Source organism: Pseudomonas khorasanensis (genome assembly GCF_014268505.2).
GTDB lineage: Bacteria > Pseudomonadota > Gammaproteobacteria > Pseudomonadales > Pseudomonadaceae > Aquipseudomonas > Aquipseudomonas khorasanensis.
Window position 1 is genome coordinate 113976 of record NZ_JABWQP020000007.1, and the last position, 57671, is coordinate 171646.

General features: G+C 59.8%; 44 protein-coding genes and 5 tRNA genes (2 of these 49 cut by a window edge). 14 read left to right on the top strand and 35 right to left on the bottom strand.

Annotated features, from left to right (window positions below; genetic code table 11):
• A protein-coding gene (locus tag HU727_RS16585) for a PAS domain S-box protein (protein WP_186532616.1) crosses the window boundary here: on the top strand, positions 1-1398 show its 3' portion. It extends 1881 nt beyond the left edge of the window; 1398 of the gene's 3279 nt are visible here — the last part of the coding sequence; its start codon lies beyond the left edge, outside the window; its stop codon occupies positions 1396-1398.
• A gap of 135 nt (positions 1399-1533) precedes the next feature.
• Here HU727_RS16585 and HU727_RS16590 read toward each other — a convergent pair whose 3' ends face one another.
• From HU727_RS16590 to uvrB, 11 genes are all read right to left on the bottom strand, one after another.
• A complete protein-coding gene (locus tag HU727_RS16590) occupies positions 1534-1980 on the bottom strand; it encodes an Hsp20 family protein (RefSeq protein ID WP_186532617.1) in 447 nt (148 codons plus the stop codon).
• Between the two features lie 119 nt (positions 1981-2099).
• Positions 2100-3059 carry a tRNA dihydrouridine synthase gene (locus HU727_RS16595; RefSeq protein ID WP_186532618.1) on the bottom strand — a complete coding sequence of 320 codons (960 nt, stop codon included), beginning with the start codon at positions 3057-3059 and terminating at the stop codon, positions 2100-2102.
• A 174-nt stretch (positions 3060-3233) separates the two neighbouring features.
• Positions 3234-3677 carry an acyl-CoA thioesterase gene (locus tag HU727_RS16600; protein WP_016773923.1) on the bottom strand — a complete coding sequence of 148 codons (444 nt, stop codon included), beginning with the start codon at positions 3675-3677 and terminating at the stop codon, positions 3234-3236.
• Positions 3678-3723: 46 nt separating this feature from the next.
• Positions 3724-4557 (bottom strand): alpha/beta fold hydrolase, encoded by an 834-nt coding sequence (locus HU727_RS16605; protein ID WP_186532619.1) that lies wholly within the window; start codon positions 4555-4557, stop codon positions 3724-3726.
• A 30-nt stretch (positions 4558-4587) separates the two neighbouring features.
• Positions 4588-5127, bottom strand: a complete 540-nt coding sequence (locus HU727_RS16610) for a TetR/AcrR family transcriptional regulator (RefSeq protein WP_016773921.1) — start codon at positions 5125-5127, stop codon at positions 4588-4590.
• A gap of 182 nt (positions 5128-5309) precedes the next feature.
• A tRNA-Glu gene (locus HU727_RS16615) sits at positions 5310-5385 on the bottom strand.
• Between the two features lie 80 nt (positions 5386-5465).
• Positions 5466-5541: transfer RNA gene (locus HU727_RS16620), tRNA-Ala, on the bottom strand.
• Positions 5542-5594: 53 nt separating this feature from the next.
• Positions 5595-5670: transfer RNA gene (locus HU727_RS16625), tRNA-Glu, on the bottom strand.
• 79 nt (positions 5671-5749) lie between these two features.
• A tRNA-Ala gene (locus HU727_RS16630) sits at positions 5750-5825 on the bottom strand.
• Positions 5826-6069: 244 nt separating this feature from the next.
• Positions 6070-7551, bottom strand: a complete 1482-nt coding sequence (gltX, locus tag HU727_RS16635) for a glutamate--tRNA ligase (RefSeq protein ID WP_186532620.1) — start codon at positions 7549-7551, stop codon at positions 6070-6072.
• Between the two features lie 153 nt (positions 7552-7704).
• The gene (gene uvrB / locus HU727_RS16640) at positions 7705-9720 is read right to left on the bottom strand and encodes an excinuclease ABC subunit UvrB (RefSeq protein ID WP_186532621.1); all 2016 of its coding nucleotides are present in this window, start codon (positions 9718-9720) and stop codon (positions 7705-7707) included.
• Between the two features lie 337 nt (positions 9721-10057).
• On the opposite strand from uvrB, the gene HU727_RS16645 reads away from it, so the two are divergent.
• Together HU727_RS16645 and HU727_RS16650 are read left to right on the top strand one after the other, a co-directional pair.
• The gene (locus tag HU727_RS16645) at positions 10058-11254 is read left to right on the top strand and encodes an amino acid aminotransferase (protein WP_186532622.1); all 1197 of its coding nucleotides are present in this window, start codon (positions 10058-10060) and stop codon (positions 11252-11254) included.
• A 189-nt stretch (positions 11255-11443) separates the two neighbouring features.
• Positions 11444-11644 carry a hypothetical protein gene (locus tag HU727_RS16650; protein WP_186532623.1) on the top strand — a complete coding sequence of 67 codons (201 nt, stop codon included), beginning with the start codon at positions 11444-11446 and terminating at the stop codon, positions 11642-11644.
• Here the strand turns inward: HU727_RS16650 and HU727_RS16655 are convergent.
• Positions 11641-11871 (bottom strand): hypothetical protein, encoded by a 231-nt coding sequence (locus HU727_RS16655; protein ID WP_186532624.1) that lies wholly within the window; start codon positions 11869-11871, stop codon positions 11641-11643. The two genes, HU727_RS16650 and HU727_RS16655, sit on opposite strands and share 4 nt — an antisense overlap.
• 219 nt (positions 11872-12090) lie before the next feature.
• Between HU727_RS16655 and HU727_RS16660 the strand changes: the two genes are divergently transcribed.
• Positions 12091-12166, top strand: a tRNA-Asn gene (locus tag HU727_RS16660).
• Positions 12167-12283: 117 nt separating this feature from the next.
• On the opposite strand, the gene HU727_RS16665 is transcribed toward HU727_RS16660, so the two are convergent.
• Positions 12284-13807 carry a nucleobase:cation symporter-2 family protein gene (locus HU727_RS16665; RefSeq protein WP_186532625.1) on the bottom strand — a complete coding sequence of 508 codons (1524 nt, stop codon included), beginning with the start codon at positions 13805-13807 and terminating at the stop codon, positions 12284-12286.
• A 254-nt stretch (positions 13808-14061) separates the two neighbouring features.
• Here HU727_RS16665 and HU727_RS16670 point away from each other — a divergent pair, with 254 nt between their 5' ends.
• Positions 14062-14346, top strand: a complete 285-nt coding sequence (locus HU727_RS16670; RefSeq protein ID WP_186532626.1) for a BrnT family toxin — start codon at positions 14062-14064, stop codon at positions 14344-14346.
• Positions 14347-14349: 3 nt separating this feature from the next.
• Entirely contained in the window at positions 14350-14685 is a 336-nt protein-coding gene (locus HU727_RS16675) for a BrnA antitoxin family protein (protein ID WP_186532627.1), read from the top strand.
• Here the strand turns inward: HU727_RS16675 and HU727_RS16680 are convergent.
• The 4 genes from HU727_RS16680 to HU727_RS16695 form a co-directional block, all read right to left on the bottom strand.
• Positions 14682-15515, bottom strand: a complete 834-nt coding sequence (locus HU727_RS16680) for an arylamine N-acetyltransferase family protein (protein ID WP_186532628.1) — start codon at positions 15513-15515, stop codon at positions 14682-14684. The two genes, HU727_RS16675 and HU727_RS16680, sit on opposite strands and share 4 nt — an antisense overlap.
• Positions 15516-15616: 101 nt before the next feature.
• Positions 15617-16411, bottom strand: a complete 795-nt coding sequence (gene xth / locus HU727_RS16685; RefSeq protein WP_186532629.1) for an exodeoxyribonuclease III — start codon at positions 16409-16411, stop codon at positions 15617-15619.
• Between the two features lie 82 nt (positions 16412-16493).
• A complete protein-coding gene (locus tag HU727_RS16690; RefSeq protein ID WP_186532630.1) occupies positions 16494-17936 on the bottom strand; it encodes a mechanosensitive ion channel family protein in 1443 nt (480 codons plus the stop codon).
• Positions 17937-18083: 147 nt separating this feature from the next.
• Positions 18084-18950 carry a pirin family protein gene (locus HU727_RS16695; RefSeq protein ID WP_186532631.1) on the bottom strand — a complete coding sequence of 289 codons (867 nt, stop codon included), beginning with the start codon at positions 18948-18950 and terminating at the stop codon, positions 18084-18086.
• Positions 18951-19266: 316 nt separating this feature from the next.
• Here HU727_RS16695 and dkgB point away from each other — a divergent pair, with 316 nt between their 5' ends.
• Positions 19267-20070: a 2,5-didehydrogluconate reductase DkgB gene (dkgB, locus tag HU727_RS16700; RefSeq protein ID WP_186532632.1), complete on the top strand. Its 804-nt coding sequence runs from the start codon at positions 19267-19269 to the stop codon at positions 20068-20070.
• Positions 20071-20076: 6 nt separating this feature from the next.
• Here dkgB and HU727_RS16705 read toward each other — a convergent pair whose 3' ends face one another.
• From HU727_RS16705 to HU727_RS16785, 17 genes are all read right to left on the bottom strand, one after another.
• Positions 20077-23286 (bottom strand): transporter substrate-binding domain-containing protein, encoded by a 3210-nt coding sequence (locus HU727_RS16705; RefSeq protein WP_186532633.1) that lies wholly within the window; start codon positions 23284-23286, stop codon positions 20077-20079.
• Positions 23287-23296: 10 nt separating this feature from the next.
• Entirely contained in the window at positions 23297-23923 is a 627-nt protein-coding gene (locus tag HU727_RS16710; protein WP_186532634.1) for a response regulator transcription factor, read from the bottom strand.
• A gap of 128 nt (positions 23924-24051) precedes the next feature.
• Positions 24052-24495 carry an ANTAR domain-containing protein gene (locus HU727_RS16715; RefSeq protein ID WP_186532635.1) on the bottom strand — a complete coding sequence of 148 codons (444 nt, stop codon included), beginning with the start codon at positions 24493-24495 and terminating at the stop codon, positions 24052-24054.
• Between the two features lie 88 nt (positions 24496-24583).
• A complete protein-coding gene (locus tag HU727_RS16720) occupies positions 24584-25792 on the bottom strand; it encodes an EAL domain-containing response regulator (protein WP_186532636.1) in 1209 nt (402 codons plus the stop codon).
• Positions 25793-26131: 339 nt separating this feature from the next.
• A complete protein-coding gene (locus HU727_RS16725) occupies positions 26132-28339 on the bottom strand; it encodes an autotransporter outer membrane beta-barrel domain-containing protein (protein WP_186532637.1) in 2208 nt (735 codons plus the stop codon).
• 150 nt (positions 28340-28489) lie between these two features.
• Complete coding sequence (locus HU727_RS16730) at positions 28490-29263, bottom strand: OmpA family protein (RefSeq protein ID WP_186532638.1); 774 nt, start codon at positions 29261-29263, stop codon at positions 28490-28492.
• 10 nt (positions 29264-29273) lie between these two features.
• Positions 29274-29687, bottom strand: a complete 414-nt coding sequence (locus tag HU727_RS16735; RefSeq protein ID WP_186532639.1) for a DUF4398 domain-containing protein — start codon at positions 29685-29687, stop codon at positions 29274-29276.
• A 130-nt stretch (positions 29688-29817) separates the two neighbouring features.
• Complete coding sequence (locus tag HU727_RS16740) at positions 29818-33447, bottom strand: transporter substrate-binding domain-containing protein (RefSeq protein ID WP_186532640.1); 3630 nt, start codon at positions 33445-33447, stop codon at positions 29818-29820.
• Between the two features lie 6 nt (positions 33448-33453).
• Entirely contained in the window at positions 33454-34080 is a 627-nt protein-coding gene (locus HU727_RS16745) for a response regulator transcription factor (protein ID WP_186532641.1), read from the bottom strand.
• Positions 34081-34242: 162 nt separating this feature from the next.
• Positions 34243-35418, bottom strand: a complete 1176-nt coding sequence (locus HU727_RS16750; RefSeq protein ID WP_186532642.1) for an EAL domain-containing response regulator — start codon at positions 35416-35418, stop codon at positions 34243-34245.
• A 113-nt stretch (positions 35419-35531) separates the two neighbouring features.
• On the bottom strand, positions 35532-36554 hold the full coding sequence (locus HU727_RS16755; RefSeq protein ID WP_186532643.1) for a fimbrial protein: 1023 nt from the start codon (positions 36552-36554) through the stop codon (positions 35532-35534).
• Entirely contained in the window at positions 36551-37285 is a 735-nt protein-coding gene (locus tag HU727_RS16760; RefSeq protein ID WP_186532644.1) for a fimbrial biogenesis chaperone, read from the bottom strand. Before HU727_RS16760 ends, HU727_RS16755 begins: the two co-directional genes overlap by 4 nt.
• A 29-nt stretch (positions 37286-37314) precedes the next feature.
• On the bottom strand, positions 37315-39729 hold the full coding sequence (locus HU727_RS16765) for a fimbria/pilus outer membrane usher protein (RefSeq protein ID WP_367617014.1): 2415 nt from the start codon (positions 39727-39729) through the stop codon (positions 37315-37317).
• 115 nt (positions 39730-39844) lie between these two features.
• Positions 39845-40378 (bottom strand): fimbrial protein, encoded by a 534-nt coding sequence (locus HU727_RS16770; RefSeq protein ID WP_186532645.1) that lies wholly within the window; start codon positions 40376-40378, stop codon positions 39845-39847.
• A 336-nt stretch (positions 40379-40714) separates the two neighbouring features.
• Positions 40715-43414 (bottom strand): magnesium-translocating P-type ATPase, encoded by a 2700-nt coding sequence (gene mgtA, locus HU727_RS16775; RefSeq protein ID WP_186532646.1) that lies wholly within the window; start codon positions 43412-43414, stop codon positions 40715-40717.
• 569 nt (positions 43415-43983) lie between these two features.
• On the bottom strand, positions 43984-45321 hold the full coding sequence (locus HU727_RS16780) for a lysine N(6)-hydroxylase/L-ornithine N(5)-oxygenase family protein (protein WP_186532647.1): 1338 nt from the start codon (positions 45319-45321) through the stop codon (positions 43984-43986).
• A gap of 133 nt (positions 45322-45454) precedes the next feature.
• Positions 45455-45937 carry a sigma-70 family RNA polymerase sigma factor gene (locus tag HU727_RS16785; protein WP_186532648.1) on the bottom strand — a complete coding sequence of 161 codons (483 nt, stop codon included), beginning with the start codon at positions 45935-45937 and terminating at the stop codon, positions 45455-45457.
• Positions 45938-46216: 279 nt separating this feature from the next.
• Here HU727_RS16785 and HU727_RS16790 point away from each other — a divergent pair, with 279 nt between their 5' ends.
• From HU727_RS16790 to HU727_RS16800, 3 genes are read left to right on the top strand one after another with little or no spacing between them, the layout of a single operon-like run.
• Entirely contained in the window at positions 46217-47380 is a 1164-nt protein-coding gene (locus tag HU727_RS16790) for an efflux RND transporter periplasmic adaptor subunit (protein ID WP_186532649.1), read from the top strand.
• On the top strand, positions 47381-49354 hold the full coding sequence (locus HU727_RS16795) for a MacB family efflux pump subunit (protein WP_186532650.1): 1974 nt from the start codon (positions 47381-47383) through the stop codon (positions 49352-49354).
• A gap of 7 nt (positions 49355-49361) precedes the next feature.
• Positions 49362-50756, top strand: a complete 1395-nt coding sequence (locus HU727_RS16800; RefSeq protein WP_186532651.1) for an efflux transporter outer membrane subunit — start codon at positions 49362-49364, stop codon at positions 50754-50756.
• A gap of 495 nt (positions 50757-51251) precedes the next feature.
• Here HU727_RS16800 and pvdP read toward each other — a convergent pair whose 3' ends face one another.
• Complete coding sequence (gene pvdP / locus HU727_RS16805; RefSeq protein WP_186532652.1) at positions 51252-52877, bottom strand: pyoverdine maturation tyrosinase PvdP; 1626 nt, start codon at positions 52875-52877, stop codon at positions 51252-51254.
• Positions 52878-53084: 207 nt separating this feature from the next.
• Here pvdP and pvdM point away from each other — a divergent pair, with 207 nt between their 5' ends.
• The 4 genes from pvdM to HU727_RS16825 all read left to right on the top strand — a co-directional run.
• A complete protein-coding gene (gene pvdM, locus HU727_RS16810) occupies positions 53085-54449 on the top strand; it encodes a pyoverdine-tailoring dipeptidase-like protein PvdM (RefSeq protein WP_186532653.1) in 1365 nt (454 codons plus the stop codon).
• On the top strand, positions 54446-55732 hold the full coding sequence (gene pvdN, locus HU727_RS16815; RefSeq protein ID WP_186532654.1) for a pyoverdine-tailoring periplasmic protein PvdN: 1287 nt from the start codon (positions 54446-54448) through the stop codon (positions 55730-55732). Before pvdM ends, pvdN begins: the two co-directional genes overlap by 4 nt.
• 36 nt (positions 55733-55768) lie before the next feature.
• Positions 55769-56656 (top strand): dihydropyoverdine dehydrogenase, encoded by an 888-nt coding sequence (gene pvdO, locus HU727_RS16820; protein ID WP_186532655.1) that lies wholly within the window; start codon positions 55769-55771, stop codon positions 56654-56656.
• Between the two features lie 108 nt (positions 56657-56764).
• Positions 56765-57671, top strand: partial view of a cyclic peptide export ABC transporter gene (locus tag HU727_RS16825; RefSeq protein WP_186532656.1) — the 5' portion only. Its footprint extends 743 nt past the window's final position; the window shows 907 of its 1650 coding nt (coding positions 1-907); the start codon lies at positions 56765-56767; its stop codon lies off the right edge, out of view.

Sequence of the window (57671 nt, forward strand, 5' to 3'; positions counted from 1 at the left end):
TCGGTCGAGCCGATAACGTTGAACGAACACGCTTGCCTGCTGCTCACTGCACGGGACGTCAGCCTGCTGAAAAACGCCGAAGCGCAGATCCGTCACCTGGCGTATCACGACCCGCTGACCAACCTGCCGAACCGCGCCCTGCTGATGGATCGCCTGAGCCAGCAGATTGCCTTGCTCAAGCGCCACAATCTGCGGGGCGCGTTGCTGTTCCTCGACCTCGATCACTTCAAGCACATCAACGATTCGCTGGGCCACCCGGTCGGCGACACCGTGCTGAAAATCATCACCGCACGGCTCGAAGCCAGCGTACGCATGGAAGACACGGTGGCGCGGCTCGGCGGCGACGAATTTGTGGTGTTGCTCAGCGGCCTCGAAGGCTCGCGCAACGAAGTCAGCACGCAAGTGCGCGCGCTGGCCGACACCCTGCGAGAGCTGCTATCGGAGCCGATGTTTCTCGACGGCCAGCGCCTGCAGGTGACACCGAGCATCGGCGTGGCGCTGATTCCCGATCACGGCTCAACGCCCACCGACCTGCTGAAGCGTGCCGACATCGCCCTCTATCGGGCCAAAGACTCCGGGCGCAACACCACGCAGATGTACCACAACACCATGCAAAAAGCGGCGAGCGAACGGCTGCGCATGGAGACCGACCTGCGTCTGGCACTGTCACGCGGCGAGTTCGACGTGCATTTTCAGCCACAGGTCGATGCCCGCGATAACCGCATCATTGGCGCCGAAGCCCTGGTGCGCTGGAACCACCCCCAACTTGGCGCGCAATCGCCCACCGAGTTCATCAAGGTGCTGGAGGACAGCGGCCTGATTCTCGAAGTCGGCACGTGGATCCTCGACGAGGCCTGCAACGCCTTCAAACAACTTATCGCCCTGAAGCTCGTCGATCCGCACGATTTCAGTCTGTGCGTGAACATCAGCCCTCGGCAGTTCCGCCAGAACGATTTCGTCGAACGCATCGAACACAGCATGACCAGCCACGGCCTGCCCTGCTCCCTACTGAAACTGGAAATAACTGAAGGTATCGTCATACAGAATCTGGAAGACACCATCAGCAAAATGCGACGTTTGAAGAAGCTTGGGGTGAGTTTTGCGATGGACGATTTCGGCACCGGTTATTCATCGCTGACCTATTTGAAGCGTTTGCCAGTGGATACGCTGAAAATCGACCAGTCGTTTATCCGCGATGCAACCACCGACCCGAACGACGCCGAGATCATTCGCGCCATCGTCGCGATGGCCCGCAGCCTGGAGCTGGAAGTGATTGCCGAAGGCGTGGAGACGCCGGAGCAATTGGCATTTTTGCAGGGCCTGGGCTGCCACCTGTATCAGGGTTATCTGCACAGCCGGCCCGTGGCGCTGGAGGATCTTAAAAAGCTTTTGCCGTAAGGCGGAAGCGACGCAGAGTTGTCGAAGGTCTTCCGCCGACATGGATGCTGCGCCCACAAAAAAGGCCCCGAGGTATCGGGGCCTTTTGTCCAGCGGCTTATCGCCCGTTCAGACGATTGTGCGTCAGCACATCAATCAATGCTGCAGCGCGGCCTGCTGCGCTCCGTTGATCGGGATGCGCTTGGCTTTCGCTTCTTCCGGGACCACACGGAGCAGGTCGATGCTCAGCAAACCATTGCGCAGAGCAGCGTCCTTGATCTCAATGTGATCGGCCAGACGGAACGACAGTTTGAAGGCTCGCTGAGCGATGCCTTGGTGCAAGAACGTGACGTTCTCGTCAGAGTCACGCTTGCCGCCACTGATGGTCAGCACACCTTTCTCGACCTGCAGGTCCAGGTCTTCTTCCTGGAAACCGGCGGCCGCCACAACGATACGGTATTGATCATCACCGTGTTTTTCAACGTTGTAGGGTGGGTAGCTGCTGCCTGGCTCGTTGCGCAGTGCGGTTTCGAACAGGTCGTTGAAACGGTCGAAACCCACCGAGGAACGGAACAGTGGCGCGAGGGAAAATGCAGTACTCATGATTCAAATCTCCTGAACACAATCAGCAAGGTTTTGTGTCTCCGCGACCCGAATTCGGCATCGCGTACCCCTTAGATAGGGACCGCTGTTTTGATTTCAAGAGATTATTTTCAGATTTTTTATGCGGCTTCGACGAGCGGCAAACCGAGCAGGCGCGAGACGTGATCGGGCTCGGTTTCGCGGCGCAGAACCGTGAACAGCTCAGCGGCTTCAGGATAATTTCGCGTCAGCATGGCCAGCCATTGCTTCAGACGACCCGGCGACTGGCGGGCAGTCATTTGCGCCTTGGCTTGCAGCCAGAAATCCTGAATCAGTGGCATCAGCTCGGCCCACGTCATCTCGACGATCTCTTCACCGGCGCGGGCCGCGGCGATCTGGCGAGCCAGATCCGGACGCGACACCAGACCGCGACCCAGCATGATGTCCTCCACGCCGCTGATCTCGCGGCAGCGGCGCCAGTCTTCGACACTCCAGATATCGCCGTTGGCGAACACCGGCACCTTGACCACGTCCTGCACACGCGGGATCCATTCCCAGTGTGCCGGCGGTTTATAGCCGTCCACTTTGGTCCGCGCATGCACCACGATGTGCTCGGCGCCGCCTTCAGCCAGCGCGGTGGCACAGACCAGCGAACCGTCCGGGCTGTCGAAACCGAGGCGCATTTTCGCCGTGACCGGGATATGCGCAGGCACCGCACGACGGACATGCTCGACGATCTGGTTGAGCAGTTCCGGCTCCTTGAGCAGCACCGCCCCGCCCCGGGATTTGTTGACGGTTTTGGCCGGACAACCAAAATTCAGGTCGATGACTTCGGAGCCCAGCTCACAGGCCAGCGCCGCGTTCTCCGCCAGGCACACCGGGTCGGAACCGAGCAATTGCACGCGCAGCGGCACGCCGGACGCGGTGCGGGCGCCGTTGAGCAGCTCCGGACCGAACTTGTGGAAATACGCCGGGGTGAGCAACTGGTCGTTGACCCGGATGAATTCAGTCACGCACCAATCGATGCCGCCAACGCGGGTCAGCACGTCGCGAAGGATGTCGTCGACCAACCCCTCCATGGGCGCCAGAGCAATTTGCATGAGAAAACACTACTTGGAGAAAAAACGTGCGGCAGTTTACTGGATTACGCCAAAAACCGCAGGACAACACATCGCCTGTGGGAGCGAGCCTGCTCGCGAATGCGGACTGTCAGTTCATACATGTGAAACTGACCCGACGCTTTCGCGAGCAGGCTCGCTCCCACAGGGTGGGATTTACATTGCTTCTGCAATCTGGATCGCCGGGCCGTAACCCTCGATAAACTCCGCCGGCATGCGCTTGGGCTTGCCGGTCGAGAGTTCGATGCAGACGAAGGTGGTCTGGGCTCGCAACAGCGTTGCGTTGTCGCTCGGACGCTTGAGCTGGAAATGCCGCGTCATTTTCAGGCGCTGATCCCAATCGACAATCCAGGTCGCCAGTTGTAACTCATCGCCTTCGTAGGCAGCGGCCAGATAATCGATTTCATGGCGGACAACGGCCATCGCCCGATCCAGTCGCCGGTACTCGACCAGATCCAGCCCCAAACGCTGCGAATGACGCCAGGCGCAGCGCTCAAGCCAGGTCACGTAGACGGCATTGTTCGCGTGGCCGAGGCCATCAATGTCCTCGGCGCCTACTTGCAGATCAATGGTAAACGGCGTCGCCCGATCCCAGCCCATGCCTCACTCCCGGTCAAAGTAATCAACCGGGGCAGTGTAACGGAGCTCAGGCCGATTGGCGCGTCTGCAGGCTGCGGCCGGCCAGCAGTGATAACACGCCATCAATGACCCGAGGGTCGGCGAGCACCCGTTGATGACCACCGCTTTCAAGCCGCAGAAGCCGACTGTCGAACCATGCTTCATGAATCAATTGCGACTCTTTGACCGAGACAAAATTGTCGTCCTCGGCATGGACGATCAGGCCGGGCATGTCCAGTTGATAATGCGTGACATCAAGCGTGGCGGCGCGCATGCCGACGTCCTGCTCGACTTGGCGGATAAACGCCGAACGTGCTCTGGCGGGCAGGCCGACGTAGCGGGCGAAACCGCGCAGCACGCCGAGGATCCGGGAGGGTGCGGCGATACTGACTAGCGTTTCGGTGCGCAGACCCAATTGCACCGCGAGCATCGCGCTGGCGCCGCCCATGGAGTGGCCGATAACCGCTTGCAGAGGCGGCAATTCGGCAGCCGCTTCGAGCATCGCGCGGGCAAACAGCACCACGTTGGCTTCGCGCCCCGGCGAACGACCGTGGGCCGGGCCATCGAGCGCGACAACGGTGTAACCGGCATCGACCAGCGCCGTGATCAGCGCGGCGAACTGGGTTGGCCGCCCTTCCCAACCGTGCATTAACAAGACCGTCGGGCCTTGACCCCAACGCAGCGCCGAAAGACCGAAACGCAAGGTGATGCGCTCGGAACTGGCCAACAACGGTAGCTCCCAGTCCCGCAGCGGCAACGCTCGCGGCGTCATGAACGCCAGCCGCATTTTGCTCGCCACCAGCTTCGGTGCAAACCAGCCCAAGGTGCCGTTAACGCCACGAACCCACTTCAACGTGTTCATCGCTCTCTCCTCAGGCTTGTTGCCTTCAGGTCAACGCACTGCCGACTTGGCGGCGCGCAGCAATCGATCGGATAACTCTCCCGGGCCCAACGCTCTTGCCAGCGCCAGACCGCCTACCATCAGCGCGACATCGGCCAGGGCCTTGTCGGTGTCCTCAGGACTGGCCGCCAGTTGCGCGACCATCAATTCCAGATGCTCGTTAAGCGCGATGCGAAACGATTCAGGCAAACGCCCCAACTCACCGATCGAGGCCGGAATCGGACACGCGGCTTCGCTGGAATCGCGATGTTTGCGCGACAGATAAAACGCAGCCACCAGAGCGCGGCGTTCTTCGCCGGTCAGATCGGCATCCATGTCGGCAATCAGGTCGCGGCGGCGGCCGAGCAATTGCTTGAACGCTTCGAGCATCATCGCGTCCTTGCTTTCGAAGTGCGCATAGAAGCCGCCGACTGTCAGGCCGGCGGCGCCCATCACTTCGCCCACGCTCGGGTCCGCCGGGCCACGCTGAATCAGTGCGGCGCTGGCAGCCTTGAGGATGCGTTCGCGGGTTTGAGCTTTTTTATCGTTCATCGTAGCCTCCGAATATTACGACTAGAATATTATTCGCATAATAATATCCCGCAAGTCAAAAATATGACCGCTGGTCTGAAGCGCAGTGTAAGGAAAAAGGAGAGTTGGCCAAACGCCAGACAAACAAAAGGGCCATTCAATAATTGAATGACCCTTATAAAATCCCGCAGAGCGGGTAATCGTGGCGTCCCCTAGGGGACTCGAACCCCTGTTACCGCCGTGAAAGGGCGGTGTCCTAGGCCACTAGACGAAGGGGACACAAACCCTTCTATACAACTGATCAGTGCTGAGAACTGATCGATTCAAGGCCGGTGTGGCCAGACCTTGAACTGTAAAATTGGTGGAGCTAAGCGGGATCGAACCGCTGACCTCCTGCATGCCATGCAGGCGCTCTCCCAGCTGAGCTATAGCCCCGGATTTTTCGCCTCGCGGCGGAGTGACATCTTGCAACATCACTTCTGTAAAACTGGCGTCCCCTAGGGGACTCGAACCCCTGTTACCGCCGTGAAAGGGCGGTGTCCTAGGCCACTAGACGAAGGGGACGCAAACCCTTCTATACAACTGATCAACGCTGAGTGTTGATCGCTTCAAGGTCGGTGTGGCCAGGCCTTGAAGTGTAAATTGGTGGAGCTAGACGGGATCGAACCGTCGACCTCTTGCATGCCATGCAAGCGCTCTCCCAGCTGAGCTATAGCCCCTCATCGCTGAGGACGGGGCGAATCTTAAGGGCGTATCGAAAGCCTGTCAAACTTATTTTTGAAAAAATTCAAAAAATTTTGTCGGGATAACAATCACTTACCGCCCTCCCCCGTAAAACCGGTAGGTTTGCAACCCGGACAGACCTGCAGGAGCTGTCGCAGCCTGCGATCTTTTGACATTGCCTTGTTAAAACAAGATCAAAAGATCGCCGCGTTCGGCAGCTCCTGCAACGTCAAATGCCGTTCAGGCGATGGCGCCCAGAAGCTTTTCCCACTCTTTGTTTTCTTTCTTCGACACGCCGCCCAGCAGGTCGATCGCCTGACGCAGACGATAGCGAGTGAGATCCGGACCGAGTATTTCCATCGCATCGAGCACCGACACCGAACTGGCCTGACCGGTGATCGCCGCAAACATCAACGGCATCGCATCGCGCAGTTTCAACTCCAGGGATTCGACGACTGCCTGAATCGTTGCGGTGATGTTGTCCTTTTCCCACTGACGCAGGCTTTCGAGCTTCCACAGGATCAACTGCATCAACTGGCGAACCTGATCACCGGAGAGCTTTTTCGACTCGAATAGCCTGGCGTCCGGATTGACGCCGCCGGCAAAGAAGAACCCGCCCAGCGGTGCAACCTGGCTGAAGGTCTCGACGCGACCTTGAACGTGCGGCGCGATCTTCATCATGTATTCGGCGTTGAACGCCCACTTCTGCACGCGCGCGGCGAACTCCTCCACCGGCAGATCGCGCAGCCACTGGCCGTTGAGCCACGACAGTTTTTCGATGTCGAAGATCGGCCCGCCGAGGGATACGCGCTTGAGGTCGAAGTTGTCGACCATTTCCTGCAGCGAGAACTTCTCGCGCTCGTCCGGCATCGACCAACCCATGCGACCGAGGTAGTTGAGCATCGCTTCAGGCATGAAGCCCATGCGTTCGTAGAACGTCACGGACGTCGGGTTCTTGCGCTTGGACAGCTTGCTCTTGTCCGGGTTACGCAGCAGCGGCATGTAGCAAAGCTCTGGTTGCTCCCAGCCGAAGTATTCGTAAAGCAGGATCAGTTTCGGCGCCGAGGGCAGCCACTCTTCACCGCGCAATACGTGGGTGATACCCATCAGGTGATCGTCGACCACGTTGGCGAGGAAGTACGTCGGCAGGCCGTCGGTCTTCATCAGGACCTGCATGTCCATGCGATCCCACGGAATTTCGACGTCGCCGCGCAACATGTCCGGCACTACGCAAACGCCTTCGCTCGGCACTTTCATGCGGATCACGTGGGGTTCGCCGGCAGCCAGACGGGCCGCGACTTCTTCCTTCGACAGCAGCAGCGCGCGGCCATCGTAGCGCGGGGTTTCGCCACGGGCCATCTGCTCGGCGCGCATCTGGTCCAGCTCTTCAGCGGTGCAGAAGCACGGGAACGCGTGGCCCATGTCGACCAGTTGCTGGCAGTACTTTTGATAGATGTCGCCACGTTCACTCTGGCGATACGGGCCGTGCGGGCCACCGACGTCCGGGCCTTCGCTCCAGTCGATGCCGAGCCAGCGCAAGGCGTCGAAGATCTGCTGTTCGGACTCGCGGGTCGAACGCAACTGATCGGTGTCTTCGATGCGCAGGATGAACTCACCGCCATGCTGCTTGGCAAAGCAGTAGTTGAACAATGCGATGTAAGCGGTACCTACGTGGGGGTCCCCGGTAGGCGATGGCGCGATGCGAGTGCGGACGGTGGTCATGGCATGTCTCGAAAAAATGAGGAGCAGAACAATCAAGCCGCGAATGGTAACAGGCGAGACCCGCCGGGCTCCAGCGGACGGGGTATTTAGCTTAAGTCCTGGAATGTTGTTCCGCCCATGATCGTTCCCACGCTCGGCGTGGGAACGATCCCCTTATACCGTAAGCAATCGCTCGCGCAGTTTGGCAATCTCGTCACGCATCTGCGCTGCCGCTTCAAACTCCAGATCCCGCGCCAGTTGATACATCTTCTCTTCCAGCGCACGAATACGCTTGGTGATCTCGCTCGGCGAGCGCAGTTCGGCTTCGTATTTGGCGTTCTCTTCGGCAGCCTTGGCCATCCCTTTGCGCTTCTTGCTGCGCGAGCCCGGCACCGTGGCGCCTTCCATGATGTCGGCGACATCCTTGAAAACGCCCTTGGGGGTGATGCCGTTCGCCAGGTTGAAAGCGATCTGTTTGTCCCGGCGCCGCTCGGTTTCGCCGATCGCACGCTCCATCGAACCGGTCATGCGGTCGGCATACAGGATCGCCCGGCCATTGAGGTTACGCGCAGCACGGCCGATGGTCTGAATCAGCGAGCGTTCGGAACGCAGGAAGCCTTCCTTGTCGGCATCGAGAATCGCCACCAGGGACACTTCCGGCATGTCCAGACCTTCACGCAACAGGTTGATCCCGACCAGCACATCGAATACCCCGAGACGCAAGTCGCGGATAATCTCGACGCGCTCGACGGTGTCGATATCCGAGTGCAGGTAACGCACGCGCACGCCGTGGTCGGCAAGGTAATCGGTGAGGTCTTCGGACATGCGCTTGGTCAGTGTTGTGACCAGCACCCGCTCCTCGATTGCCACGCGCTTGCTGATTTCCGACAGCAAGTCATCGACCTGGGTCAGCGCCGGACGCACTTCGATTTGCGGGTCGACCAGACCGGTCGGCCGCACCACTTGCTCAACCACGCGCCCGGCGTGCTCGGCTTCGTAGTTACCGGGAGTCGCCGAGACAAAAATGGTTTGCGGGCTGACCCCTTCCCATTCGTCGAAACGCATCGGCCGGTTGTCCAGTGCCGAGGGCAGGCGGAAACCGTACTCGACCAGCGTTTCTTTCCGAGATCGGTCGCCCTTATACATCGCACCGACCTGCGGCACGCTGACGTGGGATTCGTCGATGACCAGCAAGGCATCGGCGGGCAGGTAATCGTAAAGTGTCGGCGGCGCAGCACCGGATGGACGCCCGGACAGATAGCGCGAGTAGTTCTCGATGCCGTTGCAATAACCCAGCTCGAGGATCATCTCCAGGTCGAAACGGGTGCGCTGCTCCAGACGCTGGGCTTCCACCAGTTTGTTATTGCTGCGCAGGTATTCGAGGCGCTCCTGCAATTCGACCTTGATGCCTTCGATGGCGTCGAGCAGGGTTTCGCGCGGCGTCACGTAGTGGCTCTTCGGGTAGAACGTGAAGCGCGGCAATTTGCGGATGACTTCACCGGTCAGCGGATCGAAGGCAGAGATGCTCTCGACCTCGTCATCGAACAGCTCGATGCGGATCGCCTCCAGGTCCGATTCGGCCGGGAAGATATCGATCACATCGCCGCGCACGCGGAAGGTCGCGCGGGCGAAATCCATGTCGTTGCGGGTGTACTGCAGATCGGCCAGACGCCGCAGCAGCGCACGCTGATCGAGCTTATCGCCGCGATCGACGTGCAACACCATTTTCAAATAGGTTTCCGGGCTGCCCAGACCGTAAATGCACGACACCGTGGTGACGATGATCGCGTCCTTGCGCTCCAGTAAAGCCTTGGTGGCGGACAGACGCATTTGCTCAATGTGGTCGTTGATCGACGCATCCTTCTCAATGAAGGTGTCGGACGACGGCACATAAGCTTCAGGCTGGTAGTAGTCGTAGTAGGAAACGAAGTACTCGACCGCGTTGTTCGGAAAGAACGCCTTGAACTCGCCGTACAGCTGCGCCGCCAGGGTCTTGTTCGGCGCCAGCACCAGCGTCGGGCGCTGCACCTGGGAAATGACGTTGGCGATACTGAAAGTCTTGCCCGAGCCGGTCACACCTAGCAGCGTCTGGTGCGCCAGCCCGGCGTCAATGCCCTCGACCAACTGGCGGATCGCTTCCGGCTGATCGCCGGCGGGCTCGAAGCGGGTGACTAGCTGGAATTCCGACATACACACCTCTGGAATCGCGGCGTCCCGAGTCAGACGGAGCACCACGAGGACGACCGCAAACGACCGATGTCGCGCAAGAAAAAACCTGGATTGTGCTTAATGTGGTGGCGATTACCCGAGCTTTCAAGGTAAACGTCCTACATCCGGTAAAGTCTCTGACACGTTCAATCGACTAACGGTCAAGAAATAATCTGAAAAACTTGCCGCAAAAGCCAATTAGCCTGTCGCCATTGCGCGGTGATGGCCTCTATACTAGCTCCCCGTTTGTGCACCGCTCTAGTGCATTCGGCTGGAGCGCGACACGTCCCTCCATTCCCCATTCAGAGCCGCCGTAATAATGAGCCTGTTCTCCGCTGTCGAAATGGCACCCCGCGATCCAATCCTGGGCCTCAACGAAGCATTCAACGCCGACACCCGGGCCACCAAGGTCAACCTGGGCGTGGGCGTGTACTGCAACGAAGAGGGGCGAATTCCACTGCTGCGCGCCGTGATCGAAGCCGAGACGATTCGCGTCGCTCAACACGCTTCGCGCGGTTACCTGCCGATCGATGGCATCGCGGCCTATGATCAGGCCGTGCAAAAGTTGCTGTTTGGCAACGACTCGCCGCTGATCAGCGCCGGTCGCGTCATCACCACCCAGGCCGTCGGCGGGACCGGCGCGCTGAAAATCGGTGCTGACTTCCTCAAGCAGTTGCTGCCCAATGCTGTCGTGGCGATCAGCGACCCGAGCTGGGAAAACCACCGCGCGCTGTTCGAAACTGCGGGTTTCCCGGTGCAGAACTACCGTTACTACGACGCTGCTACCCATGACGTAAACCGTGCCGGCATGCTCGACGATCTCAACGCCCTGCCGAACGGCTCGATCGTTATCCTGCACGCTTGCTGCCACAACCCGACCGGCGTTGACCTGACGCCGGCAGACTGGAGCAACGTACTGAACGTGGTCAAGAGCAAGGGCCACGTGCCGTTCCTCGACATGGCCTATCAGGGCTTCGGTGACGGCATCGACGAAGACGCCGCTGCCGTGCGCCTGTTCGCAGAGTCCGGCCTGACCTTCTTTGTATCGAGCTCGTTCTCCAAGTCGTTTTCGCTGTACGGCGAGCGCGTCGGCGCCCTGTCGATCATCAGCGAGTCCAAAGAAGAAAGCGCGCGCGTGCTGTCGCAGGTCAAACGCGTGATCCGCACGAACTACTCCAACCCGCCGACCCACGGCGCCAGCATCGTCGCCGCCGTGCTGAACAACCCGGAGCTGCGCGCGCAATGGGAAGCCGAGCTGGCTGAAATGCGCCTGCGCATTCGCGGCATGCGTACCCAGATGGTCGATCTATTGGCGCAGAAAGCTCCGGGCCGCGATTTCAGCTTCGTCGGTCGTCAGCGCGGCATGTTCTCCTACTCCGGCCTGACCACAGAGCAAGTGCATCGTCTGCGCAACGAGTTTGGTATCTACGCGCTGGACACGGGTCGCATTTGCGTGGCCGCGCTGAACCAGAGCAACATCAATGCAGTGACGGATGCGATCGTTCAGGTCATCTGATTTCGACGCGTGACGAAAAACGGGAAGCCTTGAGGGCTTCCCGTTTTTTATTTGTCTCTGGAAAACACGTTGCAACCTCTAGACTGCACACACATCTGAACGGGTAAGCGCTGACGTGCGAAACGCATGATCGCAGCGTGCCGCAGCTCCTTGGCTTTGTGTATATCCGAAAACTTTGTGAGAACCGATATGAAAAACGATAACCTGCGCGCCGACCGTGACGATCTGGATGATTTCATTCCCCGCGCACCGGCCAAACGCGAAAAAAGCCTGGTGCTGCAGGTTGCCGCCGGGGTTTTCCTGGGCGGCCTCGCTCTGTGGCTGGTGCAACTGGCAGCGACGGCAGCCTATGCCAAGCTGATGCTCGGCACGATTACCTTCGGCAGTTAAGCCAGTTCGGTCGAGCGTTGGGTGGCGGCATCGTCGTAGATCACGTACAGCGATTCGGCGATCTGGCTTTTGATTGCCTTGGTGCTTTCAAGACCAAGGACGAAACCTTCAGCCTTGCCGCCGGCGCGGTTCAACTCTTCGGCAGTGCTGGCCTGAGTGATCGCGTCGAATAGTTTTTCGGCATGCGGGCCGATACCTTTGGGCAGGCTGATCTGTGTAGTACTCATGCGAGCACCTCAGTGTTGCGAGTGATGTGATTCATGGCGCGTACCTTTTCGGCGAATGGCCGGCAGCGCGTGTAACCACTTCCGGGCTGCCATGGTAGACCTCTGAGACCTTTCTGGTAACCGCCAATCGCTGACAAAATGCCGTCCGTCTCGAGGAATCGGCAAACTTGCCAATCGATGCTTGACTTCTCTTTTTGAATCAGTAACATACGCACCAATTCCGCAATAGCTCAGTTGGTAGAGCAAGTGACTGTTAATCACTGGGTCCCTGGTTCGAGTCCAGGTTGTGGAGCCAAATAGCAAAGCCCCTGAATCGCAAGATTCAGGGGCTTTTTTGTGGGCGCTTGAAAAGATCAAACGAACAGGGCCGATCTGCGTAAACAGATCGGCCCTGTTCGTTCAGCAGCAACCGTCACACAGGCTCGCTGTCCTTCACTGGCGCCTTCGGTGCCCCGTGCCCATGATCGTGAGGATCGGGCTCGATCACCGGCACTTCCTTGCCATCGCAATCATGCAGCTTGCCGTCACTGAAGTAATCGCCTTCGCGCAGCGCCGCCAGATCGCGATAACGCAGGGTCCGCTCCTCCGCTGCGGCAAACACCGACTGTTGATCCGAGTTACCGGTCGTGAAGTGGTTGAAGGCCAGGTTGAGCAAAATCGCCATGATTGCCGACGAGCTGATGCCCGAATGGAAAATGGTCGCAAACCAGCTCGGGAATTGATCGTAGAAACTCGGCGCAGCAATCGGAATCATGCCGAAACCGATCGATGTCGCGACGATGATCAGGTTGACGTTATTACGATAATCGACCTTCGACAGCGTGCGAATGCCGCTCGCCGCCACGGTGCCGAACAGCACGATACCGGCGCCGCCCAGCACTGAAGTCGGCACAGCGGCAATCACCCGCCCCATGAATGGCAGCAGGCCAAGGACCACCAGGAACAGGCCGCCAGTGGCTACCACGAAACGGCTCTTGATGCCGGTCACCGCCACCAGACCGACGTTTTGGGCGAAAGCGCTTTGGGTAAACGACCCGAAAATCGGCGCAAACATGCTCGACAACATGTCGGCACGCAGGCCATTGCCAAGGCGTTTGGAATCAACCTTGGTGCCGATGATCTCGCCCACCGCGAGGATATCCGCCGAGGTCTCCACCAGGGTCACCATGACCACAATGCACATCGACAGGATCGCGGCGAAATGGAACGTCGGCATGCCGAAGTGGAACGGGGTCGGGAAGCCAAACATGGGCCCTGTGGTAACGCCGGAGAAATCCGCCATGCCGAGAAACACCGCCAGCACCGTGCCGATGACCATGGCCAACAGGATCGACAACCGCGAGATGGTCGAACTGCCGACCTTGCTCAGCAGCAACACCAGCACCAGCGTGACCGCCGCCAGACCAATGTTCTGCATGCTGCCGAAGTCCGGCGCTTGACTGTTGCCGCCCATCGCCCAGCGAGCGGCCACCGGCATCAGCGTCAAGCCGATGGTGGTGATCACAATGCCAGTAACCAGCGGCGGGAAGAACTTGGTGATGCGTGAGAACACGGGTGTGATCAGCAAGCCAATCAACGAGGCGGCAATCACCGCGCCCAGCACCGACTGGAAACCGCCCTCCCCGCCGCTGCTGACGATCGCGACCATGGTCGCCACGCCCGAGAACGACACGCCCTGGACCAGCGGCAACTGACAGCCGAAAAACGGCAGACCCAGGGTTTGCAGCAGTGTCGCCAGCCCCCCCGCAAACAATGAAGCAGCAATCAACAGACCGATATCCGCCGGCGACAGGCCGGCCGCCTGGCCAATGATCAGTGGCACCGCAACGATACCGCCGTACATGGTCAGAACATGTTGCAGGCCGTAAGCCATATTCGCGCCGACCCCGAGGTTTTCGTCCTCGGGCCGTTGGTGTGAAACATGGGGCGTTTTCATGGTGGGGGGGTCCCTGGTTTTTGTTATGCGCACACTGTATTCAATACCCGGGACAAATGTCCATAGAGTTGTATACAACTTATCAGTCACATAATGGTTAGGTAGCCATCCAACCTTCTAGCCTGCGGCTTCTACCCCCCACAAATCCGGCAACACATCCTTGCCAGCGTTAGTACGCACGCCCACTAGGCTGAAGTGTTCATGCCGACCGGCGGCACGGTCGCGCTCTTTTTTATACATATAAAGTATGCATAATGAAGTCATTCAAGATTCAGTACGACAAAAGCAAGAACGCAGCCAACAAACTCAAGCACAAAGGCATCAGCCTCGCCGAGGCCGAACCGGTTCTCCACGACGAAGGAGCTCTGACGATCGAAGACAATGACCATGACGAGCAACGCTGGATCACCCTCGGTCTCGATGGCAAGGGACGCGTGCTGGTCGTTGCTTACAGCTATCGCGAAGCCAATGTTGTTCGAATCATTTCTGCACGCCTCGCCACACCGAGCGAGCGGCGCGCGTATTTTCTGGAGGCTTGACCGATGAAAGATGAATATGACTTTTCCGCGGGCAAACGCGGCGCTGTGGCGTCCAACAAGGGCAAGACGCGAATCACCATCATGCTTGATGACGCCGTGATCGAGGCGGCGCGTACCGTCGCCGAAACCGAAGGGTTCGGCTACCAGACCGTCATCAACAATACCCTGCGACATGCCCTGCTTGAAGGCAGCCGCCAGCTGGAACGCACCGATGAGTCAGGTCTGTCAGGGCAGTTCAAGAAAGGCATCACGGCCGCCGATCTCAAGAGTCTCGAGAGAAAGCTGTCGGCGGCCATAGGGGAAATCCGGCGTGTGCTGGAGCCGGACGTGAAGCCTTAGACAGAAACCGGCGTAATCACCCGCGCCAGCGCTTGCCGGACAAGCGGCGACTCCGGCAAACGAAGATCAAACTCACGCAGCAGCAAGCCAGTCAGCTCGTCGACATCCGCCACCTCGCGCCGCTCACTGTCCGCCCCCATGTGATGAATCGCAAAACTGCCGTTGTTCAGCGTTTTGCGCCAGCCATCGCCGGTGCGCGCAACCATCAGACGATGGGCGAAGGGTGACTCGGGATGGGTCGAGACGTACCAGTTGCCGACGGTGTAATCGATATCTTCCTGGCGCTGCAGATCGAACAGGTACATCGGCCGCCACTCGCCAGCAACCTTGGCCCGTAACAGGTATCCGTCGATCTGTTTTTCGATCCGATAAGGTTCGTGCGGAGTCGATTGCTCATCTTCGCCGTCGAGGACCAGCGGTGCGGTCGGCACCATGCCGCCGAAGCCGACGTCACTGATGTAGCGAACGCCGTCGATAGTGACCAGGCTCAAGCGGTGCGTCCGTGCGGTCCAGCTGCCTTCCGGTTGATTCATCACCACGCGACCGCTGATGCCGTGGACTTCAAAACCCAGCTCAAGCAACAAGGCATAAAACAAATGATTGAGTTCATAGCAATACCCGCCCCGTCCCTGGCAAAGGACTTTCTCTTCGATGGAAGACAGATCGATCAACACTGGCGCGCCGATGACAGTCGCGACGTTCTCGAAAGGAAACACGCCGGTGTGGCGCAGCTGCAACTGGCGCAAGGTGTCCAGCGTCGGTGGCGGCGCTGTATCGAATCCCAGGCGTTGCAGATACCGTTTGCTATCCGTCAGGCGTGGCGCATTCATTGCTCGATCCTTATGCAAGGGGCCGCAGAACACTGCGTTGATGTTGCCCTGTATACGGGATCGGCGACTGCTTTCGACAATTGATTTCGCCAATCGCCCCGTCAGCGTTTTTTGCGCGAGCCGATACGAATCCACGTCGGCGCATGGTCACTGGCGTGCGGTTCGTTGCGCACCCAGGCGTCCACGCCGGCGTCATGCAGATAAGGGCTCAATGCAGGGTTGAGTAACAGATGATCGATGCGCAGGCCGGAGTTGCTTTGCCAGTGTTGGCGGAAATAATCCCAGAAGGTGTAGAGGCGTTCTTCGGGGTACACATGCCGCAGGGAATCGGTCCAGCCCTGATCAAGCAGCCGCTGGTAACACTCGCGACTCTCGGGCTGCAGCAAGGCATCCTTGAGCCATGAACGCGTATTATAGATGTCCATGTCGGTCGGCACGACGTTGTAGTCACCGGCCAGCACCACCGGGTGGTCGCTGCTCTGCAAGTCTTTGGCGTAACTGATCAGACGTTCGAACCAGGCCAGTTTGTAATCGAATTTCGGCCCTGGCTGCGGGTTGCCGTTGGGCAGATACAAACAACCGACCAGCACACCGTGCACCGCCGCTTCGATGTAGCGACTGTGCGTGTCATCGGGATCGCCCGGCAACCCGCGACGGCTCTCCAGCGGCTGCGCGTCACGCGCCAGAATCGCCACCCCGTTCCACGACGCCTGGCCCTGCCAGACAGCGCCGTAACCGGCCGCTTCCAGCTCTGCAGCCGGAAATGCGCTGTCCGCCGACTTCAGCTCTTGCAGACAAGCGATGTCCGGTTGCTCGCGCTTGAGCCATTCCAGCAGATTCGGCAACCGCGCGCGCATGCCGTTGACGTTGAAGGTAGCGATCCGCAGGTTTTTCATCGTCCGCAACTCCTGCCCGGTGGGATTAGACATTGTGACCCCGGGAGCGCTGGGCAGGTTGCATCGAATAACGGCGGTTAGCTCAGACGCGATGACGCAGCCATTGCAGAAAGCCTCTTTTCGGCGCAACGACTGGCGTTTCCTCGGTCAGCGATTGCGCCTTGTGCAGACGGAAGTCGAGCAACGCTTGCATGGCATCGTGGATGTCATGGCGCGCGTCCAGGCAAGGTTTCAGATACGACTTCTCGATGCGATACAACGTGCAGAACGTTTTGGCAGTGAAGTCCGCAGGCAATGCCGTGTCGGAAAGAATTCCCGCTTCGCCGATCACCTCGCCCGGTCCCATGCGTCCGGACTCCAATGGCGTGCCGTGGCGCTTGAGCGTCACCGAGACCACGCCGGACTCGATGATGAACAAATGATCGCTGACCTCTCCGCCCGCAAGGATGGTCTCGCCGACGCGGAAGGTTTGCAGCGCCATGTTCTGGCTGAAGGTGTCTTTTTCTTCCTCGCGAAGGGTCGAGAAGATCGGCGAGCTGTCGAGCAACGCTCGTGGCCGCGAAAAATGCGGCGCGGCGCTGGTTTCGTTGCTTGACAGCAGATTGACCCCCGAGGCCTGCAAGTGTCGGTAGGCCAGGTCGAACAACTGATTACGCACCATGCGTTTCTCGCCCATCGAGGCGACAAAACCACTGATCTCGTATTCCGCCCCGCCGCTGGCAGAGCTTTTAAGCGCAACGCTTGGCGCCGGCGTGTCGAGCAGTTGCCGGCAGCCCTGCATCGCCCGCTCCAGCGCCTCGATCACCGAACTGGGTCGCGCATGGGGGCTGACGGGCACACTGACAGAAACACCGAACATATTGCTCGGTCGACTGAAATTGATGATTTTGGCTTTGGCCGCCAGCGAGTTGGGAATCACCGCCATGGCGCCCTGGCTGGTCTGCAGACGCGTGGCGCGCCAGTCAATGTCGGTGACCCGGCCTTCGGTGCCGTCGATGGAAATCCAGTCATCGAGTTGATACGGCTTGGTGGTGTTGAGGACGATCCCGGAAAACACGTCGCTCAACGTGCTCTGCAAGGCCAGACCGACAATGATTGCCAACGCCCCGGAAGTCGCCAGCACGCCTTTGACGGGCAAATCCAGCACATAAGCCAGTGCCGCGATGACCGCGATCAGGAAAATCACCGCCCCGAGCAAATCCTGCAACAATCGGCCGGTGTGGCCGACCCGTTGCATCATCACCGCGCCGATCAACACCGTCAGGGTGCGAGCGCCGAACAGCCACCAGCCGATTTGCAATCCGGTCGCCGCCAGGTGCAAAGGCACGTTGTCGACCCACGGTGCCGGCTCCATCGGATTGAGGCCTTCGTTGAACAGAACGATGCTGAACAGGGCGAAAATCACCACACGCACCAGCAATTTCCATTCGCTTCCGCGAGCGCTGATCAGCCGCCACAGCCCAAGATCGAGCAGAATCAGGATCAATGCACAAAACAACGGGTGTTCAGTGAGCAGAGACAGCATCAAACAACTCCGACAAAGGCCAATCGCGAGAAGATCGCACAGATTGGCACAGTGTAGGAGCAATTGATTTCAGTGGGTGAACAGCGTCTCGACAACGCTGGAAAAACTGTGGGAGCGAGGCCGCTCGCTCCCACCAGGGTTATGACGTCAGGCATGCATCCGGCCAAAGCGGCCAGACTGGAAGTCGGCAAAGGCCTGATGGATTTCCTGCTCGGTGTTCATCACGAACGGGCCGTGGCCGACAATCGGTTCGTCGATCGGCTCACCGCTGAGCAGCAACACAACCGCGTCTTCGCTGGCTTGAAGGTCAAGTTGAACGCCGTCGCGCTCGAACAGCGCCAACTGCCCAGCCGCGACCGATTCCGCGCTGTTAACCTGCACCGAACCCTTCAGCACCACCAGCGCAGTGTTACGGCCGTCATGCAGATTCAGCGTCAGCAACTTGCCAGCGTTGAGGCGCAGATCCCACACATCGATGGGGGTGAACGTACGCGATGGACCGGTGTGACCCTCGAATTCACCCGCGATCAGACGCAGGCGACCGGCGTCATCCTTGAGCGCAATGCTGGGGATATCGCGGTCCAGAATCGTCTGGTAACCCGGCGCGGCCATTTTGTCCCTGGCCGGCAGGTTGACCCACAACTGCACCATCTCCAGCTTGCCGCCGGTCCTGGCGAACTTCTCCGAATGAAATTCTTCGTGGAGGATGCCGGACGCCGCAGTCATCCACTGCACGTCACCCGGGCCGATGATTCCACCACTGCCGGTGGAATCGCGGTGCTGAACTTCGCCGTCGTAAACGATGGTCACCGTTTCGAAACCACGGTGCGGGTGTTGCCCGACACCACGCTGCTCAGTGGTGGGGGTGAATTCGGCGGGCCCGGCGTGATCGAGCAGCAGAAACGGGCTGATGTGCTTGCCCAGGTTGTCGTAGGAAAACAATGTGCGCACCGGGAAACCATCGCCGACCCAATGGCCGCGCGGACTGTTGTAAATGCCGATGATGTTTTTCATGGGGTCTCCAGGGTTGAAATGTATGGGATTAATCCTAATGGCATGCCCAATATCAGACTAGAGGGCGAAAATCGGCTTCAGCGTTCTATAGGTGGAACACTTGAATAAGCCGTGCGCTCTTAATGAGCAGGCTCGCTCCAACACAAGGCGGCATTTCCAAAGTGGGAGCGAACCTGCTCGCGAATAGGCCAGACAACACAAACCCCGCGAATAATTCGTGACTTCTGCTCAACACTGCTTTGTCCCACCCACGGTTTTTCCCAACGCCCACGACCCTGATACTCCTGTCATACCCATTGCAACCCAGGAGTCCTCCATGTCTGTTCCCGCTTTCGGTCTTGGCACGTTCCGCCTGCAAGGCCAGGTTGTCATTGACTCGGTGAGCACCGCCCTTGAACTCGGCTATCGGGCCATCGACACCGCGCAGATTTACGAAAACGAAGCAGAGGTCGGCCAGGCAATTGCCGCCAGCGGCATTCCACGCGAAGAGCTTTTCGTCACCAGCAAGATCTGGGTGGCCAACTTCGCCGGTGATCGCCTGATTGAAAGCCTCAAGGAAAGCCTGCAAAAACTGCAGACCGACTATCTTGATCTGACGCTGATCCACTGGCCCTCGCCGGAAAACCAAGTACCGGTCGAAGCATTCATGGGCGCGCTGGTGGAGGCCAAACGCCAGGGTCTGACCCGGCAGATCGGTGTGTCCAATTTCACTGTCGATCTGATGAAACAGGCGATTGCCGCTCTCGGTGCGGACAATATCGCGACAAACCAGATCGAACTGCACCCCTATCTGCAAAACCGCAAAGTCGTCGATTTCGCGCGCAGCCAAGGGATTCATGTCACTTCGTACATGACACTGGCCTATGGCGAAGTGTTGAAAGATCCGTTGATCCAGCAGATCGCCGAACGTCTGCACGCCACCCCGGCACAGGTGACGCTGGCGTGGGCGATGCAGTGCGGTTACGCGGTGATTCCTTCGTCGACCAAGCGCGCCAACCTGCAAAGCAACCTGGGGGCCAGCACGTTGATTTTGAGCGACGATGACATGGCGAAGATCGCCGAGCTGGATCGTGGCCATCGCCTGACCAGTCCGACAGGCCTTGCGCCCGACTGGGACTGATCCCGCTCAGGCATTCAGCCGTTGCGCGAGGCCGAGCATGGCTTCGCGCAACGCGTCGATCGCGCTTTCGACAGCAATGACTTCACCCTCTCGACAAGCCTTTTCAAGATCGGTACACGCCGCCACGACCCGCGCAGCCCCAACCATCTGCGCGCCGCCCTTTATGTGATGGGCCAGCCCGTTCAAGCCATTGCGATCGTCAATCTGCAACTGATCCAGAGACAGGAGATCGTCCCGCAGGCTGGCGCCGACCTCCTTGCGCAGTCGCTCCATCAATAACCGGTCAGCGCCGGCCATTTGTTGCAGAGTACTCAGGTCAATCTCGACTGGCTCGGCGGCTGGCTGCTGATCCTCGTTCGGCTCGCCAGGATGAGCTGCCCTCAACGCCTCAACCAGATCGTGCAAAAGGATCGGCTTGAACAGGCAGTGGTCCATGCCGGCATCGAGACAGCGCAGGCGCTCCTCCACCTGAGCGTTGGCAGTAAAGCCGAGAATCAGACAAGGCTTTCTCGCGGTGGAGGCTTCCTCGTCGCGGATTGCGCGCGCCAGTTCGTAGCCATTGCGTCGCGGCATGTTGCAGTCAGTAATCACCACATCGAAGACCTGCGCCTGCCAGCGCTCCAGCCCCTGCTCACCATCGCCAACGTCTACCGTGCGATGCCCCAGCTCACTCAGTTGCCAACACATCAGCAAGCGGTTGACAGGGTGATCATCCACCACCAACACGCTCAACACAGAGGTGGGCGGCGCCTCGTCAAGCGTTGTCGGCGCAGAAAGCACCACCGCCAAAAGCGGCAACTGCAGATTGATTTCCACTCGAGTGCCCTGCCCGGGCTCACTGTCGAGGCACAGCGTCGCGCCCATCATTTCGCAGAGGTTACGACTGATCACCAGCCCCAGGCCGGAACCGCTGCGCGCCGCTTGCGGATTGCTCGCTTGCACGAACGGACTGAACAAGCGCTGGCGATCCTCGACACTGATGCCGATGCCGCTGTCTTCAATCAGCACTTGCACATTTATCTGCTCGCCCGATATCTCAAGGGTTCGCAGGCGCAGGCTCACCTCCCCCGCATCAGTGAACTTGATCGCGTTACTCAACAGATTCGATAGCACCTGCTTGAAACGCGTCGGATCAAGCAACACATCCACGTCGGTGCTCGGATCAAGTTCGATTCGCCACATCAGGCGCTTCTGCCGCGCCAGTCCTTCAAACACCCGGCACACCGATGACACCGTTTCCCGCAGATTGGCGCGCTCGGGCGCAAGGGACATATGTCCCGACTCGATGCGGGCGATGTCGAGAATGTCGCCAATCAGTGCCAATAATTGCTGCCCGGCATTCGAGGCAACCTGAATTGCCAGGCGGTCGGTCACGCCCTCCTCCGCCCGCTTGAGCGCCAGCTCGAGCATGCCGATCAAGGCGTTCATCGGCGTGCGAATCTCATGGCTCATGGTCGCCAGAAAGGTGCTCTTGGCTCGATTGGCCTCGTCAGCCGCGTCCTTGGCCTGCTGCAGTTGTAACAACCACTGCTGGCGCTGGCGGATCTGTCGGCGCTGCCAGCCGATCCAGAGCAACGCCAGCAAAAACAAGCCCGCCGCACCGGCAAAACCGAGCAGAATCTCATGACGGTGGCGCAACCAATAGCTCTCCTCCATCACCACATCATGGCTCCAGTGCTCGACCAGTTCGTCCATTTGCTGCGGCGCGATGCTGAGCAATGCTTTGTTCAGAATCGAATGCAACAGTGCCGATTGCGGCGCTGTGGCCAAGGCGATGCGCGCGGGTTGGTCACCGACTGTGCCGGTAATGCGCAGACGGTCGCGGTACTGCCGGGCAATCAGAAAACGCGCCACCAGCAATGAACTCACCGTCACATCGACCTGCCCCCTGGCAATCATCGCCATGCCTTCGGCGGGGCTTTTAACCTCGACAAGAAGCAGGCCGGGCACCCGCTGCAGCAAGTAATCGCGCAACGGGTGCCCGCGATAAATCGCCAGGCGTTTACCCGCCAAGTCGTCGAGCGGCAGTGGACTTTGCGCGTTCGCAGCGCTGACCAACACAAACGGGTTGTTCAGATAGGCCCGGGTGAATTGCAACTGCGCTTCGCGCTCCGTGCTCGGCGTCACCACAGGCAAAATATCGAGTTTGCCGGCCCGGAGCTGCTCAAATTGCTCGTTCAGCGACGTCCCGCGCACGATCTCGAAATCCAGGCCGCTGCGCTGCGCAATCATCCTCAATAACTGCGCCGATAAACCGCTGAAGCGTCCGTCAGCATCGAAAAACGCCAACGGCGCAAAGTCGTCGACAGCGCCCACCCGCACCACCGGATGATGATCTAGCCATTGCTGCTCGGCGACGCTGAGTTGCACTCGTGACTGTTCGGCCATTCCCGCCAAGCCCACACTCCAGCGCTGTTCGATCAGATGCCGGCGCTCCATCGGCACTGCTGCCAACGCCTTGTCGATAATGCTTTTGAGGTGCCGGTCGCTGCGCAACAGCGCAAACGCGAACGGGTTGGCATCAAGGCCTGACGGCCCGGCCAGCTGCAAGTCGTTGCGGTAATTGGTGTTGATCAGGTAGTTGGCGCTGATGAAATCGCCCAGGTACACATCATCGGTACCGAAAGCGACCGCCCCAAGCGCGTCCATTGCCGAGGCATAACGTTGCACATGGGCATCGGGGTAAAACGCCTGGACATTAATCAGCGGCAGGTAATCCTCGACCATCGCGATACGTTTTGCCGTCAGGTCAGCGGGCAGTTTCTCATCATGCCGCGTGACCAGCATCGGCTGATCTTCAGCGTACGGCCGCGACAGGATGAATGCCGGATCAGCCGCTTCGAAACTGTTCGACGTGCCCAGCACATCGACATCACCGCGTTTGAGTGCCGCCATCAACGCAGGCCGGTTGGCGAACCGGCGCACTTCAATTCTGATGCCCAGCAGTTGCGCCAGCAAATCGGCGTAATCGGCCGTGATTCCTTCCAGCTCGTGCTGATTGCGGGTGATCTCGAATGGCGGATAATCCGGCCCGGAGATGCCCATGAGCAACACCGGATGTCCACGCAGCCACTGGCGCTCTCGATCATCGAGGCGGACCTGGATATTCCCCGGCTCAAGGCGAGCCAGTACCTCAAGGGTCTGCGGCAGGTCATTCGCCCAGACCGACGCTGCAAGCCCCAGCCACAGCGATAGAATACGCAGTCCCTGCGTCATATCGGGGCACTCAGATCAAGTGATTGCGCTTGGCGAAGTCGCGCAGGAGCACCGATGAACCCAGGCAGAGTTTCGCCATCATGCGGGTTTTGTAGGTGCTGACGGTCTTGTGACTCAGGTGCATTTCTTCGGCAATCGCCTTGTTCGGCTTGCCCAGAGCCAATTGCACGAAAATGCACAACTCGCGATCGGAAAGGTGATCGATCATCTCTTTCTCAGTCCGCTGTACGGCGTTGGACATACCGTTCGGCAACGCAGAAAAATAGGTGTGCCCGGACATTACCGCATTAATGGCCTCGCGAAGTCTGGTCAACTGGTTGCTCTTGGTAACGTAGCCTCTGGCACCTGCGCGTAGACAGCGTTCCTGGTAGTGCATCGGCTCATGCATGCTGAACACCAGGACCCGGCACCGTGCCGTCGGCGCCTTGATCTGGATTCGCGCCAGCACCTCCAGCCCGCCCATGGACCCCAGCCCCAGATCGAGCACGAGCAGGTGCGGATCAAGTTTGAGAATCAACGGCACCACCTCATTGCCGCTGGACGCTTCATGAATTTGGGTGAAACCTTGAGCTTGCAAGACAATTCGAATGGCCGCGCGCACTACCGGATGATCATCTACGATCAGCGCTGACTTCATTGGCACTCCCGCACACTCGTAAAAGACACCGAAACAGTCCGTTCCAGACGCGGTGCTGCGCAGGCACTGTTACATGGATGGGCAGGTTTTATCACCTGTCAGGTCTGACAGTTGTGCAGAGAAATTTTTTATGCATGAGCGCGGCGCAACAGGGGCTGAGCGTGTTGCCAGTCAGGAACGGCATGAGTTATGTCAGGAGCATCGACCAGGGCCATCAACTGCCGGACTGCCTGTAAGCCGGGCAATGGCGTATGGCTGATCTGCACGTTTTCCTGGGCGAATCCTGTAACCGCCTGGAGCGGCGCCATAGGCTCGTTGTAGATCAGGGCATGCCGAACCTGCGGGTTATCGAGCAAGAAACTCAACAGATCCAGTGCCCCTGCCGCCAGTTCGGCATTGATCAACAGCACGTCGAAGGGTTCGCAACCGTAATCCACCAAAGTCAACAGTTCAGCGAGGTCCTGCACCGGGGCAACACGGTAGTAATCGAGGCCATTGAACAGGCGCTCGATTTTCATTCGATGAAAATGTTGCGGGTCGGCGATCAGGATGCGCAACGCTTTGTTGGTCATGGTCAAGCTCCCGGGGTTGAGGGTCTGAGTGGGGCAAGACTACTCAAGCGACAGGGATTGCTCTGTAGGACTATTCCTAAAAAGCAGGTCATTGATCTGCTGACGGCCCGGCGCGATGCTGTTGCAACCAGACCAGCAGATTCTCCGCGGCCATCGGTCTCGCATACCAGTAACCTTGTCCTTGTGCACACCCCAAAGCCAGCAGCTCGCGACGCTGGGCATCGGTCTCGATGCCTTCGATCACCACGTTCATGCCCAGGGTTTCGCCCAGCGCCAGGGTGCTGCTGATCGCCGCCCGGCATCGCGGCTCATCGGCCAGGTTACGAGTGAAGTCGGCATCGAGCTTGATTTCGTTGAACGGCAACTGACACAAGCGCTGCAACGAGGAAAACCCGGCGCCGAAATCATCGATCGACAAACGACAGCCCATCATCCGCAACCGCACGAGGCTTTCGAGACTGATCGCAGGGGCTTCGAGCAAGCCACTTTCGGTCAGCTCGAAGGTTAGATTCGCGCCATTGGCCCCCTCTCGCTTCAGCAGAGCTTTGAGGCTGGAGGCCAGTTGGGCATTGGCAAGTTGCGTTGCGTGCAGGTTAAACGCCATGTTCAGGGCGAAACCCTGAGCCAGAGCAAGGCGCTGCACCGCCAGTGCCTGTTCGATTTGGGCAAACAACAAGTCGTCGAGCAAGCCGCACCGTTCCAGCACGGGCATGAACAAGGCCGGCGCAATCATCCCGCGCGTCGGATGCAGCCAGCGACAAAGCACTTCGACGCCACAAATATCACCACTTCGCAGGTTGAATTTGGGTTGATACCAGGCATGTAGCTGCTGTGCAGCCATTGCCTGGCGCAGAGCCGCTTCACTGGCCAGGGTCACGGGTAGCGCCACAGATGGCTTCATCTGCGGCCTTTCGACGAACTTTTTCAGCAACTGCGCCACCACCTGAACAGGCAAAGGTTTGCCGACATCACCGAGCAGCTCCAGCCCCAGCAAGCCAACCATTTGATGCACGGCCCGGCGCAAATCGACTGACAGCGAACTGCTAATGATCACCGACCTGACCTGCCCCGACGCACCGACCTTTTGCAGAAACTCAAGGCCGTCCATACCTTCCATCTGCAAGTCGCACAGCGCCACGTCGACCGAGCCAAGGGTTTCCAGCAATGCCAATGCCTGCGTGCCGTCACTGGCCTCGAAAACCTCGCGACAGCCCAGGGTACGCAGCATGTTGACCGCTACCGAACGCTGGAAAGGATGATCTTCCAGCACTAATACGCGTAAAGGCAGATCGGACATGGACAGAGGCTCGCAGGCTGTAAGGTCTGAGCCAGTCTGAGGCAGTCGCCGGCTCGACTCGTCGGGAAAATTCTGAATATCCTTGGGAAATCTCCTAAACATCGAGTTGCTCCAATAGTGGCTCAAGGGTCAGTCGGTAGGGGGCGCGGATCAGATTCGCCAGCGTTTTGAAGAGCATTTATTTCGACACTGCAGGACAGTTCGCCATTGCTGGCGTCCATGCGACACATTAAGCAAAAGCCCTTGGCGGGCATGTAGGACTGTTCTGAAAATCCCGGAATTACCCAAGGATTTTCAGCAAAAAGCCACGCCGGAACTATCCGACGTGGCAGGTGCAACTCACCAGAGGTAGCGATAGCCGAGGCTCACGCCGAAGGGTTGTTCGATGCCGTTGCCTTTGGCGTACTCGGCATCCAGCGAAATTTTGCTTTTCTCACTGACCTGCAGCACGCCACCGAAGCCGAGCTCGACACGATTGCCCGGCAATTCGGCATCGAACCGGTTGCCATTGACGCTCACCTTGCTGCTACCTTTGTGCTCAGCGATGTACGACGCTTTGACATACGGCTGAGCCTTCATGCCGTTGCTCAATTCCATACTGCGGCCGAACATTGAACCGACGCGGCTTTGCAGTGAATCGAGATCGTCAGACTTGACCCGCAAACCGTTGCTGGCGGTGTAACTTGCTCCTTGCGATCGGGTGACCGTCAATTCAACCTGCGGCTCGACGAACCAGCCATCCTTCAAATCGATTCGCTTGCCGACTTCGATGTCAGCGCCGATGCCGTTGGTGCTGTAGGACCCCTTCACGGCTTGGCCAAGGTTGGTCGGGGTTTTGATCTCGTTATCGAAACGGCTGTACTTCAATACGCTGTCGACGTACACACCGTTGTCGTTGAGGTAAGTCGCGTACACGCCGAACATGCGGCTATCGATATCGCCGGTCGCGCCTTCGCCAAAGTCCAGATCGGAACGCGCCGTGCCGACCATGCCACCCACATAGAGTTTGCCGCTGTTTACGGCGAAGGCCTTGTCAGCACCAATTTCCAGGCCGGTGATGTCCTGGCTGTAGGCGCGGCTGGAGTGTTCGCTGATATCCAGACGCTTACCGATGGCCCGGGTCCAGACGCCGCCATCATCCTTGCCCATTCGCAGTTCGCCGAGGCGCTTGACCAGCGCATTCATCTGGGCGCTCCAGAGGCTGGCGCCCGCCGTATGCACGGCAATGGCAGCGTTGGCACCTTTGGACAGTTGCTCCGGCGCAGGATCGAACGGGCGCGTCGGGTTTACCGGCTCCACGGGTTTTGCCGGTTCGACAGGTTTACCTGGATCAACGGGATTGACGGGATCAACCGGATTTACAGGATCAACCGGATTTACAGGATCAACAGGATCAACAGGGTCAACAGGGTCAACAGGGTCGACAGGAATGCTGCCGCCACTCGCCAGAACCCAGTCATCGCCCTGTTGTTGCAAGGTGTAGCGAAACGCACCAGCATCGACATGGCCACCAGCGAGTCCGAACTTCGCAGAGCCGCCGTTGGTATCAACCAACAGCAAGCGGCCATCCGCCGAAGCCGGCTCATGCCCCGAATCACCGACGATCAGTGTGTGATCACCGCTGGCCTGGCCCGCACCCTGCACCACCAGCAGATCATTTTGCTGATTGGCGATGTTGGTGTTCATCAACACGCTGCCGCTGCCGGACAAGGCTCCGACGGTGAAGGTCTTGAATGAGCCATCGCCGCTCGGAACGAAGGCCAGGCGACCGCCGTTGAGCGTCAGGGTGTCAACGGTTTTCACGCCGTCTTCCATGACATTCACGGTGCCGCCTGCCTCGGCGATCAGTCCGTTGGCTTGCGCGCCGGTGTACAAATTGACCTGGCCGCCGTTGCCGACTGTGCTGTTGTTGGCAGTGCCTTTGTCATAGACGCTCTGCAGGCCACCGTTGACTTGGGTGTCGGTAGCAACAGCAGCACCTATGTTGGTAACCACGATGCGCTGCTCACCGCCGCTCAGCACTTGAGTGTTGCGCGCCTGCGCCAGGTCGGTAAGGATTTGCACCCCGCCAGTATTGATGACCGTGTCAGCGGCCAAGGCAGAAAGCGACATATGCTGAACGCCACCCTGATTGACAACGGTGCGGTTTGCAACAGCGTTGAAGCTCTTTACTGCTTGCGTACCGCCATTGAGGACGGTGTCGTTGGCGACCCCCTGGAGGGAAACGCTCTGCAAGCCGCCGGCATTGACCACGGTACGGTTGGAGGTGCCGCTGGTGACAATCTGTTGACCGTGAACGACGGCATCGTTCGAAATGCCATGCTGAAATACCGCTTGCTTGCCCGTGGCTTCAATCAAAGTGTTGTTGGCCGTACCGTTGGTGCCAATGTTTTGCTGACCGGCGCTGACGGTTTCGCCATTGATCACCGCGCCGTTACTCACCGTTGCGGTGAAAGCCTGCGCATGCGTCGGCATCAGCATGACAACAGCCAGCGCCAAGGGGGACAGGGTCAGTGCGTGATGCGTTTTCGCATGGACAATTTTCATGGGTCGTACCTCGTTGATGAGGTAACGAATTTAGAGATTGGAGAGAAGGAAAAGAGCAGGAAATTTCCCTGTGTTTGTAGGAAATTTCCTAGCTCGATTTACACGTTCGACCCACGCCCTCTTATTGCAAGAGAGCGAAGCGCTACCGTATCAGCGACGAATGCCCACGGTATCAGCGCCATTGGAGACGATAACTTCCACTCGGCGGTTGTGCTGCCGACCGGCCGCATTGCCGTTATCGGCGACTGCATATTCCTCGCCGTAACCCTGGGTCAGAATCCGCGAACGGTCGACACCCAACTTCGTCAGCGCCACGGCAACCGAAGCGGCCCGACGCTCGGATAGCACTTGATTGGCATCGTCACTGCCAACGTCATCGGTGAAGCCTTCGACGCGCACCTTGCGCTCCGGATTGTCATTGAGAAAGTCAGCCAACTGCTGGAACTGCCGCTGGCTGCCGTACTTGAGATCGGCCTTGCCGGTGTCAAAGAGCACATCGCCGAAAGTCACAACCTGCCCGCGATCGGTCTGCCGGGCCTTCATCGCCTGCAATGCCTTGAGCTGCCGGGTTCGCACATCCAATTGCACCTGCGTGCGCTCGGCGTCGATTTTCTTCAGCCCGGCTTCAGCCTGGCGCCCCGCAATGGTTTGTTCAGCCAGCGCGATTTTCTGGCTGGCCAGATAGGCCAGTTGATCGACCTGAGGCGCTTCGCGGTCCGTCAAGGAAGCCTGATCGGCCGCATTCAGCGCAGCGAATGCCGAGCGGGTTTCCAGAGCCGCCATGGTGTTGGATTCGGGCTTGTTCTGCAGGGCAGCGAATTGCGCGCGTGCCTGTATCAACTGGGGATTCTCTTGCGGCGTGGCGCAGCCGGCAAGCAACGCGGCCAAAACGGAAGCGACGGGTAACAGTTTGGAAGTGGTCATGGAGATGTCCTTATTGAGCGCTGGCAGGCGGGTTGAAGCCGGTGACCGGGTCTTGCAGCATTTCCTGCTTGAGCACTTCGATACCGCTGCGGGCATCGGTCAATTGTTTCTGCCATTTCAAGGCACGGGATTTACGCTCGGCCAGATTGGCATCCGCTTCGATCTGCTCGGCCAGCAGCCGGGTCTGCGCAAAGTTTTTCTCGCCAAGAACGCGCTCCATTTGCAACATTTTGCTCTGCGCCGATTGCATTTCCAGCGGTGCGTACTGAGTTGCCTCGGCTGCGACCGCACGGTTGACCGCATCTTTGGCCAGAGTGATCTGTTGTTCCGGCAGCGGCGCGCTGGCACAGGCGCTCAAGGCCGCCGCGACGGCCATTCCACTGATGGCCAGGCGTGCTCGGGAAGACATACGGGTTAGGGTCATCAACAGCTCCAAACGATAACTAATGAAGGTGGGTCGGCGTTGCGCCGAACCCCCTGCACGTTAGCGACGGAGGGCGGGTTGCGAATGTAGGAAAATTCGCAAGCAAGGTCCCGAAAACGAAAATAAGCAATTACGCCAGATGTTCGTCCAACTGCATCGACAACTTCTCCATGGCCTGTTGCAGGGCATCCACCGCCTCGGTCACACGCCGGGTATCCAGCCCTTCGCTGGCAATTTCCAGCGCCTCGCAGGCTTGAATCAGCGCATTTGCTTTGATGATCCGCGCGCCGCCCTTGACCCGGTGCGCCAGATCGGCAAGCCCGGGCATGTCATGGGCGGTGAACAGACGCAGCAGCCTGGCCATGTCCTGTGCGTTGCTGGTGGCCAGATCGCTTAAAAGGCTCTTGATCGAATCCGGATCGCCCCGGGTCAGCTGTTCGAGGCTGGCTAGATCGATGTCGCCGACTGCCGATGGGTTGTCCGGCACCTCTACCGCCGGACGCGGGTTCGGCACAATGGCGACCAGACGCTGATTCAAATCCTTGAGGCTGATCGGTTTGAACAGGCAATCGTCCATGCCGGCTTCGGCGCAACGCTGTTTTTCCTCGGGCAAGGCATTGGCCGTGAACCCCAGCACCAGGCTGCGCGGCAGCCCCCGCGTGGCTTCTTCATCACGTATCGCCCGAACCAGCTCATAACCGTCCATGATCGGCATGTTGCAATCGGTAATGACCACATCGAATGCCGCGCCGCGCCAGGCGCGCAGGCCGTGAGCACCATCTTCAGCGTCGGTGACCCGATGGCCCAGATAACTCAGTTGTTGCGACAGCAGCAAGCGGTTGGCCGGGTAATCGTCAATCACCAGGATATTCAAGCTGTGCTGACTGCCGAGTGGCTCGCTGTCTGCCACCGGCGCGGTTACCAGCGGCTCGAGGGTCGGCAGACTCAGCAGCACTTCAATTTGCGTGCCCTGCCCCAGTTCGCTCGACAACGTCAGGCTGCCACCCATCATTTCGCACAGCGTGCGACTGATCACCAGTCCCAGACCGGAACCACTGCGAGCCGACTGACCGTGGTTGGCCGCTTGGGAGAACGGGGTGAACAACTGCGCCTGATCGTCCTGTGAAATCCCCCGGCCGCTGTCCTTGACGAGCAAACGCAGGCGCAGTCGTTCACCAGTGCCAGGCTCCACTTGCACGCCCAACTGCACTTTGCCGACATCGGTGAACTTGATCGCATTGCTCAGCAGATTCGACAGCACCTGTTTGAAACGCAGCGGATCAATCAACACATCGACATTGCTCAAGGCGTCCAGGTCAAGTTGCAGTCGCAACTGCTTCTGCCGCGCCAGGCCTTCAAAGATGCGTACTACCGATTCGACCAGCTCGCGCAGGTTGGCGCGTTGCGGCGCCAGCGACAGGCGCCCCGATTCGATCCGTGCAATGTCCAGAATATCGCCGATCAAATCCAGCAAGCCCCGCGCGGCGCCCGATGCCACCTCGATTGCAAAACGATCAGTCACGCCTTGATCAGCCCTCTTCAGAGCCAGTTCGAGCATGCCGATGACAGCGTTCATCGGTGTGCGGATTTCATGGCTCATGGAGGCCAGGAAGGTGGTTTTGGCGCGGTTGGCATCGTCGGCCGTATCCTTGGCGATTTGCAACTCGTGCAACAGATGCTGGCGTTCACTGATATCGATCCAGCCGGCGATCATGCCGTTGACCGCACCGTCGCTGCCCCGGTACGGCAGCATCCAGTGATAGATCGTCAAGCTGCGGCCGTCGGCCAGCGTCAGGCTGCGGTCCTGGATGCTCGGTTGTCCCTCGTCCATGACCTGAAGATAGTCATCGTGATAGGCCTGAGCCTGTAGCGCATCGCTCAACACGCCCTCAATCACGGTCTTGCCGATGACTGCATCACGCGCCACACCGAAAACTTGCAGGTAACCGCTGTTGCAAATCACCAGGCGACCTTCGCGGTCGCGTACATAAATCGGGTGGGGCGTTCCGTCGATCAAAACGCGCATGAACTCTATCTGATCGTTGAGGGCGATTTCCGCCTGGCGACGCTTGCGCATCAACAGGCGCAAATAAGCGATCCAGCCCAGCGCCACCAAGAGCAATACGCCGGCAATCACAAAGCCCTGAATGATCATGCCGCGATTGCGCAGCCAATAATTGTCATCGACCACCACTTCGCTGCGCCAGCGGTTGGTCAGCTCGTCCATTTCTTCCGGGCTGATACTCAGCAGGGCCTTGTCGAGGATCGAGTACAACTCAAGCGCACCGCGATTGGTGGCCAAGGCAATACGCGCCGGCTGCGTGCCGACGGTGCTGGTGATCTGCAAGCTGTCGCGGTACTGGCGCGAGATCATATAACGCGCGCTGATCAGCGAATTGATCGCGCCGTCGACCTCGCCCGTGGCGACTTTTTCCATGGCATCGGAAGCGTTGCTCGCCGGCACCAGCTGCACACTGGGGAATTGCTCGATCAGGTACTCGCGCAACACGTTGCCGGTGATCAGCGCCAGGCGCTTGCCCGCCATCTGATCCAGCGTTGCAGGCGCGCCATCGCGGCGGGTGATCAGGACAAACGGGTTGATGAGATACGGCCGGGTGAACCGCAATTCGCCCTCACGCTCGGTGCTGGGGGTAAATGCCGCCAGCATGTCGGCCTTACCGCTGGTGACTGCGCGGATCAGCCCGCCGACCGAATCGACCCGCTGCATATCGAACTGCAAGCCGGTACGCAGGCTGATCTTCGCCAGCACGTCGGCGCTGATGCCGCGAAACTTGCCCGCCTCATCCACGAAAGTCAGCGGCAGGAAGTTCTCATTGATGGCGACTTTGATGCGCGGATGCTTGTCCAGCCAGCGCTGTTCCCTGACGCTGAAATGCAGTACGTGCTGTCCGGGGATTGCCACGCCGCCGACGCTCCAGCGGCGTCGAATGCTCATGCGTTCTTCCGCGGGAATGGCTTTCAGTGCCGCGTCGACAACGCGTAAAAGTCGCTGATTTTCACGGATCACGGCGAAGCTGAAGGGCTGCGTTTCCATTCGCGAAAAATCGCTGAGCTGAACGTTGTTCAGGTAGTTTTTCTTGATCAGATAGTTGGAGCTGATCAGATCACCCAAATAGACATCGGCCTGGCCGAACGCTACAGCGCCGATGGCCGTCAGGGTCGAGGGATACACTTGCAGGCTGGCCTTGGGATAAAACGCTTTGACCGTTTCCGGTGGCAGGTAGTGATACAGCATCGCTACGCGCTTGCCGGCCAGATCCGGCGGCAGGCTGGCGCTGTCATCGAGACGCGTCACAAGGCTCGGGTTGTCCTCGGCGTAAGGTAGCGAGATCGCCAATTCAGGGTCCGCCGCTTCAAAGCCGTTCGCCGTGCCGACCATATCGATCTCGCCACGTTTCAGCGCAGCCAACAAATCGCTGCGCGAGGCATAGCGCCGCACCTCGACATCAACGTCCAGCAACTGTGCGACCAGCTGCGCATAGTCAGCGGTCAGACCCTCGTAATCGTTGCCGTTAACGGTGATCGCGAACGGCGAATAATCCGGACTGCTGTCACCCAGCAATAATTTGCCCTTGCGGCGCAACCAGCTCCAATCCGTCTCGTCAAGCGACGCCGCGTATTCGGAGACGTCCGAGCGGCCCAGCAGCTGCAACGTATCAGCCGACGGCGCCGCCGCAGCAGGCAGGCTCGCCATGGCGCTGAACACCAGCAGCCCGACGAGGCATTTTCTGGCGAACATGATCACTTAGAGCAGGTTGTTGCGTTTGGCAAAATCAGCAAGATACACCACCGATTTGACGTTTAGTTTTTCGATCAGCCGCGTCTTGTAGGTGCTGACTGTCTTGTTGCTGAGCAGCATCGCATCGCCGATTTCCTTGTTGCTCAAGCCTTTGGCCAATTGTTGCAGGATCGTCAGTTCGCGATCGGACAGGCTCTGGATCAACTCCAGATCGGTGGCCTGGGCATCGCTGCGGCGCACCGAACTGTTGGCCAGGTTGGGAAAAAACGTATACCCGTCCATCACCACCTTGATCGCCTTGACCAGTTCGTCGAGATCGTTGGTCTTGGAAATGTATCCGGCGGCGCCGGCCTTCATGCAGCGCATGGAATAGAACTGCGCCGATTGCGAAGTCAGCACGAGGATCTTGCAGGACAGGTTCAGCGCGCTGATGCGCGAAATCACCTCCAGCCCGTCGAGCTTGGGCATGGTGATATCGAGAATGATCAGATCGGGCTGATGCTCACGGGCCTGTTGCACCGCGTCGGCGCCATTATCAGCCTCGGCAACGACGGCGAAGTGTTCCTGTTTCAACAGCATTCTGACGGCAGAGCGAATGAACGGATGATCGTCCACGATGATCGCTTTAAGCATAAAAACTCCTGTAAGACACGTCGACGTACATCATCGGCTACATCAGGAACAGCGGTGGGACATCAACCCAGACGATCCACGTGTCGAAAATACACGAGCACGACTGGAGTGTAGGAAGTTTCTTGTACATCGCATCAAATAATGTACAACTTAAAAGCACAGTTATCGCCTCTCCAGCCATTTGAGCAGGTCATGGCCATTCATGGGCCTGGCCAGGTAATAGCCTTGGCCGATCTCGCACTTCAGTTCCAGCAAATGCTCGAGTATCTGCGGGCCGCTCACGCCTTCAATTACCAGCGCCATTCCCAACGACCGCGCCAGCTCCCGGGTACCGGAAACCATTGCCCGACTGCCCGGTCGGTCCAGGTGCTGAACGAAACGACCATCAAGCTTGAGCTGGGTAAACGGCAACTCGCTCAACAGCTTCAGCGAGGAAAAGCCCACACCGAAGTCGTCCACCGCCAGACCACAGCCCAGCAGGCGCAAACGCAACAGATTTTCCTGAGTGTCGGACGGGCAATCGAGCAAACCATTTTCCGCTACTTCGAACATCAGCACCGAACCGTTGAAACCATGCCGATCCAGAGTCTGCTTGATGTGTTCCACCAAGCCATTGTCTTTGACTTGCGAGGCGTGCAGGTTGAAGGACAGCACCATCGCCAAGCCGCGATCACGCATGATTCCCAGCAGGTTCAGGCCTTGCTCGAGCAAATGTTTGAACATCAAGTCGGTCAAATCGTAGGCGAGTATGGCGGCCAGAAAATCACCGGGCAGCAAGATGCCTCGCGCCGGATGTTCCCAGCGCGCCAGCGCCTCCACCCCGCTCACCGTGCCGCTGTGCAGTTGGAACTGCGGCTGGAACCAGGCGCGGAACTCGCCCAGGGCCAGCCCGCGTCGAACCTCATCCTCGCTGGGCAGCACGTTGTTCAAAGTCCTTGGCGTCGACACTACCTGCGTGCGACTGTAGCGTTGCAGCAGGCGGTGCAAGGCACGCAGCTGCACCGGTCGGCTCAGCACACCCAGCAATTGCAGGCCTGCCAGGGACACCATCTGGCCCAGCGTACGCCGTATCTCCGCTGGCAATTCACTGCACAGCACCACCGCACGGACCATGCCACTGTGGCTGGCCAGACGCAGAAACTCGAGGCAATCGACGCCGCGATCCGTCAGGTCGCACAAGACGATATCGACCCCGCCCTGCAAATGCATCCGCACCATGGCCTGTTCGGCGTCCGGCGCTTGCAACACGTCACGCACACCCAGGCGATGCAACATCCTCACCAGGACATTGCGGGCAAACTCATGATTTTCCAGCACCAAAACTCGTGGGGAGGCCATCGTCCTTTCATCACTCAATCGTCCCGGGGAAACACGATAGTGGCCACCGGAGGCCAAGCAGAACGAAGGATTTATCCTGCGCAAGTGTAGGAAATTTCCCAGCGAAGTCTCAGTCAGTAGTAGACGATCTGCACCACCATGATCGCCTCGAACCGGCCAGTCTCTGGCTCACCCAGCGCGACAAGCGAGGCACTGAATGGCACATCGATATGGCTCATCTCGGCCGAGAAATTGGCCAAGGGAAACGGCTCGTTGACTGGCACCAGATTGTTGCGCGCGTCACGTATCTGGATACCGAATTGGCTGCCTGCTGCCGGAAGAATGTTGTATAGCCCGTCCTGATTGGCGGTGACAAACGTCGCGCCGATGTTGATCGCACTGCTGCATTTTTTCTCCAGAGCAAGGCTGAAAGGCCTGACTGGATTGGGTGGCGAAAAGCCCGTGGCGATTTTCTGGATCACACCAAAATCGACGATTCCCGGCTCGGGCGTCACCGTCACGTCCACCGTACAGGCCGTGCCGACTATGTTCTGCAACCCGCTGAGCTGAAAACGGAAGTTGCCCGCCGGGTTGCTCGGCCCGCCGTTGAGGCCGTAGAGGCCGTCGAACTGGAACACGTCATAGGTGTCTTGCGATGGCCGTTGCAACGGCATCAAGCCTCGTTTGCGGATAACCACCTGAAAGGCAATGCTCGGCGTCACCCGCGAACAGGCAAGCATGTCCGCGCCACTGTTGGCGCTCGGGCAGCCCGGGGAGACGAAGCCACTGTTTACCCCTTGAGTCGGGTTGGAACTCCAGTCGCCGTCCCATGCCGTCACCCCGCGATAGACCAGGCCAAACTCGATGCCCCACGGCGTCGGATTGAGACCGGCCGGGTTGCCATAGAAGTAGATCGGATCGTCTTCCCGATAGTGCAAGTCGAAAAGTTTCCAGCAGTTGGCCGGCACCACATGGGTTTTCGAGCGCCAGATGATCGTGCCGTCAGGTACGGTGTCCGGCACCGACACCGGCCCGATGTATTCACTCAAGTAACTCCCGGCATCAATAGACTTGCAGACCATGGCCGAGGCGAACTGGGAGAACACCAGCGCTACCGCAGCCACTGCCAGCCGGGTCAGCATGGGGCACGATTTCATGGCTTCACGCCCTGACACAGGTTCGCTACACAGCTGAACAAGGTGTCGGACTGACCGCCGAAGTCATTCATGTTCGAAATCCTCAGCGTGCTAAACGCAGTGTTGCTCAAGGCGAACCGGGCGCTGCCGCGAGGGGCAATCATCACGGTATCGATGGGCATCTTGAGTTTCTCCGGACCGGCAAGCAGGCCGACTACCGTGATGTGAAAGACGGTCGGGTTATCGACGATCAACTGTTTCGCCGCCGGATCGATTTCAAGTTTCAGCCCGAGCGCCAGATCCTCGCCGCGCTCGCGCTTTACCGCTGCCGGGCGATAGAACAATTTGATCTTCGACTGCAAGGCGATCTGCATCGAATTGACGGCCTGGGTCTTCGGCGGAATCTCGCGAATGTTGAGGTAGAACACCGACTCGCGGTCCGTTGGCAAAGCTGTCTGCGGCAGTTTGACGATCCGCAGCACACTGCTCTCGTTGGGCTCGATCCGTTGCAAGGGCGGCAAAACCATGAACGGCGACGTGATCTTTTCCCCGCCCTCGTTCTCGATCCAGGACTGCACGATGAACGGTAATTGCGGGTTCTTGTTGCTGACCGTGACACTCACTGAAGGGGCACTTTCTTCAAACACCACGCGGGTGCGATCCGGTACCACGGCGGCGCTGGCCAGCAGCGGCATGAAAAGGCCGGTGGCAATCAACAGGCGATGAGCTGGACTTGAAGCAAAACGAGACATGGTGACTCCGGGTTTATTGAGAGAGACGATTACAGGCACTGGGCAGGCGTAGCAACGCTGGTCACTACGTCTTGTTCAGGGAGTTTGGCCAGACGGCACTGGCCGGCGTCGTCCCAACGCGCCACCAGCTCAGCCCCGGCCTTGATGCCCAACAGATAAGTGACGCCCACCTCGCCGACGATGCCCACTTCCCTATTGGTGTGCAGGTCTTGCACTGATGCGCCAAACGGCACTGGTTTGCCGTCGCCACGGCGCAACTCGACAAACGCGTTATGGCCTTGGCCAGTGGCGAAACTGACGTAACCAATAGCGCCCTCGGTCAGCGCCAGGCGCTGGATCGGATTGGACACTTCGGTATTGAGCGGCAGCTCTTCAACGTTGACCCGCGCTTCGTAAGCCTGAAAAGACGGTAAACCATCCATCACGGCATAACCGTTGCGGTTGCTGCGGGTCTGGCCACTGAAGGCAACGTCCGACACACCGTCGGTGGACACCAGCAAACGGGTGTCGCCGTTGCTGCCGTTGCCGTGCGCAGTCACCCCGTAACGCGTCGCCACCAATGAACTGTCGAGTTCGCCGGTCAGCGAGCGATAGGTGTTGCCATCGGTGCTCGCCGAAGCATTGGCGCGGTAACTTGAGGCACGTTTTGCGATGTACGCATTAACGTAGCGGTTGTCGCCCACGCCGCCGTACAGCTGATAATTCACACCCTCGCCGTTATCGTGGCTGTAACCGACACTGGTTGCGGAACTGCCCGAGCCCGAGCGCTGCAGATTGCTCGACAGCATCGAGTTGCCACCCAGCGGCACGGTCAGGCCGAGGTAAATCTGCGAATCGTTCTGCCGGCTGTTCCGTGTCTGGTAGGCCGACAGATTGACGTTGATGTTCTTGACGTTGCCCAGGGAAAGACTGCGCGCCACGCTCAGGCCAAAACGATCGGCCGCCGGCGCATCCCAATAGGTTGAATGGTCGTAGGAAAAACTCGTCGACAGCCAGGCAAAATGCTTGGCCACCGTCACTGAATATCGCTGCTTGCCCGAGTTAAGTGCGTAGGAATCGACATCGCCGGCGAACTGCGAAAAATTGGTAAAGGTCTTGTCGGAAAAGCGATAACCCAGAAAACGCAGATCGGTGCCGATCGCGTCGAACCGCTTGGAATAATTGATCCGGTAGGAATTGCCGACCACGGTCTGGCCATTCCAGCGCAGCTTTGCCCGGGATGTCGTGACGTCGCCGGACACGGCGCCGAACACGCCCAGATCCTTGCCGATACCGAAAGCATTGGACTGATATCCCGAAGCTGCAAACAGGCCCCCGTAGAGGGTCCAGTCGCGTGCCAGCCCGTAAGCCGCTTCCGCTGCAACGAAGCCGGGCTCGGTGCCACCCGCGCCGGTCAGGCGTGGCTGCCCGGCCGAAACCTTGTAGCGCAGCTCACCTTCACGGGAGAGAAACGGCACGGCGGCAGTGGCGACAGTGAATGTCTGCTCGGTGCCATCTTCTTCGCGCACCGTGACATCCAGCGTGCCTTGTACGCTGCTGTTGAGGTCTTGAATGCTGAACGCACCGGGCGTCACCGTCGTCGAGTACAGCACCCGACCCTGTTGCGATACCGTGACCGTCGCATTCGTGCGCGCCAGTCCACTGATCAGCGGCGCGTAACCGCGCAGGTTCGGCGGCAGCATGCGGTCGTCGCTGCTCAGCGTCGCACCGCGCAAGGCGAAAGTATCGAACACGTCGGAATTCAGGTAATCCTCACCCACGGACAGCTTCGAACGGATCGAGGGCAAGGCTCGATAGGCATACAAGCGGTTCAACTGGAACGCTTCGCCGCGCGGGTCGTTGCCCTGGCTGACGGATTCCTGGCGCGCCTGATAGTCGGCACGCAGACGCCAGGCGTCGAGGTTGATGCCCGCCGTGCCGTAACTCTGCAGCGAACGCGAATTGCCCGACTGGCCGGTGGACTCGCGGCTGTTGGCGATCACTCGGTAATCGAGCAACGCGCCGTTGAGCCCGACGCTCCATGCGGCGGGCGGGATGTAGTTGGGGTCGGCATATTCAAACGTTGCCTGGGGCAGACTGATCGACAGACGACCCAGATTCTTCAGGTACTTGATCGAGGCGTTGTCGATACCGCGCAGATCCACGCATTGGCCGTTGGCCAGCCTTGGCAGCGTCCGCAGCACGCCGGGCTTCAAGCCAAAGGTTGCGACCAGTTCTTCAGGCAGACAGACGTAACTGTCGTCGGCTTGATCGCCGGCCCTGAACTCAAGGGTGCGCGAGCCGAAATAACGCTGATTGACGGTGATATCCAGCAAATAACGACCCGGCGCGGTGTATTGCGCATGGGCAAACTGTCCGAGGCTGATATCGTCGTGCTGATCGATATTCAGAAACTCCGCATTGAACTCCACGGCGCTCGAATAACGGGCACAAGAGATCAACACGCAAGACACGAAAAGTTTTCGGCCGTACACGGGAAATAGCCTTCATCAGAACTTTCAAGGAAAAGAAAAAAGGGGTTTTCACCCCTTTCTCTTTACAACCAGCGATACGGGCGTATCAGTTGTAGGCCACGGTGAAGTTGGCCACGCTGTCCGCTTCACCGGTGGTGACGGTGGCCGCAGTGGACTCGTACATGGCGGCAAAGCTCACGGTGTTGTTGCCGTCCTGCAGGACCACAGGCGCTACCTGTTCCTTGCCGTTATCGAGCATCTCACCGGCGCTGGACTGCAGACGAATACCGACGTTCTGAGCCAGTCCGGTGGTGGCGAAAAGCGCCGGAACCGCGGGATCCTGCACACCGCTGAAGGTGAAGCGCGCGTTCTTCTGAGTGGCAGTGTCGCAGTCGGTCAGCACGATATCGAACTTGACCGGCGTCGAACGATCGCCGAGCCTGGTGAACTGATTCGATGGTACCTGACCCAGGGAAACGGTCTGGTCCAGAGAACTGGCGTCGATGCCGCAGGCACCGGAAACGATCTCACCGATAAAACGCACGGTGCCAGGATTGCCGGTTGCCGGCGTTGCGGCGTTGGCGAAAGAAGCCAGGCCCATGGCAACGGTAGCGGCGGTAACAGCGACAAACTTTTTCATTATGTACTTCTCTTGGGAAAGTTATTGATTCGGCCCAGCGGCCTGGCTTCCCGTAACAGTGTTCAACGGCCATCGGTTCTATTCTGTTGCCAATGAACCGATGTTCGACGCGGCAACTGATAGTCCCCCACGTGTCCGGCGTTCCTTGCCGAAACGTCCATTTTTCAGTGCCCGATCGTTATGCCGTTGTCGATATTCAGGTCGCCGGGCATGTCTGCTCCGAAACAAATAGTGGTCGAGACCCAAGGTTGAAAATGTAAGCTCTTTCTTGCTGGCGTGTAGGACAATTCCCGCCTGAACAGGCTCGCGCTCGCGGGCGCATCCGCGGCCGTGCGGTTATTGCCAGCCAAACCGACGGATGTAGAACCCTTTGACCGCTTGTGTAAGGGCCATGTACGCCAGCAGGATCATTGGCAGAAACACGAAATACAGTGACGGCAGCGCCTGCAATTTGAAGTAGTGCGCCAGCGGGCCCATCGGCAGGAAAATGCCTACCGCCATGATCACGCCCGTCATCACCAGCAAAGGCGCGGCGGCACGGCTTTGCAGGAAAGGAATCTTCGGCGTGCGGATCATGTGCACGATCAGCGTCTGGGTCAGCAAACCGACCACGAACCAGCCGGACTGAAACAGCGTCTGGTGGTCCGGGGTGTTGGCGTCGAACACGTAACACATCAAGGCGAAGGTGGTGATGTCAAAGATCGAACTGATCGGCCCGAAGAACAGCATGAAACGCCCGACGTCACCCGGCTGCCAGCGCTGCGGTTTTTTCAGCATCTCATCGTCGACGTTATCGAACGGAATGGCGATCTGCGAAATGTCGTAGAGCAGGTTCTGCACCAGCAGGTGCATCGGCAGCATCGGCAGGAACGGAATGAACGCACTGGCTACCAGTACCGAGAACACGTTGCCGAAGTTCGAGCTGGCAGTCATCTTGATGTACTTGAGCATGTTGGCGAAGGTACGACGCCCTTCGAGCACGCCCTCCTCCAGCACCATCAGGCTCTTTTCCAGAAGAATGATATCCGCCGCTTCCTTGGCGATGTCCACGGCGCTGTCCACGGAGATACCAATGTCGGCGGTGCGCAGCGCCGGTGCGTCGTTGATGCCGTCGCCCATGAAGCCAACGACGTGACCGTTGCTTTTCAGCAGGCGCACGATGCGCTCCTTGTGCGATGGCGTCAGTCTGGCGAAGACATTGGTGGTCTCCACGGCGATGGCCAGTTCGGCATCGCTCATGTGCTCGATGTCATTGCCCAGCAGCAAGCCCTGTTGGGCAAGACCGACCTCACGGCAGATCTTTGCGGTGACCAGTTCGTTATCGCCGGTCAGCACTTTCACCGCCACGCCATGCTCGGCCAACGCCTTGAGCGCTGGTGCTGTGCTCTCCTTGGGTGGATCGAGAAACGCCACATAACCGATCAGCGTCAGCGCCTGTTCATCGGCGAGGCTGTAGGTGTCGCGCCCTTCGGGCATCAAGCGCGCCGCCACTGCCACCACGCGCAAGCCTTCGGCGTTGAAGGCTGCGGTGACCTGGCGAATCCGCGCCAGCAGTTCATCGCTCAACGCTTCATCGACATCGCCATGACGCACGCGGCTGCACACCGCCAGCACTTCCTCCACCGCGCCTTTGCAGATCAGTTGATGCGCTTGGCCATGGCCTTCGACCACCACCGACATGCGCCGACGACTGAAGTCGAACGGGACCTCATCGACCTTGCGAAACGCTGTAGCGACCTTCAGCTCGCGATGAATTTCCACGTGTTCCAGCACGGCGACATCCAGCAGGTTTTTCAGGCCGGTCTGGTAGTAGCTGTTGAGGTAAGCCAATTCCAGCACATCATCCGATTCCTCCCCCCAGACATCGACATGACGTGCGAGAAAAATCTTGTCCTGGGTCAGGGTGCCGGTCTTGTCGGTGCACAGCACGTCCATGGCGCCGAAGTTCTGGATCGCATCGAGGCGTTTGACGATGACTTTCTTGCGCGACAGGAACACCGCGCCTTTGGCCAGCGTCGAGGTGACAATCATCGGCAGCATTTCCGGGGTCAGCCCGACGGCAATCGACAGCGCAAACAGCAACGCTTCAGTCCAGTCACCCTTGGTGAAACCGTTGATGAACAGCACCAGCGGCGCCATCACGAACATGAAGCGGATCAACAGCCAGCTGACTTTGTTGACGCCCTGCTGGAACGACGTTACCGCCCGATCCGTCGCGCCGACACGTTGCGCCAGCGCACCGAAATAAGTGCTGTTGCCGGTGGCAAGAATCACCGCAGTCGCCGTCCCTGATACCACGTTGGTGCCCATGAACAGGATGTTGTCCAGCTCCAGCGGGTTGCGTGTAAGGCGATCGGCCTGATGGGGAAACTTCTCCACCGGCATCGACTCGCCTGTCATCGCTGCCTGACTGACGAATAGATCCTTGGCGCTGAGCACGCGGCAATCGGCGGGAATCATGTCGCCGGCCGAGAGCACTATCAGATCGCCTGGCACCAGTTGTTTGATCGGGATTTCGCGGCGTGGCTCATCACGGCGCAGCACCGTGGCGGTGTTGCTGACCATGGCTTTGAGCGCGTCGGCGGCCTGATTGGATTTGCTCTCCTGCCAGAAACGCAGCAGCGTCGACAGCACCACCATGGAGAAAATCACCACGGCCGCTTTCAGGTCTTCGGTCAGCCACGAGATCACCGCCAGCAAGGTCAGCAGCAGGTTGAACGGGTTTTTGTAGCAGTGCCACAGATGGGTCGACCACGGCAGCGGTTGCTCGTGCTCGACTTCGTTGAGACCGTGCTGCGCGCGCAGGACATCGACTTCGAAATCGGTGAGGCCGTCGGCATGCGCGCCCAGTGATGACAGCAGCACACCGCTGTCGCAATGCGCGGCGTTGGCCAGCGTCGTGGCCAGTGTCGGCGGGACTTCACGGCTGACCGTGGTGTCATTGATCGAATCCAGCAGCGCCAGACGACGGAAGTGTCGGGCGATGTGGCGGGTGCGCAGAAAGCCTGCGAAAAATTCCTTGAGCGTGAGTTTCATGGCTGTGTCCCCTGTGGTCAGCCGGGAAACCGTCGAGCAGGTACGGCCGCGCCTCGTTCGCCGGTAAACCGGTGCGGCAAGGGCTGGCGCGCCAGTCAAAAGACAGGCGTGTCGAACGAGTGCGACCACGACCACGAAGTCGTAACCACGCTCTTTTCAGCGTCGATGAGAAGGACGTCGAGACACAACCAGAGACTGGCCGTGCACGGGATGCCGCTGCTCGCTGTTACGGCGAGACAACGGCAGGGAAAGGCTGCGCGTTATCTTGCCGAGAATCTGCCGGTGATCGAGACCGGCCGACAACTGTCACTCGAACAAGTACCCACTGTGGGTCTCCGCAATTGATGAAAACGCGCGAAGCTTACGCCCGCAGCGAAACGGCTGGAAGTGGTCTTTAAGGGGAATGTGGCGGGTGTTCAGGAAGGGTTCAGGATCACCCCAAAGATCGTTCCCATGCTCTGCGTGGGAATGCCTCAACGGACGCTCCGCGTTCGGCTTCCGGAAGGGACGCGGAGCGTCCCGGGCTGCATTCCCACGCAGAGCGTGGGAACGATCTGGGCTACGGAAATTCAGCTGGCCGTTGCCAGCAACAGCTCCGCCATCGAACGGCTGTGCCCGCGATGCTTGCCATGCTCGTACAGCGAGCCGGCGATTTCGTCGGCGCGAATCGGCAGCACCGACAGCAACGTATCACTCAGGCCATGGCTGGCCTGGCAGAAGCCCTGCATGTAGATACCCGCCTTGCAGCGCTCGTCGGTGAGCAGTTTGTAATTGCGATCGACCTCGAATTCGCCGAGGTATTCCTCCAGCGGCGCCAGCAGCTTGCGGTGCATCTGCCGCTCGTAACCGGTGGCCAGGACCACGGCGTCATAATTGCGCACAGTGACTTCGCCGGTAGCGTTGTTGCGCACGGCCAATTCGATACCGTGTTGCGTGGCTGTGGCGCTCTCGACGGTGGTCAGCGTGCGGAAAGCATGGCGGGCGATTCCCGAAACTTTCTGGCGATAAAAGATTCCGTAGATGCGCTCGATCAGGTCGATGTCGACCACCGAATAATTGGTGTTGTGATACTCGTTGACCAGGCGCTCGCGCTCGGCGCTGTTCTGCTGGAACACCAGGTCGGTGAACTCCGGCGAAAACACTTCGTTGACGAACGGGCTGTCGTCCGCTGGTTTGAGCGCCGAGCCGCGCAGGATCATATCGACCTGCACCGACGGGAATGAATCGTTGAGGTCAATGAAGGCTTCCGCCGCGCTCTGCCCGCCACCGATGATCGCAATGCTCATCGGCTGATTGTTCACGCACGGCTGCCTGGCCATCTGCGACAGGTATTGCGAATGGTGGAACACCCGGCGATCGCCCTTCAGCGCCTTGAACGCCTCCGGAATGCGCGGTGTCCCGCCAGCGCTGACCACCACCGAACGCGTGGTACGCACGAACTGCTGGCCGTCGCCGCCTCGGGAGATCACCCGCAAGGCTTCAACCTGCTGGTTGTGCAGTACCGGCTCGATGAACTGCACTTCTTCACCATAACGGCTCTGCTCGGTGAACTGCCCGGCCACCCAGCGCAGGTAATCGTTGTACTCCATGCGGCACGGATAGAACGTGCCGAGGTTGATGAAGTCAACCAGACGCCCGTGGTGCTTGAGGTAATTGACGAACGAGTACGGGCTGGTCGGGTTGCGCAGGGTCACCAGATCCTTGAGAAAGGAAATCTGCAATTCGCTCTGGGTCGACAGGGTGTTGCCGTGCCAGCTGTAATCGGTCTGCTTGTCGAGGAACAGCACATCCAGCTCGCCCTGGTTCGCCCCGCGCTCCTGCAGGGCGATGGCCAGCGCCAGGTTCGAAGGGCCGAAACCGACGCCGATCAGGTCGTGAACGATGGGCGATGCAATTGCCTGTGTCATTTCCAGTGTCCTCTGGATGAACCCCTCAACGCGGGGAAAAAAGCCCTGGGTGGCCTGCCCGGCCTGAATCAGGTCAGCAGGTCGTCTGTTGAGTAGGAACGAGGACGATGAAAGGAAATTTAACCGGGGCGGATCATTGGACATCCCATTGCTGAATACGCAACCGGCAATGTTTCATGGCGTTGACGATGTGTTTTTCAACCAGCGCCCGGGAGATGCCCAGCGTCTTGGCGATTTCCTGATGGGACATGCCTTCGATCTTGCGCAGCAGAAAGCTGTCGCGGCACAGCGGCGGCAATTCTGCCAGCGCGCGCTGCAGCATCTGCAGACGCTGGCCATGATCGAGGGTGCCATGGGGAGACGGAGTGAAATAGCGCTCTTCGTTGTCGAGCACGTCCAGCGATTCGACCTGGCGCAGCGCGTTGCGGCGGTGGTCATCGATGACCAAGTTCAATGCGGTGCGATAGAGGAAGGCCCGGGGTTGTTCAATCGGTACTTCGCTGGAGCGCTCCAGCACGCGTACATAGGCGTCATGCACCACATCCTCGGCGACCTGACGGTTGCCCAGTCTGGCGTTGAGGAAACACACCAGCTCACGATAGTAGTTTTCCAACATGACTCCCGACCGCATCGATGCCGTTTCTGTCCTTGAGCACACTCGTCCGGCCTGCGGATTACGCGGTAGCAAGATAGTGGCAACTTGAGGTGCGTAATTTATAGTAATTCTCATATAGATTTAAAGAGCTGATTCCATATCACGGACAAATAGTCGTACCTCGTGGGCAGTTACTCGTTGTATCTGCGGCTAAATTCCGTGACGCATGCCTCGTTTACAGGACAGCCCCCGTGTCTGTCGTGACTTGCGACGGGCCGCAACCACTGGCCGGAACCCTGCATGAAACGTCCCCGCCCTGCCCGACGCGCCCTGTTCGGCGCCCTCTGTCTGATCCCCGTGATCGCCGTTGCCGCCTGGCAAGTGCTCCCACCCGGCCGCGATGCCGTCGCCACTGTGCAAGTCAGTCGGGGCGATATCGAAAACAGCGTGACGGCGCTGGGCACCTTGCAGCCGCGCCGTTATGTGGATGTCGGCGCGCAGGCGTCCGGGCAGATTCAGAAGATTCACGTCGAGGCCGGCGACACGGTCAAGGAAGGCCAGTTGCTGGTGGAGATCGACCCGTCCACGCAAAAAGCCAAGCTGGATGCCGGGCGCTTTTCCATCGAAAACCTCAAGGCGCAGCTGCAGGAGCAACGGGCTCAGCACGATCTGGCGCAACAGAAATATCAGCGCCAGCAGACACTCGCCGCCGGTGGCGCCACGCGCGAAGAAGACGTGCAGACTGCCCGCGCCGAAGTTCGCGCGACACAGGCACGCATCGACATGTTCCAGGCGCAGATCCGTCAGGCTCAGGCCAGCCTGCGCAGTGACGAGGCGGAGCTCGGCTACACGCGCATTTACGCGCCGATGAGCGGAACCGTGGTCGCCGTCGGTGCGCGCGAAGGCCAGACGCTCAACGCACAGCAACAAACTCCGCTGATCCTGCGCATCGCCCGTCTATCGCCGATGACGGTGTGGGCCGAGGTGTCGGAAGCCGACATCGGCCACGTCAAACCGGGCATGAGCGCCTATTTCACCACCCTCAGCGGCGGCAACCGGCGCTGGAGCAGCACCGTGCGACAGATCCTGCCAGTGCCGCCACGTCCTCTCGAACAGAATCAGGGCGGCAGCCCCACCAGCGGTCGCAGCGGCAGCGAACGGGTCGTGCTGTACACCGTGTTGCTTGATGTCGATAACACCGATCACAGCCTGATGACCGACATGACCGCCCAGGTGTTCTTCGTCGCGCAACAGGCGCAGGACACCCTGACCGTGCCAAGCGCCGCGCTGCAACCGGGTTCGCGCCCGCAGTGGCAACGGGCGCAGATCGTCGCGGCAAACGGTGATATTCAGGCCCGGGAAGTCCGTACGGGCATCAGCGATCGCCTGCGCACTCAGGTACTGGAAGGCCTGGCCGAGGGCGAACACATCCTCGGCGCTCCAGCCAGCGCTGGCGGAGACTGAATGAACACGCCTCTGATCGACCTGCGGCAGATCCGCAAAGCCTACGGCGGCAATGACAGCCCGCGAGTGGAAGTGCTGCGTGGTATCGATCTGTCGATCCACGCTGGCGAATTCGTCGCCATCGTCGGCGCCTCCGGCTCGGGCAAATCGACGCTGATGAACATCCTCGGCTGCCTCGACCGCCCAACCAGCGGAGAATACCGTTTCGCCGGGGAAAACGTCGCTCACCTGGACACTGACGCACTGGCCTGGCTGCGCCGCGAAGCGTTCGGTTTTGTTTTTCAGGGCTATCACCTGATCCCCTCCGGCTCGGCGCAGGAAAACGTCGAGATGCCGGCGATCTATGCCGGCACCCCGGCAAGTGATCGACATGCTCGTGCCCTTGCGCTACTGGAACGGCTAGGCCTGGGCAGCCGCACTGGCAACCGTCCGCATCAGCTCTCCGGCGGTCAGCAACAGCGGGTGTCGATTGCCCGCGCGCTGATGAACGGCGGCCACATCATCCTCGCCGACGAACCTACCGGCGCCCTCGACAGTCACAGCGGCGCCGAGGTCATGACCCTGCTCGACGAACTGGCCGATCAGGGCCACGTGGTGATTCTCATCACCCACGACCGCGAAGTGGCGCAACGGGCCAAGCGCATCATCGAAATTCGTGACGGCCTGGTCATCAGCGACACCGCCGAGCACGCGACCGCGCCGCCACGCACAGCCAAACCCGGCGCCTTGCAAGCGGTCGATCTGCGCCAGCGCCTGAACAGCGGCAGCAGCCAGACCGGCGCCTGGAAAGGTGAGCTGGTGGACGCCGTGCAAGCCGCGTGGCGGGTGATGTGGATCAACCGCTTTCGCACGGCGCTGACGTTGCTCGGCATCGTCATTGGAGTGGCATCTGTGGTGGTGATGCTGGCGGTGGGCGAAGGCAGTAAACGTCAGGTGATGGCGCAGATGGGCGCGTTCGGCTCCAACATCATCTACCTCAGCGGCTCGGCGCCCAACCCGCGCACGCCACCAGGCATCATCACCCTTGACGACGTCGCCGAACTGTCTGCCCTGCCCCAGGTGGAACGGATCATGCCGGTCAACGGCTCGACCGCCGGCGTGCGTTTTGGCAATGCCGACCACAGCAGCTATGTCGGCGGCAACGACACCAACTTTCCGGTGATTTTCAACTGGCCGGTGGTTCAGGGCAGTTACTTCACCCAGGCCGACGAAGACAGCGCCGCTGCCGTCGCGGTGATCGGCACCAAGGTCCGCGACAAGTTGCTCAAGGGTGTTGCCGACCCGATCGGTCAATACATCCTCATCGAAAACGTGCCGTTCCAGATCCTCGGCGTGCTCGCCGAAAAAGGCGCCAGCTCCGGCGACTCCGATAGCGACAACCGCATCGCCGTGCCCTATTCGGCGGCGAGCATGCGCCTGTTCGGCAGTCGCAACCCCGAATACGTGGTGATCGCCGCCAGGGATGCACGCAAGGTCAAGGACGCCGAGCAGGCGATCGAGCAGGCGATGCTGCGCCGGCACCACGGCAAGAAGGACTTCGAGCTGACCAACAATGCCGCAATGATTCAGGCCGAGGCGCGCACGCAAGGCACGCTGTCGTTGATGCTCGGTGCGATTGCGGCGATTTCCCTGTTGGTCGGCGGCATCGGCGTGATGAACATCATGTTGATGACCGTGCGCGAACGTACCCGTGAGATTGGCATTCGCATGGCCACCGGTGCGCGCCAGCGTGACATCCTGCGCCAGTTCCTCACTGAAGCGGTGATGCTTTCGGTGGTCGGCGGGATCGCCGGGATCGGCCTGGCGTTGCTGGTCGGTGGCGTGCTGCTGCTCAGCGGTGTGGCGATTGCCTTTCAAGCGTTTGCGGTGATCGGCGCGTTCGCTTGCGCGCTGGTCACCGGTGTCATTTTCGGCTTTATGCCGGCCCGCAAAGCTGCCCGGCTTGACCCGGTCACAGCCCTTACCAGTGAATGATCGATCTATGAAAGTGCGACTGACGTTCCTGTCCGCCAGCCTCTTGCTGGCGGCCTGCAGCAGCCCTGCGCCGCGCCTCGACAGCGGCGTGCAGCCACCGAGCGCGTGGCAGTCGGTCGATAACCCCGGCGCGCTGCACAGCAATCGACAGTGGTGGACCCGGTTCGGCAGCCCCGAGCTGGATCGGCTGGTGGAACAGGCAAGGCTGGGCAGCTACGACCTTGCGGCGGCGGCCGCGCGCGTCAGACAGGCCCAGGCCAGCGCAACCATTGCCGGCGCACCGCTGCTGCCCGAACTCAAGGCCGGGCTCAACGCCAACCGGCAGAAACTGATCCACGGCAAAGGCTACAGCCAACTGGATGTCAGCCCCGAAAATCGCTCGCTGGACTATTACGATACCGAGCTGAGCGCCAGTTACGAAATCGATTTCTGGGGCGGCAATCGTGCCGCGCGCGACAGTGCGGTTTTGGGTGTGCGGGCCAGCGAGTTCGATCGCGCCACTGTCGAACTGACCTTGCTCAGCGGTGTCGCCAACAGTTACACCCAGGCCTTGGCCTTGCGTGAGCAGACGCGCATCGCCGAGCTCAATCTCGCCAACGCGCAGAATGTGTTGCATCTGGTCCAGACCCGTTTCGATGCCGGCAGCGCCACTGCACTGGAACTGGCCCAACAAAAAAGCCTGGTAGCCGAGCAACAGCGCAAACTGCCGCTGGTGCAACAACAGGCACGTGAAGCCCTGATCAGCCTTGCTGCGCTGCTCGGCCAACCGGTGCAAGCGTTGCCGTTGCCCGAGCAATCCTTCGCACAACTGCACTGGCCGGAAATCGCCAGCGGCGTGCCGAGCGACTTGCTCAGCCGCCGTCCGGACATCGCCAGTGCCGAGGCCAGACTGGCGGCGGCCCAGGCTGATGTGACCGTCGCCCGCGCCGCCATGCTGCCCAAAATCACCCTGACGGCGAGCCTGGGCAGCGGCGCCGACCTCGCTGCCGACATGCTGCGCACGACGTTTTACAATCTGTCGTCAGGGCTCACGGCGCCGATCTTCAACAACGGCCGCCTCAGCGCCGAACGCGACAAGGCCAGGGCCCGTCAGGACGAACTGCTGGAGTCCTATCGCGGCGCGATCATCAACGGTTTCGCCGATGTCGAAAAAGCCCTGAACAGCATTCGGGGTCTCGACGAACAGCGGCAATGGCAAAGCGAAGAACTAAACCAGGCGCAAACCGCCTTCGACATCGCCCAAAGCCGTTACCAGGCCGGCGCCGAAGACCTGCTCACCGTGCTGCAAACCCAGCGTACACTGTACGCCGCGCAAGACATGAACGTGCAACTGCGCCTGTCGCGGTTGCAGGCCAGCATTGCCTTGTACAAAGCCTTGGGTGGGGGCTGGGAGGTGATCTGACCGCGACGCGTCAGCTGAACCGACGCCCTCGCGAGCAGGCTCGCTCCCACAGGGGTCATTCGGCCAGGCCAAATCTTCGCCACGACCAAGGTCCCTTGTGGGAGCGAGCCTGCTCGCGAAGAGGCCGTGTCAGGCGCTGATGCGTTGGATGACAAACGCATTCGCGAGCAAGCGCGCTCCCACAAATGGAATTCGGTTTGGACCGAGATCTTCGGCACGACCAAGGCCCCATGTGGGAGCGAGCTTGCTCGCGAAGAGGTCGTGTCAGGCACTGATGCATCTGGATGACACACCGCATTCGCGAGCAGGCTCGCTCCCACAAATGGATTCGGATTGGACAGAAATTTTCGGCACGACCAAGCCCCACCTGTGGGAGCGAGCCTGCTCGCCAAGAGGCCGTCTCAGGCGCTGATGCGTTGGATGACACACCGCATTCGCGAGCAGGCTCACTCCCACAAGGGATTGCGACCCATTCAGAGTCTGTGTTGAACCAATCTAAAGCTGTCGGCCCTTGACCTTCAGATGCCGCGCATACCATGGTCGTTGCGGGACCTTGCGGAAAAGATCGGTCATGTTGTCTTCGTCGCCGAAGGTAATGCGCAGCGCCAGTTTCATGGTTTCCGGATCCATCTCGACCGAGCGCCCAACCTGCAGGCCCGGCACGGTACTGCAGCCGTGGGTGTCGGGGCCGAGCCACGGATCGTCGATTTCCACCCAGCGCCCCGGTGCAAACCACGGCACGCCATTGACCTGCAGGCGGCTGACTTCGCCCGGATGAAAGCGCTCGTGGGCGCGAAACCAGTCTTCCAGACGATCATCGATCCAGCCGTGGAAACGCCAAAACACCGGGTTCACATGAGAGGAAAACGGGTCGCCAAGAAAGTCGTTTTCCGGCGCATACCAACGTGCAGCGAAGTCCGCCTGATCACGCGCCATCGGCACCGGAATGTCGTTGGACGGATCACGCGCCACCGAGGCCCAGCGCATGTGCAGCCAGTCGTGCAAGCCCAGTTCGACTTCCGAACCGAACTGGCCAAGGGTCAGCTTCGACAGGTAACGCGGGTCGCGGTACTGCGATTCCCAGACCAGAAAATTGCTTTGATAGGTTTGCGCCGCTTTGATGTCGCTGACCCATTTGGTGTACTCGTCATCGCCCTCGGCCAGCCAGGTCGGCGGCAGCGAATTGCCGTCGTAATTGTCGAAATAGCGGGCGAAGCCTTGGCGGTCGCGTTCCAGCTCAGGCTGCGGCTGCGGGAACGCCGGCCAGGACGGCAGGTCCTGCATCGAACGGGCGATGCCGAGCATGTGCCGGTGCATAAAGAAAAAGTCGATGCCCGAGCCGTTGCGATCCTTGGCCGGCCCGCGCGCATCGCGCTCCTTGTCACGCGGCCCGGGCTGCCAGCCGATCCCGCGCAGCGCTTCGCGTTTTTTCTCTGGCAGCTTGTGCCACTTGTCGCGCGTGGCGTGCCAAAGCTGGTGGAACAGGCGATGTTCGGGCGCCACCAGCCAGGCCAACAGCTGCGGATTCAAACCCGCGCGCTCGCGGGCTTCGGGAAAACGCCGCTTGATGGCGATGAAATGATTGTCCAGCTCGGGCAACGCCAACGGCCGATCAAGACGCAGCACCTGCCCGGTGAACGTGGCGCTGCCGGCATTGCCGAACGCAGCCCAGACTTCATCCAGTTTGACCTTGAATTCATACACAGGTGGGTCTTGCGGCGCCTCGCTGCGCAGCAGACGCCAATACATCTCGGCGCCCTTACCCGGTGCCAGATCGCCAATAACCTGGTAACGCGCAGGCCCCTCGGCACGCAAATTGGCCCCGGTGTCGAGATAACCGCGCAGGCCCCGACCGACATGAGCAATGTCCAGAAACAGCTCCAGGCCTTGCGCTGGCAAGCCATCGAGCCCGGCCGCCGCACCGGTAAAGCGAATGTCCCAGACCCCGCGCAAATTGTCCGCCAGCTGTTGCCCGGCCGTGTCGGCCAGATCGACCGTCGCCTCGCCCGGGGTGATCGGAAACTCCTCGCGGGTCAGCTCACGATGTGCATAAAAAGCGGCAGGCAGCGCGGCGCCCGTAAGTGCCATGCCCGCCATGAACCAGCGTCGAGAGATCGTCATTGCCCTACCTGTGTCAGCCATGAAGCAGGCTTTATCCAAGCTAGAACGTTTGCTCAACGGTGAAATTTACGTCGCCGACAAAAGATCGCGGCGGCGCTGCCGGGCATTTGTAACGAACGCCTAAATTAGCCGTCCGGCCACTCGTTCTTCCCAGATAGCAAAGGCCCCTGCGCCTGTACCTCGACGGCGAACCTGAATGAGATGGCAATGACAAAACCGCGTTCGAAAAAGGCTCTATTCATCGGCCTGCCGCTGGCCTTGGCGATCAGTGCCGGCGCAGGGTTTCTGGCCTGGGATTACTGGAACAACCCCGGCTATCCGGTGAAGGTGATGAAACAGGCGACCGAGTTGCAGGATCGTCTGCTGTCGTTCGACAGCCACATCACCGTGCCGCTGAGTTTCGGCAGCCACGACCACGAAGCAGACAAGGATGGCTCGGGCCAGTTCGACCTGATCAAAGCCAATCGCGGACGGCTGTCCGGCGCAGCGCTGACGGTGTTCGGCTGGCCGGAAATGTGGAACGGCCCGAACGCCCCGCACCGTCCGACCGAGGGTTTTGTCGAAGAGGCACGCAACCAGCAGGAAGTGCGTTACAAGATTATTTCCGGGATCGTCCGCGACTTCCCCAATCAGGCCGGGATCGCCTATACCCCCGATGATTTCCGCCGCCTGCATGGCGAAGGCAAGTTTGCGATTTTCATCAGCATGCTCAACGCCTATCCGCTGGGCAATGACCTGAGCAAGCTCGATCTGTGGGCCGGGCGCGGCATGCGCATGTTCGGTTTCAGTTACATCGGCAACAACAGCTGGGCCGACTCGTCGCGGCCGCTGCCGTTTTTCAATGACTCGCCCGACGCCCTCGACGGACTCTCGGACATCGGCAAACAAGCGGTGCAGCGTCTGAACGATCTGGGCGTGATCATTGATGTTTCACAGATGTCGACCAGAGCCCTGGAGCAAGTCGCCGGGCTGAGCCGCACGCCGCTGGTCGCCTCGCACTCGGCGCCACGGGCGGCAGTGGATATTCCGCGCAACCTCAGCGACAAAGAGCTGCAACTGATCAAGAACAGTGGCGGCGTGGTGCAGGTCGTCGCCTTCTCGCAGTACCTGAAACCGCTGACTCAGGGCACGCAGGACAAACTCAATGCGCTGCGCGCGCGCTTCGATCTGCCGCCGCTGCCTAATCTGGCCATGGCGCTGATGCCCGGCGATCCGATCATCACCGCCTGGTCGGAGCAGAAGCTCGGCCAGTACGCCAGCGGCCTCTACGCGATCCTCGAAGAAGAACCGAAAGCCACTCTCAAGGACTTCGGCGACGCCATCGATTACACGGTGCGCAAGATCGGTATCGATCACGTCGGCATTGCTTCGGATTTCAACGATGGCGGCGGCATCAAGGGCTGGGAAAACGTCGGCGAGATCCGCAACGTCACCGCCGAACTGCTGCAGCGTGGCTACTCCGAAGCGGACATTGCCAAGCTCTGGGGCGGTAACTTCATGCGTGTCTGGGATCAGGTGCAAAAAGCCGCGAAACCGGCGTTGGCGTCGCGTCAGGATGTGGCCCGGCCATGACCGATCGTCGCACTTTTCTCAAACAGGCCGGCCTGCTCGCCGCCGCCCTGCCACTGGGCGCCAGCCTGACTGCGCCGGCGGCGATCGCTGCGCCGCCCACTTCGTCGCGGGACAAATGGGCGCAGTTGCGTGAGTTGTTCGATCAAGATTCACAGGCGATTCACTTCGCCAATTTTCTGGTGACCTCGCACCCGAAACCGGTGCGTGACGCTATCGAGCGCCATCGCGCCGCACTGGATCAGAATCCGGGTCTGGCGATGGATTGGGACCTTGGCGTCAGTGAGCAGCGCGAAGAAAACGTGCGCCGCTGGGCCGGCCAATACCTGCAAGCCAAACCGACTCAGATCGCCCTGACCGGCAGCACCACTGAAGGCCTGGCGATGGTCTACGGCAGCGTGCAGGTGCGCGCGGATCAGGAAATTCTCACCACGGTTCACGAACATTATTCGACACGTAACATCCTCGATTTTCGCAGCCACCGCGATGGCACCCGGGTGCGCAAACTCAAACTGTTCGAAACCCCGCAGAGCATTTCTCTGGATCAGGTCCTCGACACCCTCAATCGCAACATCCGTCCCGAGACGCGTGTGCTGGGCATGACCTGGGTGCACTCGGGCAGCGGCGTGAAGCTGCCGATCAGCGAGATCTCACATCTGGTCGACGAGCACAACCGTCAGCGCGACGACAAGGATCGACTGATTTACGTGGTTGATGGCGTTCACGGTTTTGGCGTCGATGACCTGAGTTTCCCGCAAATGAACTGCGACTTTTTCATTGCCGGCACGCACAAATGGATGTTCGGCCCGCGCGGCACCGGCATCGTCTGCAGCCGCACCGAAGAACTGAAATACGTCAGCCCCAGCGTGCCGACGTTCTCCGAAGCCACGGCGTTCTCCACCATCATGACACCGGGCGGCTACCACGCCTTCGAACATCGCTGGGCGCTGGACGAAGCGTTCAAGTTGCATTTGCAGCTGGGCAAGGCCGAGGTGCAGACGCGCATCCACCAGCTCAACAGCTACCTCAAGCAACGCTTGCAGGAACACCGCAACATTGAACGGGTCACCCCGCTCGATCCGCAATTTTCTGCCGGCTTCACATTTTTCCGCATCAACGGCCAGGACAGCGACGAGGTCGCCGCTTACCTGATGCAGAACCGGGTGATCTGCGACGCGGTCAGCCGCGACGTCGGGCCGGTGATCCGTACCGCGCCGGGTTTGCTCAACACAGAAGCCGAGGTGGATCGCTTCATGGGCATCCTTGGCAAAAAGCTGCGCGCCTGATCCTCGGCTGCCGTTTTCCTTTCAAAGAGACGACTCATGAAAAAGCCTCACGCCTCACTCATGTTCAAAGCCCTGCCCGCACTGGCGTTGACTGCCCTGTGCACGGCGCTGTTGCCGAGCACCGCGCTGGCGGCGACAGCGCCCGCTGCGGGCAAAGTGTTCAAGGACTGCAAGGATTGCCCGGAAATGGTGGTCCTGCCGACCGGCAGCTACACCATGGGCACGCCGGACGATGAAGTTGGTCGCCAACCCGACGAGGGCCCGCTGCACACCGTGATCTTCAGCAAACCGTTCGCCATCAGCCGCTTTCAGGTGCTGGTGGGCGAATGGGACGCGTATGTGCGCGAAACCGGCAACAAGCCCTATGACTTCGACGATCGCCCGGGCCGCCGCTGCACCGCCGGCAAACCCGAATTCAAACAGACGCCACGCGACCCCGCCGTGTGCATGAACGTTGCCGAAGCTCAGGGCTACATCGACTGGCTGTCGAAAAAGACCGGCCACGCCTATCGCCTGCAAAGCGAGTCGATACGCGAGTACGCCGCCCGTGGCGGCAGCGCCGGGCCCTTCCCGTTCCCGTTCGACGAGGGCAAGGATTACCAGATATCCAAACACGCCAACACGTACGGCGCGGCCGATGGCTACAATTTCACCTCGCCGGCCGGCACCTTCCCGGCGAACGCTTTTGGGGTGTTCGACGCCCATGGCAACGTCTACGAATGGACCGCCGACTGCTATCACCCGGACTATTCAGGCGTGCCCGCCGACGGCCGCCCGTGGACTCAGGAAAACTGCGAACGCCAGGTCATGCGCGGCAACGATTGGGGCGAGGCGCCGATCTTCTCTCGCTCCGGCAACCGCAACAGCAGCTGGCCGACCAGCAAAGGCGACTGGCTGGGCTTTCGCGTAGTGCGCGACCTCTGATCCTGCCCGCCACGACCGCAGCCCCGCCTGCGGTCGTTTAAAGAAAGTCCGCGACCATTCGTTTTCCTTTAGTACGGCACTCCCTCCGCATCGAAGCAGGAATCCTCCATGACCAAGCCTACGCGTGGGGCGATCAACGAATTGTTCGCCCTGCTCAAGCCCTTCCGCCTGATCGTCTCGGCGTCCATCGTGCTCGGCATGCTCGGCGGCCTGAGCGTCACCGTGCTGCTGGCGACCATCAACAACGCGTTGCATTCCGATGACGGGCTGACCCGCACCGTGGTGATGATTTTCGCCGGCCTCTGTGCATTGGCCCTGCTGACCACAATCCTCTCCGACATCGGCACCAATTACGTCGGCCAGCACATCATCGCCAAACTGCGCAAAGAGCTGGGCGAGAAAGTGCTGTCGGCGCCGATCGACCAGATCGAACGCTATCGCAGCCATCGCCTGATTCCGGTGCTGACCCACGACGTCGACACCATCAGCGACTTCGCCTTCGCCTTCGCGCCACTGGCGATTTCCATGACCGTGACCCTCGGCTGCCTCGGTTATCTGGCGATGCTGTCGTGGCCGATGTTTCTGATGATGCTGGTCGCCATCGCCATCGGCACCACCATCCAGGCCATCGCCCGGGCCAAGGGCATGCGCGGTTTCCATGCCGCGCGCGACGCCGAGGACGAGCTGCAAAAGCACTACAACGCGATTGCCGAAGGCGCCAAGGAACTGCGCATCCACCGCCCGCGCCGCCAGCGCATGTTCGTCGCCGGAATTCAGAAAACCGCCGAAAAAATCTGCGACACCCAGATCAAATCGATCAACACCTTCGTCATCGCCAAGTCGTTTGGCTCGATGTTGTTTTTCGTGGTCATCGGCATGGCCCTGGCCCTGCAATCGCTGTGGCCGAGCGCTGACAAAGCGGTGATGAGCGGGTTCGTCCTGGTGCTGCTGTACATGAAGGGGCCGCTGGAACACCTGATCAGCACCCTGCCGATCATCAGCCGCGCGCAAATTG

Coding starts and splice junctions, on each gene's coding strand:
- gltX (WP_186532620.1), bottom strand. CDS start 7,551: ATGACCACCGTCCGCACTCGCATCGCGCCATCGCCTACCGGGGACCCC.
- HU727_RS16790 (WP_186532649.1), top strand. CDS start 46,217: ATGAAACGTCCCCGCCCTGCCCGACGCGCCCTGTTCGGCGCCCTCTGT.
- HU727_RS16710 (WP_186532634.1), bottom strand. CDS start 23,923: ATGAAGTCAGCGCTGATCGTAGATGATCATCCGGTAGTGCGCGCGGCC.
- xth (WP_186532629.1), bottom strand. CDS start 16,411: ATGAAAAACCTGCGGATCGCTACCTTCAACGTCAACGGCATGCGCGCG.
- HU727_RS16770 (WP_186532645.1), bottom strand. CDS start 40,378: ATGAAAAAGTTTGTCGCTGTTACCGCCGCTACCGTTGCCATGGGCCTG.
- HU727_RS16725 (WP_186532637.1), bottom strand. CDS start 28,339: ATGAAAATTGTCCATGCGAAAACGCATCACGCACTGACCCTGTCCCCC.
- HU727_RS16745 (WP_186532641.1), bottom strand. CDS start 34,080: ATGCTTAAAGCGATCATCGTGGACGATCATCCGTTCATTCGCTCTGCC.
- pvdN (WP_186532654.1), top strand. CDS start 54,446: ATGACCGATCGTCGCACTTTTCTCAAACAGGCCGGCCTGCTCGCCGCC.
- HU727_RS16610 (WP_016773921.1), bottom strand. CDS start 5,127: ATGAACGATAAAAAAGCTCAAACCCGCGAACGCATCCTCAAGGCTGCC.
- HU727_RS16785 (WP_186532648.1), bottom strand. CDS start 45,937: ATGTTGGAAAACTACTATCGTGAGCTGGTGTGTTTCCTCAACGCCAGA.
- HU727_RS16650 (WP_186532623.1), top strand. CDS start 11,444: ATGAAAAACGATAACCTGCGCGCCGACCGTGACGATCTGGATGATTTC.
- HU727_RS16665 (WP_186532625.1), bottom strand. CDS start 13,807: ATGAAAACGCCCCATGTTTCACACCAACGGCCCGAGGACGAAAACCTC.
- HU727_RS16735 (WP_186532639.1), bottom strand. CDS start 29,687: ATGACCCTAACCCGTATGTCTTCCCGAGCACGCCTGGCCATCAGTGGA.
- HU727_RS16795 (WP_186532650.1), top strand. CDS start 47,381: ATGAACACGCCTCTGATCGACCTGCGGCAGATCCGCAAAGCCTACGGC.
- HU727_RS16760 (WP_186532644.1), bottom strand. CDS start 37,285: ATGTCTCGTTTTGCTTCAAGTCCAGCTCATCGCCTGTTGATTGCCACC.
- uvrB (WP_186532621.1), bottom strand. CDS start 9,720: ATGTCGGAATTCCAGCTAGTCACCCGCTTCGAGCCCGCCGGCGATCAG.
- HU727_RS16655 (WP_186532624.1), bottom strand. CDS start 11,871: ATGAGTACTACACAGATCAGCCTGCCCAAAGGTATCGGCCCGCATGCC.
- HU727_RS16755 (WP_186532643.1), bottom strand. CDS start 36,554: ATGAAATCGTGCCCCATGCTGACCCGGCTGGCAGTGGCTGCGGTAGCG.
- HU727_RS16695 (WP_186532631.1), bottom strand. CDS start 18,950: ATGAAAAACATCATCGGCATTTACAACAGTCCGCGCGGCCATTGGGTC.
- HU727_RS16645 (WP_186532622.1), top strand. CDS start 10,058: ATGAGCCTGTTCTCCGCTGTCGAAATGGCACCCCGCGATCCAATCCTG.
- HU727_RS16720 (WP_186532636.1), bottom strand. CDS start 25,792: ATGTCCGATCTGCCTTTACGCGTATTAGTGCTGGAAGATCATCCTTTC.
- pvdP (WP_186532652.1), bottom strand. CDS start 52,877: ATGACGATCTCTCGACGCTGGTTCATGGCGGGCATGGCACTTACGGGC.
- HU727_RS16680 (WP_186532628.1), bottom strand. CDS start 15,515: ATGAATGCGCCACGCCTGACGGATAGCAAACGGTATCTGCAACGCCTG.
- HU727_RS16690 (WP_186532630.1), bottom strand. CDS start 17,936: ATGCTGTCTCTGCTCACTGAACACCCGTTGTTTTGTGCATTGATCCTG.
- HU727_RS16675 (WP_186532627.1), top strand. CDS start 14,350: ATGAAAGATGAATATGACTTTTCCGCGGGCAAACGCGGCGCTGTGGCG.
- mgtA (WP_186532646.1), bottom strand. CDS start 43,414: ATGAAACTCACGCTCAAGGAATTTTTCGCAGGCTTTCTGCGCACCCGC.
- HU727_RS16800 (WP_186532651.1), top strand. CDS start 49,362: ATGAAAGTGCGACTGACGTTCCTGTCCGCCAGCCTCTTGCTGGCGGCC.
- dkgB (WP_186532632.1), top strand. CDS start 19,267: ATGTCTGTTCCCGCTTTCGGTCTTGGCACGTTCCGCCTGCAAGGCCAG.
- HU727_RS16780 (WP_186532647.1), bottom strand. CDS start 45,321: ATGACACAGGCAATTGCATCGCCCATCGTTCACGACCTGATCGGCGTC.
- HU727_RS16605 (WP_186532619.1), bottom strand. CDS start 4,557: ATGAACACGTTGAAGTGGGTTCGTGGCGTTAACGGCACCTTGGGCTGG.
- HU727_RS16730 (WP_186532638.1), bottom strand. CDS start 29,263: ATGACCACTTCCAAACTGTTACCCGTCGCTTCCGTTTTGGCCGCGTTG.
- pvdO (WP_186532655.1), top strand. CDS start 55,769: ATGAAAAAGCCTCACGCCTCACTCATGTTCAAAGCCCTGCCCGCACTG.
- HU727_RS16740 (WP_186532640.1), bottom strand. CDS start 33,447: ATGTTCGCCAGAAAATGCCTCGTCGGGCTGCTGGTGTTCAGCGCCATG.
- pvdM (WP_186532653.1), top strand. CDS start 53,085: ATGACAAAACCGCGTTCGAAAAAGGCTCTATTCATCGGCCTGCCGCTG.
- HU727_RS16715 (WP_186532635.1), bottom strand. CDS start 24,495: ATGACCAACAAAGCGTTGCGCATCCTGATCGCCGACCCGCAACATTTT.
- HU727_RS16595 (WP_186532618.1), bottom strand. CDS start 3,059: ATGCAAATTGCTCTGGCGCCCATGGAGGGGTTGGTCGACGACATCCTT.
- HU727_RS16670 (WP_186532626.1), top strand. CDS start 14,062: ATGAAGTCATTCAAGATTCAGTACGACAAAAGCAAGAACGCAGCCAAC.
- HU727_RS16590 (WP_186532617.1), bottom strand. CDS start 1,980: ATGAGTACTGCATTTTCCCTCGCGCCACTGTTCCGTTCCTCGGTGGGT.
- HU727_RS16750 (WP_186532642.1), bottom strand. CDS start 35,418: ATGGCCTCCCCACGAGTTTTGGTGCTGGAAAATCATGAGTTTGCCCGC.
- HU727_RS16600 (WP_016773923.1), bottom strand. CDS start 3,677: ATGGGCTGGGATCGGGCGACGCCGTTTACCATTGATCTGCAAGTAGGC.
- HU727_RS16705 (WP_186532633.1), bottom strand. CDS start 23,286: ATGACGCAGGGACTGCGTATTCTATCGCTGTGGCTGGGGCTTGCAGCG.